Genomic DNA, 57,671 nt, shown 5'->3' on the forward strand with positions numbered 1-57,671 from the left:
ATCGCCCAGCTGATCCAGTTTGGCTTCACGTTCTTCACTGGCAAACAGACTGGATTTGATCATGATTGGAGGGCTGACTTTTGGATGTCGGAATCATGCCATGGGCGGAGGGTTTTTCGAGGTGCCCCAATAGCCGGCTTGTGGGCAGGGTTTGCCAGCTTCGCACCGAAGGCGTTCTGGCTGAGCTTGTTGTGGGGTTTCTTCCTCTACGTCGTCGTATTCGCCTTCGACTAGTTCAACGAAGTACCATTTACAGGGGCGTCTGATGGCGCAATTTTGAGACAGCATGACAGGGGCAGCCATGGGATCGGCTTCATCACCAGGGGCGAATCCCCTAAAAATCTTTAAATCCCCCCGCTTGCCGGCATCGACGGCAAATGCTGTTAATTTGGCGCTATCTCCCCAAAGCGCATCACGGCCTACTTCCTTTACCAGTCGTTGGCCTAAGGGGTTGAATGTGGCGCATTCCGCCAGAATGCCTTCCTCATTTCCGGGCCAACCAAATTGTAGGGTCCCTAAAGGGTCATCTTGTGGAACATAAACGCCCGATTTGGCAGGCAACTGTCCACTTTCGGCCACGATGTCGGTACGAACCTTGAATTTGGGCAGGCGTGGGAAAAGTGCAATGTTTTCTACCCATTCTTCAGATAATGAAAAGTCTTTCAATGCGCGTTGAGGCGAGACAACAGCGTCAAGTTTAAAGGCGTAGCTGCAAATTGCATCTAGCTGTTTGCTGAATTGTTCTTCTTCTTCAGCACTCATCCAGAGCGAGGAATACTCACTAAACATACGGCCACATTGGTAGGCCCCAGTTTTGCAATAGAAATCAGTTGGCCTTAGGGCAATATCTTCTATGGTTGATTTTCTGAAGTCTTCCAACGCTGGGTAAACAAAGGTACCCCAGTTAGCCGATGTATCACGTACGCCCCAGCGTTTATTAGTTAGCAGAGCATCGCGATCTTGCAGCTTAGCTAGTTCTAGGGTGACATCGGCTCCTTTAATTAGAGCGTCGATAAGATCCAACAAGCCTTGTAAATAAGGCATTGATGTCCAGTAATAAAGCAGGGCAGCTTGTCTTTTTTGCCATTTGTTTAATACAAACGGCAGACCTTTGTCGAGCGGGTTTCCATAAATATCAGTAGGCGGAGGTGGCATGGTTGTTTCGCTTAACCTTAGCCAGCTTGATTACTATCCCACTGCCAAATGGTTGCGCCGTAGTTGGATTCAACTTCTGGCATGGTTTCACCTTGTTTGAATTTTTTGCGGCTGCTTGGGCCGGCTGCGGGCGTCCACCAGTAGCCGGATTTGGGGCATGGCTTGTTGCTTTCGCAACGCAAACGGTCCAGTTGCTCGCTAGGTGAAGTTTCACCGCCACCGCTGTCGGCAATGCGCTCAACCAGTGTCCAAGTTGTAGGAGCGATGGAAATACGTTGCAACCTATTGGGATCGTAACCAATTGAGGCTGGTATGGCTTCATCTCCTCCAATAAGAAGAGCAGCGCAACTATCGTCGACATCGGGCAAATAAATGCCGCTTTGTTTAACGATATCATCTGTCTTGACTTGGATTTTGTTGTTAAGGCGATAGGTGGGCCAAGTTTGGGGAGGATTAAGTGGCCCTCGATTTCGTTCATCGTATCTAGTTGTTAGAGAGCCCAACATCCAGATGCCACTGCAAGCTCTATAGATGTTATCTGCATAGTGGCTCGCCAAGTAGAGCATTTCTTCATACTTCGCCGCGGCACCCGACTCGACTTCATCCATCCAATCTGCGTTGTAATCGCGCTGTCCTCGTACGTCTCCCTCTACACGGCTTGCTGAGCCTAGTCCGTGTAAGTCACCATGTGTGAGTCGAATAAAACTGCGGTTTAAGCTGTCCATCGTGCTACGGAAATTTGGCAGGCAAACTGTCCCCCAGCCGATATCAGGTTGGAGGTGTTGTGCTCTGTTTCGGTAGTCGGGTGGCAATTGCCGCATAAAGCGGTCCATGCAGTCTTCAACGTGCTTGAGCATGATTTCCCATGCATCGCGCATCGCTTCGTAATAGGCAAGCGAGCTATAGCGTTCGAGCAAGTAGATTTCTTGCGGAGTGAGAGGTGTGGGCATGGCTTTATCTTATTTGAACCAATTACTGATGAGTAAAGGCACACCGGTTAAGTCCGGTTTGTGCGTGGCGTCACCATATCCCCAGCCAGTGGGTTTACGTCTGCTCATATAGTTTATGTCTAGGTGAGTAGGGTCGAGTACGACTTGCTCACCGCCACCTTTCAGGGTGAACTCAACAACTTCGTCGCTGTTTCGCATTTCCTGCGTTGCTGCTTTGCCTACCCAGGCATTTAATGGCTTCCCAGGCGGCACCGTGTAAGTTACGTACTCACCATTACTGTTCCAGTTTCGCCAAACAGCCAAGCGCTCTCGCCAGTCTGCTTTGCTTTTTAGAGACTCGAACATCTCCTTCGTCATCCAGCAGATACTGTTGTCACCAGAATTTGGGTCGAGTACTCGGTAAAGCACAGTTCCTGGTGGGAAAGGGACAGCTTCTGCATCGTGAAAAGTCTTATAAGCATCTTTCAATGGGTGTCGCTTGCCGGGCTCAACAACAGGGTTTAAATCCGGCCATTCTGCCTTTTTTGGTGCGGTTTCTAATGGTGGGAAGCTGAGAAATTTGGATTTACTTACCCACTCCGGCTTTTCCTTTCGAAATGCTATTAATTCCGCTTCCTGAGTGGGGCGGACCAAAGGGTGCAAGTTGAATGTTTTAGGGCTGCCGCGGTAAATGTGATCAGCTTCAACATCTATCCGTTCTGCAAGTTTTCCGAGCCAGTCCTGCAGCGGCTTAGTCACGCTATCCAACCCAGCTTTGGCTTTGTCCCGCACTCGTTTAACGGCGAGCAGCATCTGGCCAGCTTTGGTCTTCAAAGCCGCGCTGCCCCATTTGTCCATCAGCCCTGCCAAGTCTTGCAATACGGCAATGATCTCGTCGAACGCCTTGAGCATGGCTGCTGTTGTAACCTTGCCCTTAAGTTGCCTGATGGCTTTGGCTAGTTCCTTGTAGGCATTGTCGATCTTATGCAGGGCTAGCACTTTGCGTACTGCGGGGGACGCCAAGTGAACATTGAGTTTGGCAATGCCGGCCTCGACGAATGGGGTGGTTGCCTTCCATAAGTCGCTATCGACGGTTTTGACCACACCTTTCAAGACACCCCGGCGTACGTAACTGAACAGGATTTTCGCGCAACCCTTGAAGAGGGAGCCCAGTATCGGAATCAGGCCGATAAGGGTTAAGCCCAGCGCCAGCCAGACGGACTTGTTGCTGCTGTCCTGATTGATTTTGTGGCAGTTGGCGACGACATCGCGCACATCGCAAATCTGGTCAACCAGCGGCACCATGGAAATAACGGTGCCGGTGATAACTTGGGCGGTGGTTTGGTCGTCGTTGAAGTCCCCTTGTAATACCTCCCAAATCCACTCTGCTGCGGCAGACATGTCCTTCTTGGCGCTTTGCACCCAGCGCGCTGGCGCACTGCCATACCATGCCAGCGCATTCTCAAGTTCGTCCCACATTCCAATTTTCTCGCTTGTTCTTGTGTGGCTGGATCAGGCCAATTTGTCTTTAGCGGCCTTGACCAAGTCTTGAAGCGGGTTCCACGGCTTGTCTTTTTCGGGCTCGCGTGGCTCGTAGGTGACAGTAGCCTGCTCGTTGGGAACACCCTCGTGCCGTGCTTTGCCTGCACTGTCGAGCTTGCCCTTCAGGACGGAACCGCCGGTAAAACGGATGGTGTAACCCACGCCCTCCATCGGGTTGCCATCGGCATCGAAGTGCTCAATAGCAATCCAGTTTGGCGGCTCTGCAAACTTCCCTTCCGGCAACGCCAAAGGCGTTCCCGCTTCCATCCCACCCGAAAATGCCCCTGAATTCCCTTTCACTAAAAACTCGCCACTGGCTTTGAAGGTGATGTTGCCGCCTCGCAGCTCCACCGCTGCACCGCCGCCAAACAGGGTGACGCTGTCCTGGGCGGTGACTTCGATGCTGTCGTCGGTGCTGGTAAGGGTTAGGGCTTGTTCGCTGGTCAGGTGGAGCAGGTCGGTATGTGCAGCGATGTGAAGGTCGCCCTCGGCGGCAATCAGCTTCATGCCGCCATGGTGGGTGAAAAGGCCGACGCGGTTACCTGCCTGGATGGTGGCGGTTTGCTGGGCGGTGAGCTGTACATCGTTCCGGCCCAGCGCATGCAGGGCGCCACCGGCGTACAGCAGGTGGCTGCCTTCGGTAATGGCGGCGAGGGCGCTGGGGGTTTCGAGGACGGCGGGGCTGTCCTGCAGGGTTTCAACCGGGTCTTTGAGCTTACGGCCGTCGCCCTCAGTATCGGGTTGCTGGGCGGCGTGGCCGTTGACTGCGCCGCTGTACTGGTTGATCTGCGCGTGCAGCTGCTTGATCGCATCTTGGCTGTGGATGGCGAGGGTATGGTGGGTGGCTGCGGTATCGCCCAGCGTCTGCACCAGCGTTTCGGCCCCCTTGATCTGCGCCTGGGTAGCGTGGGCAGCCAGCTGGGTCTGGTTGGCCTGGGCTTGCGTATGGCTGCTGAACAGCAGGCCAGCTTCGCCACGCAGGCTGCCCCAGCCATCGGTACGTAGTTCCAGCCCCTCGCCACGGTAGCGCCCGCGCTGGGCGGCAAATGCCGGTTGGGCGATGAGGTGGCCGAGGTTGAGTTCCGTCTCCTGCCGGCTGGTCTTGAGCTGGCTGCGCAGCTGGCTAGGTGTGTCGTCCATCACCCAGCGGCTGTAGTCGGTGCCGTCCAGCGCCTGGCTATGAAAGCCGCTCAGGTGGCCTGCATGGTTGGCGGGGCCATCGTGGCCGGCGGCGTAGGGCGGGGTGGCCTGGTCGTTGTACGCACTGCCGACCACCATGGGCCGGTCGATATCGCCGTCGATAAAGGCGATCAGTACCTCGTCACCCACGCGTGGGGTGAAGTGGGTACCCCAGTTGGGGCCGGCCAACCATTCAGCCAACCGCACCCAGGTAAAGCCGGCTTCGGAACCCGGAGCATTGTCGCCGGTGTTATGGGCCAGCCCCCCGCTATTGGGCTGTTTGCCGCGCTGCCAGCCGAACTGAATCTTGATGCGATGGTGGCGGTCGCTGCGCAAGGGCGTATCGGGCACCCCCACCACGAGTGCAGTCTGCGTTGGGGCGATGGGTTTGGTTCGGAAGGCTGGCGCCAATGGACGCTCGACAGCCTGGCAGCTGATGCAATGGCGGTAACTGCCTGCTTCGGCTTTGGCAGCCTGCTGCCAGTCGGCCACATTGGCGTGCAGATTGTTGGCGCCATGGTGCTCAATGCTGCGTACCGTAAAGCGGCGACCGGTGTAATCGGCATGGTCGAGCAGGGTGAATATCTGGGCGGGGCGCAAAGCACGTACTGCGCCTTCGGCAGTGAAGCGTTCGGCTTCGCTATCGTGCGCCAGCTGGCGCAGGGCGGCGATCTGCTCGGCCTGTTCCGCATCGTCAAAGCGGTAGGTGCCGCTGCCGTCGTAATCTTCCAGCGCGGCCAGTTCACCCTTGGGCTGGGTGGACGTGGCGGTACCCGCTGGTGCGTGCAGCTTGCGGTAATCCCAGCTGCTCTGTTGCACGCTGTTGGGCTGGGCGCGGATCTGGCCTTCAAACCGAGTGAAACGGTCGTCGCTCAGCGCGGCGCTGACATGGCCAAAGCGGAATGAGCCGGCATCGTCGAGTTGGGCCTTGCTGTCGAAGACATGCAGGCGACAGCGTGACAAAGCGTTGTCGCCATTGCTGCCGGCTTCGGCGAGGTGTTCAAATACAAAGCTCAGTCCTTCTTCGCCAAAGAGGCGGCAGATGAAGTCCCAGTCGCTTTCCTCGTACTGGATACACAGGCTGCGTTTGCGTAACGGCTGGGTAACCGACTTGCGCCAGTTGGCCTCGGGGTAGTCGTTGAACAGTTCTGTGGCGATGTCCAGCACCGTCTTGTCCTGAAATACCCAGGTGTCGTGCCGGCCGGCAAGCTTGGCTGCCCACGGCAGCAGGACGATGCGGTAACGGCTGTAGCCGCCATCGCTGCCGATTTCCGCCAGATGCGCTACCCGGCCATGGCGGGGAATGAGCTTGCCGCTGGCATCGATGATGCTCAGCTGCAACTCCTTGCCGCACCAGTCGGCTTGCTTAAGGCCGGCCAGTTCAACGATGACGTCCACCTCGAAGCGGAAAAGTGTATCCAGCGCTTCGTGGCCATCAAAGCGTTCGACCAGCACCGGAACAGGCGTGCCGTCGAGGCGGATAAGCCGGGCGTGTTGCTGCAGGCTAAGGTTGCCGAGCAGCTTGCCGATGTTGTCCGTAACCGAACTGAGTGAGGCCGGGGCGGAGCTGGATAGGGCGGGAAATGATGACATGATGTCCGATGGTATGCGCCAAGAGCGGAAGTTCAGCCGGAGCGCCTGCCGTGGGCTCGGTTAGCCAAAGGGCAGGGCGCGATGTGCATAGGTCCAACGGCTTACATGTCTTGCTCGGTACGCACGCCGAGCAATTCATTGAGTTGCGACAGCGCGCTGTCATCCTTCACCACGGCGGCCAGCCATTGGTGCAGCGGCATGTCACCCCAGTCGGCTGCTTTGCGGGCCAGATAGGTGACAGGGCTGTGCGGCTCCGTCTGCTCGAAGAAGTCGGCAACCTGGCGCAACTGCTGCAATGCCTGGCTGCGGTGCTGGATTGCGCCGCCAATCACCACCGCGGCAGGGGCGAACCCCGTTGCTGCACCACCATTGCCGGCAGCCGGGGCGGCAGTATCGGCAGCAGCGGGGTTGCCACCGCCCGATATGCCCTGTTCACGTGCAACGCGTTGCAGCTGGTTGTCCACCGCATCGAAGGCATCGAAGATTTCGCGGAAAGACGGGCCATCCACACCAAGGCGGGAATCGATGGCCTCGGCAAGCGCATCCCACGCAATACGCGCGGTTTGCAGGTCCGCCATAAGGCTGCGGAGGAAGTCTTTCGCGGTGGTGCGCTGGGCTTCGGCAATCAATGCGAGCGTGGGCTTGCCCTCCGGGATGTTGTCGCGCAGGTCCGGGTCTTTCTCCATCGCGCTTTCAAACGCCCGGGCCGATTCCTGATCCGCCAAGCTGAAGTTACCCTTGGCGCTCTTGGTCAGTGGTGTTTGCCGGATCAGTTCGACTGAACGCGTCACAAACCACGATAGGGTGCCGATGCGCAGCTCCTGGTCGCCATCCTCCGCTTCGGGGTAGATGGTCTCCCAGTACTGTTCGATCAGGCTGCAGAGCACTTCGCAACCGTGGGCCAGGCCGGCAAACTGGTAAAGCTTTGCTTCGGCTTCGGCGTACCAGCCGGCAACGCGCAAGTCTTTGCTGCGCTCGACCAGTACTTCGGTGCACAAGTCAGAAGCGGCGTCCCAGTCGGCCACTTTCAGCGTGGCAACCCAGTCGCCTTGAGCGAGATTGGCATCGTCTTCACGCCGCGCTTCGCGAATGCGATCGAACTCATCGGAGAAACTCAGGTCTTCACCGCAACCACCAGGGCCGGATAAGGGCTGTAGCAGGGCGTCTTTGTCTTGCATGATACTTTTCCTCTTCCTTGGGCCGGCACGCTCGCGCCAACCCGGTTTGATACTTTGCTGCGGTTTGCATGGCTTAACATACGGTTGGCAAAGCGATGGGGTGTTTGCGGTCTAACTGCCGCTTTTCCCATCGATGACACAGATTATATTGTGCTAACTGCCTATGGCGGATCGTAACAGTTTGTTGACTAACTATTAGTAACTACTGCCGCTTAGAACCTGTTTTTGAACAGGTTCTTACAGCTACGAAGCAAGATCGTAAGGCGGTCAGCTGACCTTGTAAGTCAGCTTGCCAGCCTTGGTTGCCCCCACCTTGATCTTCTGAATCGGTTCTCCTTCGGCCATCCGTTCCAGTACCGAACCTGCGATTTCGGGCAGGATGGTGCCGTTGAGAATATGGTCGACATTACGCGCGCCGCTATCCACTTCGGTACAGCGCTGGAATACTGCGTCGACCAGACTGTCGTCGTAAACGAAAGCAGCTTTGTGGTTGGCCGCGACACGGCTGACGATGCGGTCGAGCTTGAGGCGGATGATGGCTTCGAGCACGTCGTCCGAAATCGGATAGAACGGCACCACCTTCATGCGGCCCAGCAAAGCGGGCTTGAACTCCTTGAACAGCTGCGGGCGGATCATCTCGGCCAGGCTGTCGGCATCGGGCAGTTCCCCAGCCGCTTTGTTGAGGCAGGCTTGCATGATGGTGGATGAGCCGACATTCGAGGTCAGGATGATCAAGGTGTTCTTGAAGTCGATTTCTCGTCCTTCGCCATCTTCCATCACGCCTTTGTCAAAGACCTGGAAGAACATCTCCATCACATCAGGATGGGCTTTTTCCACTTCATCGAGCAGGACCACACTATACGGTTTGCGCCGTACGGCTTCAGTCAGCACACCTCCTTCACCGTAACCGACATAGCCGGGTGGGGAGCCCTTGAGTGAGGACACGGTATGCGCTTCCTGATATTCGCTCATGTTGATGGTGATGAGGTTGCGCTCGCCACCGTAAAGCGAATCCGCCAAGGCCAAGGCGGTTTCGGTCTTACCCACACCGGAGGGGCCGACGAAGAGGAACACACCCTTGGGCTTGTTCGGGTCTTCCAGATTGGCGCGGGCGGTACGCACGCGCTGTGCAACTCCTGCCATGGCGTGGTCCTGGCCGATTACCCTTTGTTTGAGCGTATCGGCAAGGCCAAGGATGGCTTTGATCTCATTCTTGACCATGCTGCCGACGGGAATACCGGTCCAGGCCGAGATGATATCGGCGACGACGCTGCCATCCACGCAGGTGGGCACAAGGCCGGCCTCACCTTGCAGCGTCTTGAGTTCGGTCTTGAGGCGATCGAGCTCGGCGCGTTCGGTTTTGAGTTCGGCTTTTGGGTCGGCGTTGTGCTTTTGTTCCAGTGTCTGGCGTAATTCGCCAATCTGGCGTGCCAAGCCCAGCTCCTGTTGCCAGCGCTTGTTCTGGCTTTCGATATCGGCGGCCAGCTGTGTACGGCTTTCGCGCAGTTCCTTGAGCTTGTCGGTATGGCTGCCGCCTGCTGCTACTTCGCGTTGCAGGGCTGCGATTTCCACGTCGATGCGTTCAAGCCGTTTCTCGGCCAGTTCAATGGCTTCGGGTTTGGCGCTTTGGGCCAGCGCCACGCGTGCGCAAGCGGTGTCGAGCACGCTGACGGCTTTGTCGGGCAACTGGCGGCCGGTGATATAGCGGGCGGAAAGGCGGACGGCATCGACAATCGCCTCATCCAGTACGCGGATATTGAAGTGCTTTTCCATCAGACCGGCCATACCGCGCAGCATGCTGGCGGCGACATCAAGGTTGGGCTCATCCACCTTGATGACCTGGAAACGGCGGGCCAGCGCGGCATCTTTCTCGAAGTACTTCTTGTATTCAGCCCAGGTCGTGGCGGCAATGGTACGCAACTCACCGCGCGCCAAGGCGGGCTTGAGCAGATTGGCGGCGTCGTTCTGTCCGGCTTGTCCGCCGGCACCGATCATGGTGTGGGCTTCGTCAATGAACAGGATGATAGGGTGGGGGCTCTTCTTGACCTCATCGATCACGTTCTTCAAGCGGTTTTCGAATTCGCCCTTCACGCTGGCGCCGGCTTGTAAGAGGCCCAGGTCCAATACGTGCAGTGCCACGTTCTGTAGTGGAGGCGGGACATCGCCGGCAGCAATCTTCTGCGCCAGACCTTCCACCACCGCGGTTTTGCCCACGCCGGCTTCACCGGTAAGGATGGGGTTGTTCTGCCGGCGACGGGTGAGGATATCAATCGCCTGGCGGATTTCGCTTTCGCGGCCGATGACGGGGTCGATCTTGCCTTCCTGCGCCCGTGCGGTGAGGTTGCTGGTGAACTGGTCCAGCGCCGGCGTCTTGGCGATGCTGCTGACGGCGGTATCGCCCGGTGCGGCATCATCGGCTTGTGGGGCGTTCTGGATGGCTTCACCGGCTTCGGCCGACTTGGCTGTCAGTTCCGCCAGCTTATGTTTGAGCGTATCGAGCGGGAAACGCGCGAACAAGGCCGAGCCGCGCCGTGCCAGTTGCGCAAGGTCCGGCGCAGTCAGCAGGGCCAGCAGGATATGCCCGCTGCGGATCAACGACGTGCCGGTCTCGATCGATGCCAATAACCACGCGTGCTCCAGTAGAGTGGGCAGGTGAGGGGAAAAGACCGGGGTGCGGGCATTGCCGGTCTTGAAGTTTTCCAGTTCGCGGTTCAGGTCGCGTTCGAGCTGAGTTGAGCTGATATCGAACTTCTGGCAAAGCACCAGCAGGTCTGAACCCGGCTGCTCCAGCAAGGCAAGGAACAGATGTTCCAGGTCCACCTCGTAATGACCCCGCGTCATGCACAGGTTGGCAGCACGTTCGGCGGCCAGGCGTGCGGTGGGAGTGAGTTTGGAAATCAATGCCTTGAGATTACTTGCCATGGTTTTTCCTCGTGCTTGCCAGCTAGTTTTTTGAGTATGTTTGTATGTAAATCTAAATCAGTTTAGAACCTGCTTACGACCACCACTTTGTACTGAATGGATCGCGATAGAGCCCCAATTAAAAAACTTTAATTCAAGATGTAACGCGCTTCATCGACATGGTCGGGAGCGGCTCGGCTGCTTATCACTGCATCTCGGCCAAGTTGACCGCTCATACCGTTCAGGCGTGCAGGGGCAACGTCATCGCGGTGCAGAATCAGTTGCACTTCAAATTCGACGCTGATGCCGCACCAGTACTGCAACAGACTGCGTAAAGCGCTGGACCCGGCTCCATCTGGCAACAGCGAACGATAGGCTTTTGATCGCAATGGACCAAACCGGAGCCGAAGCCGGCTTTGCCGTTCCCATAACCTTGCGCCGCAGCAGGCGCTTTCCCCCAGTACGGCAATGCTGCCGCCCAGGCGGGTCTGTTGCGAGGGCGGGATATCGAACCACTGGCCGACAAACTGCTCTACCTCGACTGTGGCCTGGAAGTAGTCTGCCAGTACTCGGCGCAGATTTTCGGCAGAGACCGGTTGGTGTCGCAGCAACCCTGCATATGCCGCATAGGGTGCGATGTTTTCATCGCTGTCCGCCGGTTTGTCCAAGCCCAATTGCTTACCCGAGAGGCTGAGCAATTCCGGCAGAAAACGCTGGCCGCTTTCATGCCGCAACGGTAGGCGATACTTCTGCCAAGCCTTGTAGAACAAAGCCACCATGCGGTTGTTGAAGACATTCATGAAGGCATGCGCGGTAGGGTCACGGTGCACTTGCAGGCGTTCTGCCAGCTTCTCGGTATAGAAGCGCGGCATGGCGCCGCTTGGCCCGGTCATGCCGATAAAGGCGGGCACCATGCGGTAAGGGGCGTTGCTGCCAGCATCACCCGCTGGGCTTTCAAGCGATTCCACCTCACTGGGTGGAAAGGCGAGGCTGAGTGAGCTGCCAAAACGGATGCGTTCGCCCACCACACGGTCCGGATCGGCCCCTTCGTGCAGATGCAGCTGACGCGACAGCACGCGTACCGCCTGAAAGAACTGGTACTGTTGGGGCTGTGTGAGCAGCTTGTCGATCAGACGATAGGACGAAGGCCGTTGCGCGGCTGACATTCCCTGAGCACCTCTCCGGTTTCGGCATCTTCCAGCACGACCCGGGTAAAACTGTTGAGATTCACAGCCAAGCCGAATACATGCGAAAGCAGTTCGGCGAAGAGCCATATCCCGCTGCCAACAAAGTGATCGACGCGAACCGCAATGCGGATTTCCATGCCCCGGATAAAGGTGGGGAAGGGGTTGCCTGCCATCCGGGCAGAACTGGCCGAGCAGTTGACGCGTACGACACCATCGATGGCGCGGCGGTTTTGGCTTGAGCGGGCAAGGTCGTACAGGGTCAGCAATTCACGCAGGCTGTCGCCATCGTCGTCAGTGACAGACCAATGGTTCAGCGTTAGCTGCGACACAAGCCGCCATGCGCCATCCCCTGTGTGCTTGAAGCGGGCGGGCTGGCTGGGTTTGCGTAACAACTGGATGGTCTTGACTGCCGCCACGCCATCTGCGAACAAGTCACCGCCAACCTGGGCAACAGGCAGCTGGGATGGCAGGTCGCGATTGGTGCAGGTGAGGTCGATGCTCAGCGTTTCCACATCGTCGTTAATGGGATTGAAGTCTGGGTCGACGATGGTGATCTGGTATTCAAAACCGGGGCTGCGTTCGATCAGCTGCTCGTCACGCACTACCTGCCAATACCGGCCCGCGGCTGAGGGCGTGCCATGCTTGAGCGAGTAGAAAGGGTGAAAGGCATGGACCGTGGCGTTGTCGGCGTTCTCGCGAACCTGGGCAACCCGGTCTACCGAATAGACCTCGAAAGCCTGGGGGCGACGGGCATCAGGCAATACGGTGTACTGCACCTGCTTGTGGCTGAGCCGGATAGGTTCGGCATGCTGCTTGAACAGATTGACCACCGGTGTGCAGAACAGCTGGAAGTTGGCGGCATTCAGGCCGTCGAGCAGGTTGTCGAACAAGCGATCAAACCGGCGGTCGTCACGCGACGTGGCAAGCATGAAGTTCAACTTCAGTTTGCGCAGCCCTTTCGGCATGCTGGCAACAACATCTGAGACATCGAGGTCGATGAAGTTGAACTTCTCTGGGAATACAAAGTATTCGGTCAACAGGCGGTAGGCGGAATGGCTGCGGGCATCGTCTTCCACCAGGGCTTCATCGTCGGCGAAGCCAACAGGGTGGATCAGCTGCTTTTGAATTAACTTCCACGGCCCAAAGCCAGTATCGACCGCAACGGTGATGCAGCGCTGGAACAAGGCCTCACGCAATAACGCGACCACCGAGGGCTCGGCATCCAGGAAGATGCGCAGGGGTTGCTGCAGTGCCTGGTTCAATGACAGCTGCTCGGCCAACCCGGTAATGCCGATGGTGAGCATGGACGTTGCAGTATTGGGAATCTGCGTGCCGCTTGGGGGTGTCCAATCCGTTGCGTAGGCAACGTCTTCAATGCCGACGGGCAGCAGGTTGACGTCAAACGCAGTATGAAACTTACAGGCGATCCCCTTGACCGGGCGCGATTGCAAAGCGGTGCCGCGGGGAATCTTCACCGCAGCGGTAAGCTGGGCGGTTGCGCCGCCGAGCTTGGCAATCGAGCAGGACGGGTAGGGGCGAAGATATTGCGGATAGAGGGTTTGAAACAAGGCGTTGGTGAGCTGGGGGTATTCGTCATCCAGCTTTTTGTGCACGCGCGAGGCGAGCAGGGCAAACGATTGGATCAAACGCTCAACATGCGGATCTTCCACCGCCTCGCCCGACATCAAGAGACGGCCGGCAATCTTCGGGTACTGTTCGGCGAATTCACGAGCGTGGCGTTTCAGTACGGCCAGTTCGCGTTCGTAATAGGGAAGCAACTCTTCCATGATGCTTTAAGTGGCTTTCACTCGGCGGCCTTGGCTGACCGAGTATTGCTGAATAGTAGGTTGCAACATCGCATCAAAGCTCACCGGCTCCTGGGCCGGATAGACAACAAGCAGTGCGCTGATCGAAAAAAGCAGGGAGTTGGTCGAGCCCTGGTCGGCTTCGAGGTGGACACGTACGTTCTTAAGGCGAGGCTCGTGGCAGAGTATGGTTTCTTCCAGGGTACGGCAGATGCGATAGCAATCGGCCGGATTGGAAAGACTCATGCCCACGAAGTCCAGGATGCCGAAGCTGAGGATGGAGTGGTTCGCCAATGGATAGTCGGCCAATGTCTCATCGGGACCGCGGCGGCTATTCAACAGCGCTTCCAGGTCGTTGGCGACCGATTCCTTGAGTTGTTCGATGTTCAACCGCCGCAAGGGATTGGATTCGCTCTGTACCTTGGGATTGTCATCAAACAATTTTTCAAACAAAGTCGGGGCAAAACCACGCGACAGATTGCGATCCAGCATCGGATTTCTCCGTAGTTACCAGGCAAAGGCGAATGCCGCTATCGCACAAAAGGGCGGCACAAGCGCCGCCCCTCTGTCATCCAGCACTTAAGCTTCGTACTTGTTGGTGTTCTTGGCAGAACTCCAGGCGCCAGACGTGTTGCCCTTGGCACCACCACCTGTGCCTTGTGCAGTGTAAGTCCATTGAATAGCCGCATAGCGTAGCGAGAAGCTTTCGCTGGGGATACCGCCGCCACCGCTATTCGGTGCAACGGTCGAGATCAGCACGTGTTTCATCTTGACCTCAAGATATTTCACACGGTCGTTACCGTCCGCACGCATGAAGTCGACGGTTACTTCGTCGAAGGTTTGACCGGCTGAACAGGCTTCCCACATCTTGGGGCTGGCCTTGTCGATCTGTTTGACGAACTGCATATCGCCATGCTCACAGCGTTCAGCAGTGTGGCCACCTGAACTGGAGGCGGTAGCAGACTTCGGTTGCATGATCTGGTGTGCCCAACTATCGACTTCCACCCAATTTGTGTGCTTGCTATCGGTGGACTCTCCGTCGATTTTGAACTTGCCGGTGAACTGGACGTAGATATCTTTCATGTTTCCTTTGCTCCTAAGAAGTGCCAAGGCACTTGTTTAAAAATTTATGACGAAAATCGCTCGATGATCTGGTTGGTAACTCAGGCCGTGAAACGGATTCTGATGGGGAAATGCGTTGTTGACTGAGTTACAAATACCAGTTCATGAGCCGGACACCTGCCTTGCAGCGGTGGGTTAGCAACCGCTGCGAAGGAGTGTAGGTACGTCAGCTTCAGTGCTGGTCAGGTGGCTGAGCCACCTGCCATGCGCCTTGCCTGGTTATTGTTTAAGGGATATCGCTTTTTTGGTTATTGTCATTTATCAACGATTGGCCGACTGAGGCAGCTCGGCAACCAGGCGTAGAGAGATCGACAGCTCATCAAGCTGGAAGTGGGGACGTAAAAAGGCAACGGCCTTGTAGACGCCGGGGCGGCCAGGTACTTCGGCCACTTCCACAGATGCCTCACGCAGCGGGAACTGCGCCTTGGCTTCTTGCGAAGCGCCGTCGTCCAGCAATACGTACTGGGAAATCCACTTGTTGAGGAAATCCTGCACATTGCCGGCGGAGGCGAAACTGCCGATCTTGTCCCGCATCATCGCCTTGAGGTAATGTGCGACGCGGGAGACTGCCATGATGTACTGCAACTGGGACGACAGCACGGCGTTGGCATTGGCTGCTTCGCTATCGTATTTCTTGGCTTTTTGGGCGGACTGAGCGCCAAAAAAGGCTGCGTAGTCGGTATTCTTGCAGTGAACGAGCGGAATAAAGCCCAGATCGCTCAGTTCCTTTTCGCGGCGATCGGTTATGGCGATCTCGGTTGGGCACTTGAGTGCGACCTCACCATCATCGGTCTTGAAGGTATGGGTTGGGAGGCCCTCCACCAGTCCGCCACCCTCTACACCGCGTATGGCGGCGCACCAGCCGTAGTTCTCAAAAGCGGAAGTCAGGCGTGCGGCGAAGGCATAGGCGGCGTTTACCCACAGATATTTGCTGTGGTCGGAACCATCGACTTCCTCAACAAAGTTGAAGCCTTCGACGGTTGTGCCGTCCTTGGGGTCATAAGGTAGGCGGCCCAGGAAGTGGGGCAGCGTCAAGCCGACGTAACGGGAATCTTCCGATTCACGGAAGGAACGCCATTTGGCGTATTCGACCGTGTCGAACACCTTGGCCATATCGCGTGGTTTGCCCAAGTCGGTAAAGGTGTCCAGACCGAACAGTTCCGGTGATGCTGCGGAAATGAATGGCGCATGTGCCGCTGCGGCGACATGTGACATCTGTTCCAGGAAATACATGTCGGTAGGCTGGCGGGAAAACTCGAAATCACCGATCAGTGCGGCAAAAGGGGCGCCGCCGAACGTGCCGAATTCTTCCTCGTAGACCTTCTTGAACATGGCGCTCTGGTCAAAATCGATGGCGGTCTGGAAATCCTTCACCAATTCCTTCTTGGTGGTATTGAGCATCTTGATTTTCAGCGACACCCCTGTACTTGTTTCACGGCACAGGTAGTGGAGGCCGCGCCAGGAACTTTCCATTTTCTGGAAGGCCTGACCATGCATGACTTCGCTGAGTTGGGCCGAGATCAATTCGTCGATCTGGGCGATGCGTGCATCCAAAGTGGCCGCCAGATTGTCTGACATCACCACTGTGCCTTGCATGACCTCCTTGACCAGTTCGGAGATCAGGTCTTTGGCGCGCTCATGCTCGGTGCCAGATTTGGCGACACGGCTTTCGGCGACGATCTGGTCGAGCAGGCTGCCCTCGGCAGCAGCTGCTCCAGCCTGAGAATTCGCTTGTTGCATGAGTTCGCTCATTTACTTTTCCTCCCCACCACCGGTTTCCTTGCCCAGCTTCTCGAGTTTTTCGGTGTTACGTAGCACATCATTGAGCAGGTCTTCCAGCTTTTCGCTGCTGGCCACCTTGTTACGCAGGTCGGAAAGCCGGGTGCGGGCTTCGACCAGTTTGTTCAGGGGGTCGATCTGCTTGACGATCTCTTCAGGACGGAAGTCCTCCATCGAACGGAAAGCCAGATCCACGGCAAATTCACCGCCCTTGTCAGTCAGCTTGTTATTCACCCGGAACTTGGCGCGGGGCTCCATCGCGCCCATCACTTCATCAAAGTTGTCGCCATCGATATTTACAAATTTTTTGTCCTTGAGCTTGGGCTGAGCGACAGTCGAATCGCCTGCGAAGTCACCGACCACACCCATTACGAAGGGTAGTTCCTTCTGCTGGATAGCATCGCCTACCTCAACGTCATAGGTGAGTTGGACGCGCGGAGGCCGCACGCGCTGCAGTTTTTTCTGAGTGCTTTCACGTTTTGCCATGATAGATATCCTTATAAACCGAACTTATTTACCTTAGTGCACCGAACGGATCTGCTGAAGGCGTGCTGGGCGCAGGTTGCGGTTTTGCCGTTACCGCTGGCGCAACGGCTGCAGGCGCGGCCGGGGTGGCGGGCGTGTCAGCCTGTGGTTTGGTAGCAATTGGGCGAGGCCGTGGACGCGCTGCCGGTCTGTTGATGGACTTGACGCCTGGAATCAGGATGGATTCGCCTAGCGTATCCCGCAGCTCTTTCACCAATGTTTCGGCTTCGGACTTGTTGGAGTCGCTGAGTGGTGTATCTGCACGGATTTCACTGAGGCTGGTGACAGCCAGACGCATGCTCGATACAAAGATGATGCTGCGCGCCTCGGTACTGTTGGGCGAGCGGGCAAGCGCTTCTGTGGCGGCATCGATCGCTTTGGGGTAGTCCTGACGCTCGAACTGGACCTGAGCCAGCTTGACCCAGACGACTTCGTTGGTCGGGTTCTGCTTGGTGGCCTGAATCAACAATTCCGCCGCTCTATCCTGAGCGCCGGCATTCATCGCTTCATTGGCTTGTTTCAGCAGGGAGTCGGATGACGAGGGGGGGCGGGCGGAACCACAAGCAACCAGGGTGCTGGCAACCAACACGCAAAGCAGCCCATTTTTTAAGCGCGACACGGGAGGATCAAACTTAGTATTCATATTATATTAGTCTCCAGTAAGCCATCTTATGACAAAATAATTCGATAATGCTAAGCTTTCTTTGGTATTAAATGCAATGCGGTGATACCTGAATATTTCAAGAATTAATAAGTGCTAATATTAATTATGTAATATGTTGAAAACCTAAGGCTACTCATGCGGGTAATTCTAAATGCGTTATATGTTGTTGTATTTCTCTGTCTGCTGGCCGGTTGTGCTACGCCGGTAGGCAAGGCTGCCCTGCGTGCTGTAGGGATGGCCGACAAGGACGAGACTGGCAGGAAGCTGAAGCTGGTGATATCGGCGGGAGGCAGCGTAAACAGCGACAGATCAGGGCGTGGGAATGCTGTGGTGCTGCGACTGTTCAAACTACGCAACGCTGACAACTTCCAGGCAATGACCCGTGAGGCGTTTGAGAGTGGTGGCGCTGCAACTGCGGGTTTGAAGGAAGACCTGATCAGCAGCAAGGAGCAGATCCTGACGCCTGGGCAGCAGTATCAGCTCGATGAGCTGCTTCCACCCGATACCCGGTATTTGGGGCTGGTGATGTCGTTTCAGAGCCCACAACCTGTCCGTTGGCGCGCCGTATTGCCAGTCAGCGCATTGGATGATAAACCTCTATTAATTGGCGTACATCGCTGCAGCTTTACCATAACCGAAGGTCTTTCAGATAAAGAATTGTTGAAGACTTTATCTCGCGCCGGGTCGGCAGCATGTAGTTGAATTTACAGCTTTTATATGGTGACCAATTTTTTGGCTTATTTAAAATGGTCACAGTCTTGAGCAATTGCTTTGTCAATGAAAAGTCTGCTATCGAAAGATGAAATTAAAATAGCAGCCTATATAAGCGAAATAATAAATGTCGAATATTCCGCGTGTCCTTTGGGGTGAAGGCTTATTTCTTCGTCCGCAGCATTTTCAACAACAAGATGCTTACCACGATGACAGACTGAATGAAGTCAGTCAGTTACTGCATCCTTATGGCTGGGGCGTGCGCAGTGTTCGCTTCGACGTGGATGCACTGGCGGGTGGGGTCCTGGTGGCACAAGAACTTAGCCTTGTTTTTCCCGACAGGGAGCCATTTGCCGGACCCGGGTGTGATCCCTTGCCCGAGGCATTGCAGCTTAACGCCATGCCTGATCTGCCCGATGCTTTCCTCATCTATGCTGGGCTCCCGCCATTACGCGCCGGTGCGCAGAATGTGCAGCCAGAAGGGGGAAACGATCGTCGCGCCACCCGTTTTGCCATCGATGAAACAGAGACCTGGGATTTGTTCACCAATGCGGCATCGGCCGAGGTGTCGGTGTTGCGTCGGCAGGTACGGCTTTTAACCAGCATGCATTCGCTGGATGGTTGGATCACAGTGCCTCTGGCGCGTGTCCGCCGCAGCCAGACCGGTGGGTTTGAGCTGGATACGGGGTTCATACCGCCCTTGGTCAACATTGCTGCATCCTCAACTTTGCAGTCCATGCTGCGACGCCTCCTGGATATTCTGCAGGCCAAAGTCAGCGCGCTCTATGGGCATCATCGCGAGCCGGGTAAAAACGTGATTGAATTCCGTTCTGGTGACGTGGCGTCGTTCTGGTTGTTGCATACTGCGTCGACTGCCTATGCCAGTCTGTTGCATTTTCATCAGCATCCACTGTTGCACCCGGAGCGGTTGTTTCATCAACTGCTGACTTTGGCGGGTGGGCTGATGACCTTTACCAAGGCTTACAGCCTGAGTGAGTTGCCGGTCTATTCTCACCAGGACCTCACCAGTTCTTTTCAGAAACTCGACGAAATGATCCGGGCGCTGCTGGAAACCGTTATTTCTACCCGCGTCTTCAGTATTGCGATCAGCGAAGTCAAACCGGCTTTCTGGGCTGGTCGGCTCGATTCAGAAAAGATCGATGCGCAGACCCGGTTCTACCTTGCTGTTGCGAGCGCCATGCCGGCGGCAGAATTGGTGGAGCACGCGCCGTTACGTTTCAAGATCGGCGCGCCGGATGATGTGGAGAAACTCGTGCTGTCAGCCATGCCGGGTGTTCGGCTGGTCCATGTGCCTGTGGTGCCCAGCGCGATTCCAGTACGGCCCGGTTCTTATTACTTCGAGCTGGAGCCGAGAGGCTCACTTTACGAGCGGATGCTGCAAGCCCAGTCCTTGCAGATTTATGTGCCTACGGGCTTCCAAGACATCAAACTTGAACTTCTGGCGGTAACACAATGAGTACTTCAGCCACCCCTTCGTTGTTTCCTGGTGGTGCAGCGAACCCACAGAACGGCCGCGCTGGCACTAACGGCAGTAACAAGTCGATGCTTGAGCTTTTGTACGACGGTTTCTACCTGGTGTTTATGCTCAAGCGCTCCTATGTGCCGAACAGTGCTGAACATCTGCGCAGCCAGACTCGTGAGCTGCTCGATACCTTTGAGTCGAGCGCGCGGCGTATGAGTGCAAGCGCGGACGATGTGTTTGCCGCCAAGTACGCTTTCTGTGCCCTGCTGGATGAGACGATTCTGGGCTCGCAGTTCGATATCCGTGATGAGTGGGGCCGTAATCCACTACAGTTGGCGTTTTTTGGCGACCAGCTGGCTGGAGAGAACTTCTTTGTGAAGCTCGATCAGTTGCGTGGCCATGGCGCACCTTCGTTGCAAACGCTGGAAATTTTCCACTACTGCCTGTTGCTGGGCTTTCAGGGCAAGTACATGCTTGAAGCCCCGGAAAAGTTGGCATTGCTGACAGCGCGCCTTGGTGACGAGATTGCTTTTATGCGTGGTAAGCGCACGGGTTTTTCTCCCTTCTGGGCCATTCCGGACAAGGTCAACCATATGCTCAAGGGGAACATCCCTTTGACTTACATCCTGATTGGCATGGCGGCGCTGGGACTGGTGGCCTTCCTTGGTTTGCAGGCGCTGCTTGGTTATCGGGTGGATAGCGAGATGAAGCCATTCAACGATTTGTTGCAATCACCACCACAAGCGGCACATATCACGATCAATCTGCCTTGATTTCGGCATGCATGGGCTTGGCTTGTTGAGGCAGGCCCATGCAATGGGCTATCTTCTAGCAGCCAGGGCACCGATGCCTGGTTCAGGATACACAGCCAATACAACTTGGTGTTGGTGGATGACGTAATGTGCGTCAGACCTCTCCCGCCCAAGATTGCCGGATACAAATACAGATGTGTTTGAAGACGCCGACGCCGAAGAAAACACCTTTACCATCCCGCTCCATGCGCCCTTTCCCAGCATTGAAGGGCTTGCTTGTATTGCTGCTGGGCTTGGCGCTGCCGGTACAGGCCGATATGGCCGAAGCGGGCCGCTTCTTTGAAGATGCGTTAAAGCGCTATGAACGGGGCGACCTGCCTGGCGCCATTATTCAGCTGAAGAACAGCCTGCAGCAGGACAGCAAAATGCTGCCAGCCCATTTGCTGCTGGGTAAAGCATTGCTGAAGAACGGTGACCTGAAGGGCGCAGAGGCGGCACTGGAAGCCGCAATGCAGCAGGGTGTCAGCCCCAGCGAAGTGATTCCGATGCTGGGGCAGGTCTATCTGGCGCTGGGCAAGCCGGAGTCGGTTATCGCCACTGCGCCGGCAGCGGGTTTACCGTTGTCGACGCAGGTGGACGTGCTGTCGATGCGTGGGACCGCCTTTATCGAAATGGGCAAGCCCGCGTTGGCCAGACAGAGTTTCGAGGCTGCGCGTAAGCTGGATCCGCGGGCGGTCAGCCCTTTGATTGCCGAGATTCCATTGTTGTTGAGCAGTAATCAGCTCGATCGTGCGAAACAACTGGCTATTCAGGCCACCGAGTTTGCGCCAAGTAATGCGTTTGCCTGGAATATGTATGCCTCGGTATTGCATGCGGGTATGGACCTCAATGGCGCACTGACGGCTTACGGGCGTGCCTTAACTATCGAACCAAAGCTGGCCGATGCAAGGGTTGCCCGCGCAGCTTTGCTGCTGGATTTACAGCGCGAAGCAGAAGCCAAGGCGGACCTCGATTACATCATAAAGAATATTCCCGAAGAGCCACGCGCTGCTTACTTGCTGGCGCTGATCGCTAGCCAGCACGGGGATGTTTCGGCGACCAACAGGGCGCTCTTGGATGTGGTGAAACTGGTCGATTCGCTGCGCCCGGCTTGGCTGGGGCGGCGTGAACAGTTGCTGATGGTTGGTGCGCTCGCCCACCATGGTTTGGGTAATCAGGAAAAAGCCCGCGAATACCTCACGATGATACTTGCCCGTAACCCTCGAAGTATCGAGGCTCGCAAGCTGATGGCGGGTATATATACGGAGAAACAGGACTACACCCGTGCACTGACCTTGTTGGGCGACTTGCGCCGCGATGTACCGCAGGACCCGCAGGTGCTGTACCTGTTGGGTACGGTACATATGGCGCTGCGCAATTACCAGTTGGCTACCGATCTGCTTAGCCAGGCCGCCGCCAAGGTGAATTCAGGTGAGGTCAACCGTACGCTTGCTTTCAGCCAGTTGGGCATGGGGCAGACCGAAGTCGGGCGGATCAGCCTGGAGCGGACATTTGCTGCGAATCCTTCCGATACGCAGGCGGGTATGGCGCTGGCTGTGCTCTACATGCGGCATGGTGAAAACAAAAAGGCGCTGCAAGCGGCGGAGACGGTGGCGAAAAACAGCCCTGGCAATTTCACGGCGATGAATTTCCTGGGTTCCTTGAAGGCGGCCAATGGCGATATCACCGGTGCACGCCAAGCGTTCAACAACCTGCTGAGTAAGGATCCGCTTTTCCCTGCCGCTGTGCTGAATATGGCCAAGCTGGATGTGAGCGAGCGGCGCTTGGATGACGCACGTAAGCGCCTGACCGATTTTCTGGCGAAGCGGCAAGATAATGCCGATGCGATTTTCGAGCTTGGGCTGCTGGAATTCCGGGCAGGGCGGCCTGCCGAGGCGGTGCGCCACCTGCAGAAAGCGAGCGAGCTGCCACGTAGCGATATGCGGCCTTTCCTGGCCTTGATTGAAGTCTACCGCTCGCAACGGCAGTTCCAATATGCGTTGACGATTGCCAAGAAACTGGCAGCCAAGTACCCAGATGCACCCCCTGCACAGCTTGCGTTGGGGAGAGCCTTTCTGAGCATGGGGGACTATGCTAATGCCCGAAATACCTTGCAGCTTGCATCAAGGCTGGCCGAATACAACACGGACATTCTGTTGGAGATAGCGCGCCTGCAATTGCAGGCAAACAATGGTGATGCTGCGTATTACGATGCGCAGAAGGCATTGCAGGGTCGCCCTGATGATCCAGCTGTCATGGCGTTCCTGGTGGAAATCGAGATGCGCCGCGGCACACCGGTGAAAGCCGATGAAGCGTTGAAAGCGCTGTCGACCAAATACCCGAATCATCTGCTTACCGCCTTGTCGACCGGAGACCTTGCGATGACACGCGGCCAGTACGCCATGGCCCTGGCGAGCTATAGCAAAGCTTTGGAATTGGAACCTTCTACGGCGAATGTGTTGAAAGTGGCGCAGACGTATTTGCGTATGGGGGACGCGGGTAAAGCCGCTTCTTTTCTGGAAGGATGGGTGAAGCGTAAGCCGGACGATTTGGTGGCGCTGAAGACACTGGGTGAAGTGCAATTTCGTGCAGGTCAATTGCAGGCGGCCAAGCAAAGTTTTGCCAAGGCGACGGAAGCCGACCCCAGTGACGCGGTAGCGTTGAACAACTACGCCAACCTTCTGCTCAAGCTTAAGGATGCTTCGGCTGCTCAAGGTGTGGCTGAGCGTGCGCTCAAGCTGGTACCAAACAACCCGGCATATGCCGATACATTGGGTTGGATCCTCGTGCAGCAAGGTCAGCTGGAAGCGGGTCTGCGCTATCTGCGCGAAGCACGGTTACGCAGCCCGGAGGATGGGGAAATTCGTTACCACCTTGCATACGCATTATCCAAAACAGGCCGCAAATCAGAGGCGAAGGAAGAGATGCAGGCTGCTTTAGCTGCCAGGGGTGGGCTGGAGCGTACTGCCGAGGTGAATAAGTTGGTGTCGGAACTGGGTCTTTAGAACCTGTTCACGATCTTACTGCGCAGCTGTGATCAGGGCTTATGTGCTGCTCGAAATCCTCTTGTACTTAAGTACATTCCGGTTTCTGCGCTGCTCTGCACCCCGCTGACAGCTGCTCACGACAGATCTTGAACAGGTTCTTAGAACCTGTGTAACGCAAAGCCTGCTGCGCGTCGGCAATACGGCGTTAAGAACAGCCTCGACATGTTCATTTACCGCCTCATGTACCAACGTACATTCCGGTTTCTGTGTTGCTCTGCGCTCTGCTGACAAGCGCTTGCGACAGATCGTAACTAGGCGCTTAGTGTTCCGCGTGTCGAATTATTTTACAAATCTCCCTCTCTGTTTTTAGGGGTTAGTTGTAAGTTGCTGTAAATAAAAGAAATTTACTCTTTGGCCTCTTTATTGCTTATTTGGGGCAAGACAACCGCCTTACCGAGGGTTAGACCGTGAGAATCCAACTGAAGTGCTTATGCGCCACCCTACTGTTGACGGCTCCAGCATTTGCAGCCACCACGTGGACACTAGGCCCGACGCCAACCTCAGGGATGACTGTTGCCGGATATGCCAACACGGGCGGCACGAACAATTCGACTAATGCCGCCAACAATGGTGCATTGCAGACGATACAGTCGGCTACCACGACGTGGTATTCAGGTGGTGGCATAGGCATCAAGAATGCCGATGCCTGTACCAGTGGCTCGTATTGTGATCTCAACGAAGGCGTCAACCCAGAGCATGCTATCGATAACCAGCAGCGTTACGACATGGTGTTGCTGTCGTTTACCAGCGCGGTCATGCTGACTGGGGTGAAATTGGGTTGGTTCAGCAACGACTCGGATATCACCGTCATGGCTTACACAGGTGCAGGTATTCCGACACTGGTAGGGAAGAAATATACCGAGTTGGCCGGCTGGGCCTCGATCGGCAATTACTCAGATGTGGGTACAGCTTCGACTGCGGCAATCAATGCAGGCAAAGTGGTGTCGTCGTACTGGCTGATTGGGGCATACAACCCGCTGGCGAACCCTAATGGCAGTGTGACGGGTGGCAGCAACAGCTACGATTACATCAAGATTGCATCGGTAACGAGTGACAAACCAAACATAACAAAAGTCGCGGAACCAGGATCCCTGGCTTTGGTTGGGTTGGCTTTGTTGGGGGCAGTAGGTGTGCAAAGACGTAGGCAGCGGGCTTGATATCGGGGACAGTAGAAAATTAAAAACGGCGCTCCAGAGCGCCGTTTTTATTCCAGGCGGTACAACTTGTTTGGCATACATTGCTGTATGTGGTTTTGCATGGTGGTGATTATTCAAACTGAATTGGGTTGGATTTGCCCTGTTTCATCTTGTTATTCCATACGTTCAAATGCCTTAAAAAATGGCGGCGTTATACGCCGCCATTTCATTGTGGGTAATCAGTACGGTGTCACTTGGTTAAAGACAATGCCTTGGGTAGCCTGATCAACACAAACTCTTCATCATCGGGCTGTTTGCTGCCAGCATGGCGGCCCACGCTGAAGGGATAGTTGTTATCGTCCATCACCCCCACGGTGGTTTCGTCGATCACTACGATGTTTTCAATGGTATTGAACGGCATGGCAAAGTTTTCGCCTATACCAACATCGCCAACCGTCATTTGCTGAGCAATACGATTGGGGTCCTTTATTTTCATCAGGTCGACCAATTCTGTTTTGCTCACGTAATCGCCATTGTCGCCCAGTTTGATCTGAATCAGCTTTTTGAAGCCCTTCAAATCGCCTTGCGAGTTATCGCGCTCGACGACAATTCCTTCAGTGGCATTGTAAAGAACGAAATCGCCGATATTGGTCGCTTTGTCATCCACCTTGTATTTGAATTGCCTGCCTGTGTAACTGCGGCTGGCAAGGTCGAACTCGCTGATAAGCAGCGTTTTTGCATCGTGGCCAGTTAAAGGCTGTTCCAGCATGGGGTAAAGCTTGCTGCCATCGCTTGAAATCGCCATGCCTTCAAATCCACCCGAGCGTTTGGCGCGGAAAGGAGTGGACGTGGCGGTGCTGCGATAAGGCCAGTACATGCCCGCCATCCAGGGTGTGTTCTTACCGTCCTCACCTTGCATATTGGTGCCGTCGTCACTGGACGGATCGGGATAAATGGGGAAGTCGCCAAACAAGTAGACAGTGCGGATGGCAGGGAATTTTTCTTGCACCCTGAGCAAGGTACGGAAGTCGAAGCTCTGGATATCGGCACGGGCCTGCATATTGTTGGTGACGATAATGCCAGCCAGGGTATCGGTCAGTTGATTTACCCCCACGGTGCGTTCACGGTAGACATTACCGTGGCTGTCGGTATCGGAGCGCGGGTTGAGTTTGGTTTCGATATTGAAGCGCACAGCTTTGGCGTTGGCGACGCGTTTGCCTGCATCGGGGTGATTGGCACCGGCGCCTGTGCTGTAGTAGGCGATATAGGCATTGACCAGGTCAAACATATCCTGGGTCTTCGGCATCACATAAGGACTGATGTAACCCTTGGCGTTGGCGACTTGTACCGATACTGGCGAAAGCGCCGGGTCGTTCAGCTGTTCCGGCCCACGAAAGACCTTGTCGCAAACAAAGGTGGACTGGATCTGCGCGACGGTCAGGTTCTTGATCAGCACTTCGTCCGCAAAGGTATAAGGTATGCCGTCGGCACGGCGACATTTCTGCGCTTCGATGTAGGGGTCGTGCTTGACGACGGATACGCCATCTTTGCTGATACCGGTGTCGGTTTCCAAGGTGGTCATTAGGTTGTCCAGCGCGACTTCATAGGCTGGCAGGGTATTCTCAGGGCGCAGATTACGGCTGCCCCGATGGCCCTGTGCGTCAAACTTGTTGATGTCGATGCGGCCGTCGGCCAGTAGATAGTCGCCCGGCACACCGTCGTTGTTGGCGTCGAATTCCTGTGCGGCTTGTAGCAGCAGATCGGTACGGTCGGAAATGATGCCGCTTACGCCAGCCTTCATCAGCTCCAACATGCGTGGCTTGTCGTTCACCGTCCAGGTGACAACGGAATAGCCTGCGGATTTGAGTGAAGCCACATCAAAGATTTCACTGGTGGCAGGGGTAAGACCCGGCTGTGGGTTGGCACCGCGTGCGTAGTGAGCATTGGGGCTCGACTTCACGCCATTCACATCGTATTGGAGCTGCACGTTGTAGGGCGAGAAAACGGGCGGTCGGGTTGCACCAAAGCGCTGCGCATGTGCGCGGGCGGCATTCATGATGCGCAGTGCACTGGCCTCCTCGTTGTAGGGGTTCTGCGGAGAGCGGATGAATTTACCGGGGTTTTCGCTATCAGGCAGCGGGATGGGTGCTTCGAGCAGCACACCGTTCTTGCTGGTATGCAGCAGGAACGGGCCGAATTCATCGCCGAACCAGAGCGTACCGTCACTCGCGCGTTGCATCGATTCGATGTCGAAGTCAGCGCCAGTTAACAGGCGATCCGTCGTGAACTCGTTGGTGATGGTGAAGGGGACGAGCTTGTTGGGGTCCTGCAGTGAGATGAAACTTTCCACCTTGATACTGCCATCGCCGCCCGCAGGGGATTTGAAACTCGGACGCAGGGTGTAGACGCGCAGGTAGAAGTCAGCTGAATTCTCTATGGTGCCGTAACCGTTGTCGGTCATGGCGAGGAAGGTGCCATCGCTATTACGCAGCGTGGCCGAGAAGCCCTGTACCGGTTGCTTGTCGAAGGGGGTAGTCTGCCCGTTCAGATCGCCGTTGAGGTAGTGGCCGGAACCGGGACCCTCGGCAAAGGTGGCGGCTGGCAGGATAGCCCGGCCGGCCAGAATCGGTTCGCTGTAGGCGGCGGTTGGTGGTGTGGGGGTGTCATCACTGTTACAGGCACTCAATATTGCGATGCTGCTGGCCAGCAGGGTAAATCGGATGACGTGTTGCGTACGTCGAGGGGACGGCATGCCAAGCTCCTGGGACTAGTCGTAGGTGGCTCGGATGATAGGGCCGTGTCATGAAGTCTTATTGACGATCCGGTTACCTAGGCATGATTTCGCGGTCTGGCGTTGTCTAGGCGAGACAGGTTGATGTATCCACCTGCGTACCGGTGGGGGCGTCGGTTTCTGTTCCGTTGGTATACCGTTATCTGTATCGGTCGCGGTGGTGCCCGATAAGTTATCGTCCAAGCCTGTTTCTATGTTTCGTGTGGCGCATGCTAAAGCTCATTCCCTTACCAGCCTTGGCGGCTGGGTTTATCACTGTGCTGGTGGGCTATACCAGCTCGGCAGCAATTGTTTTCCAGGCAGCCCAGGCGGCAGGTGCAAACCACGCGGAAATTGCTTCGTGGTTGATGATATTGGGCTTTGCGATGGGTATTACCTGCATTGGCCTGTCTCTGCGTTATCGCATGCCGATTGCGACAGCATGGTCTACGCCCGGTGCAGCGCTGCTGGTGACCAGTCTCGCGGGGTACTCCATGGCTGAGGCGATTGGCGCGTTTATCTTTTCCGCAGCGCTGATCACCCTGACCGGTGTAACCGGTTGGTTCGAACGCGCGATGAAGTATGTGCCGCTTTCCTTGGCAGCCGCCATGTTGGCGGGGGTGCTGCTCAAATTCGGTATGGCGGCGTTCGGCGCGATGCAAAGCCAATTCTGGATAGTGATGCCCATGTTTCTGGCGTACTTGCTGTTCAAGCGTTTGCTGCCACGTTATGCCGTCATGGTGGTATTGGTGGTGGGGTGTGCGCTGGCTGGCATACTGGGTTTGATCCAATTCGAAGGGCTGAACTTTGCGATTGCGTCGCTTGTCTGGACAACGCCTGAATTTAATTGGCGTGCGCTGGTCGGAGTAGGTTTGCCGCTCTTTGTGGTGACCATGGCATCGCAGAATATTCCGGGAGTGGCGGTATTGCGTTCCTGCGGCTACCAGCCACCAGTTTCGGCTTTGATCAGCTGGACAGGGTTTACCAATCTATTGCTGGCGCCATTCGGTTGCTTTGCCTTGAACCTGGCGGCTATCACTGCCGCCATCTGTGCCGGACCGGAATCTCATCCTGACCCGACTCAGCGTTTCAGGGCATCGATCGCGGCGGGTGGCTTTTACCTGCTGTTGGGTCTATTGGGTGGGTCAGTCGGGGCGTTGTTTGCAGCCTTTCCCAAAGAGCTGGTGCTGGCTATTGCTGGTATTGCGTTGTTCGGCGCACTGAGCAGCGGATTGGCATTGGCCATGCGCGAAGATGACCAGCGCGAGGCGGCATTGATCACCTTTCTGGTGACAGCATCTGGCCTATCGCTGGGTGGAATAGGTTCGGCTTTTTGGGGATTGTTGGCGGGTGGCTTGGCGCTGGCGGTTTTCAATGGACGAGCCAAGCATAGATCTAAGTCTAAATCTTGAACGTTACGGTCTGTGAATATGAGGAGCGGGATGTGAGCGGTGTGGGTCCTTGGCGGTTGATACTTGCGCTAGCCTTGTTGTTGATTCTGCAAGGCTGCGCGGGGTTGGCCTATGTGGGGCAGGCGGCCAATGGCCAAGCCGAGGTATTGAATAAGGCTCGTCCGATCAGTGAGTGGCTGGCCGACCCGACCACACCGCCCAATGTACGCACCAAGTTGGCTTTTGCGCAGCGAGTGCGTGCGTTTGCTGTGAAAGAGCTGAATCTACCCGACAATGCGAGTTATACCCGGTATACCGATCTGGGCCGTCCTTATGCCCTGTGGAATGTTGTCAGCACTTTGCCCTTGTCGCTAAAGCCGGTGGAAAGCTGCTTTCCGATTGCGGGTTGCTTGGCTTATCGCGGTTATTACAAAGAGGCAGATGCGCAAGCCTATGCGCAGCAACGGAAGGCGCAGGGCGATGATGTCTACGAGTACGGTATTCCAGCCTATTCCACCTTGGGTTGGTTTGAAGACCCATTGCTCAATACGACGCTGCGACATGATGACGCCACGCTGGCGAGGTTGATATTCCACGAACTGGCGCACCAAGTGGTGTATGTACGTGACGACAGCGCATTCAATGAAGCCTTCGCCACGGCGGTGGAGCTGGAAGGGTATGAGCGTTGGCTGGCTGTGGAGGGGCAGCCCGATGCGATGGAGAAATATCGTCGGGCAGAGATTCGCCGCGAGGCATTCCGTCAGCTGATTCTGTCGGCGCGTACGGCGTTGGACACGATATATACCGGTATGCAGACAGATGAGGAAAAGTTGGCAGCCAAAGCGGCAGTGTTGAATAAGCTGGCGGCAGACTATGCCGCACTCAAGTCTGCACATGGCGGTTATATTGGCTACGATAGCTGGTTTGAGCCCACGCCAAATAATGCCCACCTGGCTTCGGTGGCGACGTATCACGACAAAGTACCGGCATTTAGGGCATTGTTCGCGCAGTCGGGAAGCTTTTCTGCGTTTTATGTGGCGGCTGCGACACTGGCGCAAAAAAAGAGGGCCGCTCGCGACGAAGCGCTGGCGGCCCTTGGAGTGTCTGTTTTTTCAGGGGAGAAACAACAGGGTTTTGATCGGGAATGATCAGGTGTTGCCGCTACAACCTATTTGTTAGGACAGGTTGTTTATGACAACGGGTTAATTTTGCTTGTCATCAGCATGGGGCACTATGGGTGCTTACCCCTATTTGCGTGTGGAATAGTTTCGATATATGCAAATGACATCATTTGGCGTGAAGTATCTTATGCGTCGAGAGGTAACCATTGCGATGAGAGTGCAGCAAAGCGAGATTTGGCGCGCTTGTACGGGTAGAATGCACTCAATTCAAGCAGCTGGAGTTACCCGATGAAATGTCCTTTCTGTGGCGCCCTTGACAGCCAAGTGGTGGATACCCGGGTTTCAGAGGAGGGCGAGAGCATCCGACGCCGCCGTAAATGCAGCAGCTGCGATAAGCGTTTCACCACATTTGAGGTGGCGGAAATCCGGCCGCCACAGGTGGTCAAGGCCAATGGCAGCAGGGCGGACTATGAGCAGGATAAAGTCCGCGTCAGTTTCCAGCGCGCTTTGCACAAACGCCCGGTGCCTACCACGCTGGTTGATGAAGCCATTGTTCGTATCGATCAAAAAGTATTGGCAGTGGGTGAGCGCGAGATCGATTCGCGCCGCATCGGTGAGATGGTGATGGCGGAGTTGGCCAAGCTGGATAAAGTGGCTTACATCCGTTTTGCGTCGGTATATAGAAGCTTTCAGGACGTCGACGATTTCCAGGACGCGATCCGCGAGGTGAGCAGGAAATGAAGGTGGATCGAGCTGATCTGACCCGAGCCGAGGAAGTTGGCCTGTTGCAGTCCGGGCAAGCCGAGGCCTTATGGTCATTTCTCTCCATGCAGCCGCAAACCACAGCACAGTTTCGGTTTGCCCATATTCTGTATTACCTGGGTGGGATGATCGCCATTGGGGCGATGAGCCTGTTCATGACCGTGGGGTATCAGACCTGGGGGCCTGTTTCACTGACGGTGTTTGCCGGGGCTTACGGTTTCCTGGCATGGTGGATCGGTGTCTGGTTTCTCAATGCCAAGCAATTGCCTATCCCGGCAGGCATACTTTTTACCCTTACCATTGTGTTAGTGCCCTTGGCGGTATATGGCATTGAGGCGGCGCTTGGCCATTGGGAAAGTGGTGGGGCGTTATATAGCGATTATCACCGCTATATCGATTGGCGCTGGTTGCTGCTGGAGCTCGCCACCCTGGCGGCAGCGGCGGTCATGCTATGGCGTTATCGGCTGCCGTTCATGACCATGCCGGTGGCGGTGACGCTCTGGTATATGAGCATGGATGTCGCTGCGTGGATTGCCTTCGGGGTGGAAAACGATGCAGCGGACTGGACCTATTACGATGGCCTGTGGAATTTGCGCAAGCTGGTTTCCCTAGGATTCGGCCTTGTCATGCTGATTATTGCGCTGCGTATCGATTTGACCACGCGGCATGATAAGCGTGACTTCGCTTTCTGGCTTTATCTCTTTGGACTGCTGGCCTTTTGGGGGGCGCTCAGTTGTATGGATTCAGGCAGCCAGTTGGGCAAGTTCCTTTATTGCCTGCTGAATCTGGGCTTGATCTTTATCAGTGCTGTATTGGCACGGCGGGCATTTGCAGTATTCGGCGGTCTTGGCGTGGCGGGGTATCTTGGCTATCTGTCCTGGAGTGTGTTCAGAGACAGTCTGTCGTTCGCATTTGCCCTGAGTCTGATCGGTTTGGCTGTTGTCTTTGCGGGCGTCTGGTGGAATAAGCATGGTGAAGCCTTGGGTAAAAAGTGGCGTCGGCAGTTATCGCCACAACTGGCTGAATTGATCGAGAGCCGTACGTGAACTTCAGCGCAGACGATTACCAATACATGGCCCTGGCCTTGCAGCTTGCAGAGGGGGGGCGGTTTATCTGCGCGCCCAATCCTGCGGTTGGCGCGGTGTTGGTGCGCGATGGCCGCATTATCGGCCAAGGTTTTACCCAACAGGCGGGTGGTCCTCATGCCGAGGTAATGGCCCTACGCGATGCGGCGAAGCATGATGAGACCGCTAAGGGTGCAACCGCTTATGTCAGCCTCGAGCCTTGTGCACACTATGGCCGTACGCCACCTTGTGCCAAAGGTTTGATCGAAGCGGGCGTCAAGCGGGTCGTGGCTGCCATGCAGGACCCGAACCCGTTGGTTGCGGGCAAGGGGATGGCGATGCTGCGTGAGGCGGGTATCGAAACAGAAGTCGGTCTGTTGGCGCTTGAAGCGCGCGAGTCGCTCAAAGGTTTCCTTAGAAGGATCGAACGCAACCGGCCCTGGCTGCGACTGAAGATCGCCGCCAGTCTGGATGGGAAGACGGCACTATCAAATGGCGAGAGCCAATGGATCACCGGGCCTGCGGCGCGTGCCGATGTACAGCGGTTGCGTGCACGATCGTGCGCCATGCTTACCGGCAGCGGTACCGTGCTCAAGGACGACCCTTTGCTGACTGTGCGGGAAATTGATGGCGAACCCTGGCAGGGCCGCCAGCCTATGCGTGTGGTGCTGGACAGTCGTGCTCAGCTGCCGCCCGATGCCAAGCTGTTGCATGCGCCGGGTAAGACCCTTGTGATTACCGCCAATGCCCCAGACAGCCATATTGCGGCATTGCAGGCGGCGGGGGCCGAGGTGCTGGCATTGCCTGATGCCGCTGGCCGGGTGGATTTGCCCGCCACGCTGACGACGCTGGCTGAACGTGGTGTCAATGAAGTTACGGTCGAGGCCGGTGCCCGCCTCAACGGTGCATGGCTGCAAAGTGGTCTTGTTGATGAAATCGTCTTTTACCAGGCACCCGTATTGTTGGGCGGCTCGGCCGCCGGCATGGCCGACTTTTCCCTTGAACGGCTGGCCGACAAATTGACACCCTTGGTAGTTGATATGCGCCATCTCGGGCCGGATATCCGCTACACCTTACGCTTTACGCCCTCGATCAAACCGTGAGTGCTCCAATGTCCGATCAAGCTGTGCAGTTCAAAGATCACTTTTCCCGGCAGTCTTCCGCCTATGCGCAATATCGCCCGAATTACCCAGCGGCATTGTTTGACTGGCTGGCCAGTGTGGCGCCCGCACGGGCGCTTGCCTGGGATGTGGCAACAGGTAGTGGCCAGGCTGCCGTGGCATTGGCGACGTATTTCGACCGGGTGATTGCGACAGAACCTTCACAAGGCCAGCTTGCAAATGCCGAGCAGCGGCCCAATATCGAGTACCGCAATGAAGCGGCTGAAGTATCGAGCCTGCCTGATGCCAGTGTGGACTTGATTACCGTTGCGCAGGCGCTGCATTGGTTCGATCTCCCGCGCTTCATGCAGGAAGCGGACCGTGTACTCAAGCCCGGCGGTGTTCTGGCGGTGTGGTGTTACGAAGTATTCAGCTGCGACCCTGCGGTAGATGCGCTGGTAGGTGAGTTCTACCACGACACTGTGGGCCCGTACTGGCCGCCGGAGCGGCGCTGGATTGAGCAAGGCTACGAAGGCTTGGTCTTCCCACACCCCAGGATCAGCCCTCCGGCGTTGGATATGGCCTTGGATTGGAATCTGGCTGCCTTGGTCGGATATCTGGGTACTTGGTCTGCCACCCAGCGCTATAAAGAAGACAAAGGCCACGACCCATTACCCGAGTTTGTTGATCGACTCGCTGCTGTTTGGGGGGATGCAGCCCAGCCCAAGCGCGTGAGTTGGCCTCTGAAGTTGCAAGCCTGCCGTAAACCGGTGGGTAACTGAATCCTATAACCGGCCTTGCCAAGCGCAAGCGAAAGGAAGCGCATGTTTACCGGCATCATTGAAGCCACCGGAAAAATCGCGACGGTGCAGCCCCTGGAAGGAGAAGGTCTTCGGGTAATGATTGTCAGCGAGCATCTTGATATGAGCGATGTGAAAATCGGTGACAGTATTGCTGTCAACGGCGCTTGTATGACGGTGGTGGCCAAGACGGCGCATAGTTTCAAGTACGATATTTCGGCAGAGTCGTTGCGATGCACTTTCGGCCTGGAAGATCCGGGCCGCGAAATGAACCTGGAAAAGGCGTTGCGTTTTGGCGATCGTCTCGACGGACACTTGGTATCCGGCCATATCGATGGCACGGGCGAGGTCATGAAATTCGTTGAAGTTGGCGAAAGCTGGCAGCTGGTGGTGCAGGCTCCCAAGAACTTGTCCCGTTATATCGCCATCAAGGGTTCCATCGTGATCAATGGTGTGTCGCTGACGACCAATAACCTTAAGGACATGCCGGATCGTTGCATCCTGTCGGTGAACTTGATCCCGCATACGGTCGAAGTCACCAACCTCAAGCATTTGAAGGTCGGCGAAAGAGTCAACCTGGAGGTTGATATGATCGCGCGTTACCTGGAGCGTATGCTGCCTGAGACCGAACCTTTCGAAGCACTTAAAAAACGCATGGGTAAGGTCTGACCTACCTCGTCCGGAAATAACCAATCAACTATGCATATTTCACCGATTCCCGATCTGATTGCCGAGCTGGCGGCCGGCCGAATGATAATACTGATGGACGATGAGGACCGTGAGAACGAAGGCGACCTCATTATGGCGGCGGAACATATTACGCCCGAAGCCATCAACTTCATGGCCAAATATGCCCGTGGGCTGATCTGTCTGACCCTGACTGAACAACGTTGTAAACAATTGAATCTACCGCTGATGGTCAGCCGCAGTGGTGCGGCGCATGGTACGAATTTCACCATGAGCATTGAAGCTGCGACTGGTGTGAGTACCGGTATTTCGGCGGCAGACCGTGCACGCACCGTATTGGCTGCCGTAGCACCGAATGCCAAGCCGGCAGACATTGTGCAACCCGGCCATATTTTCCCATTGATGGCGCGTGAGGGTGGTGTGCTCGCCCGTGCCGGGCATACCGAAGCAGGTTGCGACTTGACGCAGATGGCGGGTTGTTTACCGGCTTCCGTGATCTGCGAAGTGATGAATGACGATGGCACGATGGCACGCTTGCCGGAACTGTTGCCCTTTGCAGAGCAGCACAAACTCAAGATCGGCACGATAGCGGACTTGATCCAGTACCGAAGCCGTACCGAGTCGCTGGTCGAGCGGATGGGCGAGCGTGCCGTCACCACGCCGGCTGGTGAGTTCCAATTGGTTGCCTTCCGGGAGCAGGGGAGCGTGGCTACGCATCTGGCTCTGGTCAAGGGAAGCTTCAGCCCGCAGGATGAGATATTGGTCCGTGTGCACGAGCCGCTCAGCGTCATCGATTGGATGGATGCTGGCCAGACTCGCCACAGCTGGGGCATTTACCAGAGTCTAGCCGCTATCAATGAGGCGGGGCGTGGTGTGATTGTGTTGTTACACCGGAATGAAGGTGGCGAGGAATTGCTGGCAAAAGCTTTGCCGGAGTTGAATCTGAATACCCCGCAGAAATGGGATTTACGTACCTATGGCGTTGGTGCGCAGATGCTCAAATTACTGGGTGTAGGTAAGATGAGGCTGCTGTCACCCACGCGCAAGATGCCCAGCATGGCGGGCTTTGGTTTGGAAATCACCGGTTTTATCGAAGGCTAGTTGTACGGCATGCAAGGCCTGCCTGTGTTAAATGGCCTGTTCACGGTAGTTCGTGGGCAGGCTAGGTATGGCCCCCGTACGATACCAATACTTTCTGTACTTCTCGATTGTTTTGACCGATTGGGCGTAAGACACTAGAATTTCGCCCTTTTTTCAATGAATTAGCCGCCATTTGCCATTGCTCAGGTTGAATGCGGTCCGCAAGGTTTGCTATGCCACGCTTTGAAACTATTCCTGAAATCGAATCGAACTTTGATGGCGCTGGTTTGCGCATTGGTATTGTGACAGCGCGTTTCAATAGCGACGTCTGTGGCGGTTTGTTGTCTGCTTGCCATGATGAACTCAAGCGTTTGGGCGTAGCAGATGGTGATGTGCTGCTGACGAGTGTGCCTGGTGCCTTGGAAATCCCATTGGTGCTGCAGACGCTGGCCAAATCGGGCAGGTTTGATGCGCTGATTGCGTTGGGTGCCATTATCCGTGGTGAGACGTATCACTTCGAGTTGGTGTCCAATGAATCGGGCTCGGGTGTAACACAGGTAGGACTCGACTTTGGTATTCCCATCGCCAATGCCATTTTGACGACCGAGGATGACGACCAGGCGCTGGTCCGCATGCAGGAAAAAGGCAGCGATGCTGCCAAGGTTGCGGTTGAGATGGCACGCTTGCAGCAGAGGTTGCGTGCGCATTTAAAGCTATAGAAACCTGCTCATGATCTTACGGCGCAGCCGTGATCAGGGCTTATGTGCTGCTCGAAATCCTCATGTACAAAAGTACATTCCGGTTTCTGCGCTGCTCAGCACCCTGCTGACAACTGCTCGTGACAGATCTTGAACAGGTCTAAGCGTATTTATTTGATTGGCCTCGCGTCCATCTAATTATTTAGATTCACCCTGGCGCGGCTTTAGCCGCGCTTTCGCATTGACTGGAACCACCATGACCCAAGACGCCAAGGAAGTTAAGAAGGCCCCACAAAAATCGTCGCGCCGCCGTGCGCGCGAATTCGCTGTACAGGGCCTGTACCAATGGCAGCTGACGGGCGACAGCGTGGCCGTCATCGAACGTTTTTTGCGCGACAGCAGCACCAGCTTCCCCCGTGCCGATGAAAGCCTGTTTCGTGAGATTTTCTACGGCGCGATGCGTGATGTAGCTCAGCTGAAAACACGGCTGGTGCCGCATCTGGATCGTGACGAGGCAGATGTGAGTCCGGTGGAACGGGCCACATTACTGGTTGCAGCGTTTGAGCTCATCAGCAAACCAGAGACCCCCTACGCGGTTATCATCAACGAAGCGATTGAGATCGCCAAGACCTTTGGCGGCACCGACGGCCACCGTTTCGTCAATGGCGTGTTGGATAAGCTGGCGTTGGAAGTGCGTCCTGCCGAAGTGGAATCTGTACGCAATAAGCGCCGCTAGGTCGCGATACCGCCAGCCCAGATGATGGCGCTTGATGAATTCAGCCTGATCCGCCGCTACTTCACCCGTCCCACACCGGGCTGTGTACTGGGGATAGGGGACGATGCAGCCTTGGTCGCACCTGCAACCGGTATGCAGTTGGCGATATCGACGGATATGCTGGTCGAAGGTCGTCACTTCTTCCCAGGGACCGATCCTTATTCGCTGGGCTGGAAGAGCCTTGCGGTCAACCTTTCTGATATGGCAGCCATGGGCGCAGTCCCACGCTGGTTTACCTTGTGTGTTTCACTGCCGTCAGTAGATGCCGAATGGTTGAATGGTTTTTCGCAAGGTCTGTTTGCGTTGGCTGAGCAGCATGGTGTCGAACTCATTGGTGGAGATACCACAGCTGGCCCGCTGACCATCAGTATCCAGATCATGGGAGAGGTGGAGTCTGGCCGGGCGTTATATCGGGATGGCGCCCAGGCCGGGGACGACATCTGGCTTTCCGGCCCGACGGGCGCGGCGGCTTTGGCGGTACAACATCGCTATGGCAAGTTGAACCTCGTAAGTGAGGATATGGCTTATTGCGTAGCGCGGCTGGATCGGCCGGAACCCCGTGTTGCGCTGGGGCGTAAGTTGCTCGGCCTTGCCACTGCGGCGATTGATATATCGGATGGCCTGGTCGCAGACCTGGGCCATATCGCACAGCGTTCCGGTTTGGCTGCCCGGTTCCTGTATCCAGATTTACCTTTGCCTGCTTTGAGTAGTGAGACATTGGCATTGCCGGTATTCAAAAGTTGCTTGTTGGCTGGCGGGGATGATTATGAATTGTGTTTTACCGCGCCAGCTTCCGAGCGTGCAGCGTTGCAGTCGCTCGGGGAGGCGTTGGGTATGCCGTTGAAGCGGGTAGGGGAGATGGTTGTGGGCCAAGGGGTGAGTGTGCTCGACGAGGCTGGCTGTGTAATGTCGCTGGCGCAAACCGGCTTTAACCATTTCGCCTGATGTCCTGTTAATTAACCCTCTGCTTACGATGCCCGCGATACGCCAGCCTGACTTACGTCTTCTGTTTTCACACCCAGCGCATTTCCTCTCCCTGGGATTTGGTAGCGGCTTGGCCCCCAAGGCGCCAGGTACGTTTGGCTCGCTTGCCGCCATTCCGTTTTATCTGTTGCTTGCTCATTGGTTGAGCCCTGTTGAGATTGCGCTGTTGGCCATCCCTTTGTTTGTGCTGGGAATAGGGGTTTGCGACAAAACCGGCAAGGCGCTGGGGGTGTCAGACCACGGCAGCATCGTATGGGATGAAATCGTTGCCATGTTGCCGTTACTGGCCTTGGTGCCGCAAAACTGGTTGGGCTATACGTTGGCCTTTGCGATTTTTCGTCTCTTTGACATCTGGAAGCCCTGGCCGATCCGTTGGTTTGATGCAAGGGTAAAGGGGGGGCTGGGTGTGATGCTGGATGATGCGCTGGCGGCGATCCCTGCTGCCGCATTATTGTATGGAGCACAGCCGCTGTTACAAAACGTGCTCTAGCGGTATTGGAAGTCCCTACGTGGTTGGCGGTAGTGCTGACCAAAAAACGGCAAGCTCATTATGAGCTTGCCGTTTTATCTTTTATCTTATTCACGATCTGTGACGAGCAGCACATAAGCCCTGATTACAGCGGCGCAGTAAGATCGTAAGTAGATTTTTAGAATGCGTAGTTGATACGCACCCGCACCGCCGTCACATCATCCGCCTTATTGCTGCCAGCGCCTTGTGAGTATGCCAATGCCGGGGTGATGGTAGCGCCTTTTACGCCCATCAATGGCATAGCGTAAGTGACATAGGCTGTATTCACTTTGGCGTCACCAGCTTTACCACTCAGTACACCACCACCAAATGCGCCCATGACGCCGGTCAAGCCAACGGTGGTCATCTTCTCATTGGCGACATTCTTGCTCTGAGCTACGCTCAGGTTCACGCTGCCGCTGTCGCCCAGGAAGTAGCTGCAGGAAATGGATGCGCCAGTACGCTTCACGCTGGAAGTGAGCGTCTCGTACTTGATCGCCTCAACACCTGCACGCATGCTGAAGTCACCCATTTTCACGGTTGCGACGGGGCGCAGGCCGCGGGTAACCGTCGGGTTGGCGGCATCGGCTTTATGATCGACCAGACCCAATTCGAACGATAGCGCCTCAGTTGGGTTGACGGTTAGTGCAGCTTGCAGCAGGTCTGAGCTGGTACGGCCGCGCAGCAAGTGACCACGGTAGGGGTCGAAACCAGCAAATGGAACCAGGGTGTCGCGACCCAATGGGAACAGGTCAGCAGCTTCAAAGCGGCCCAGCTTCAGGTCAATCGTCTTGGTACCGAACTGCACCCAGAGGTCATCGTCATTTGCCGTGCTGTTGCGATTCGCAAGGAAGCTGGCTTTGGCGGCAACGAAACCTTCACCATTCAGTCCCTTTGCCGAGGTAATCAGTTCTACGCGGCCGTTTTGCGAAGCGCCACGAGCTGGCGAGTTGGCGATGGTATTGCCTGCCTTGGTGCTGACGTAGTTAGTATCGAATTCGATATTGGCGTTGAAGTCGAGTGCAAAGCCAGGGGCTGCGGCCAAGGCGCTGGCGAGGCTGAGGGCAATGGTGCTGGTACGTGTAGTGAACATCCTGTTTTGTCTCCGTAGTGGTAAAGGATTGTTAGTGGTTTTGGCGGTTGTCGATCGGGAAAGTACGACTTGGCGAATACGTCGTGCTTGCACAGACGGAGCCGAAAATTGAGGCACAGCCACCCTCTGGCGTGCCAATCAGGCTCGTCTGACTTAATCTTGTCGGGGATCTATTCAAGGCACTGAACGGGCGCCGTAATGGCTAGCGTCAGTACATGGATGGGCCTAGGGGCGTTGAAGCATGGAATTTGTCTCCCCAGGTAAGCCTGGGTGTGTAGTCTATGGGTCGAATGTTTACGCGTAACACCACATATATCGGCAGTACTTTTCCGAACTATTCATGCGTGCTTTGCTGTGCTGTTTTTGAAATCGGCGCGATTGTCAGATTTGAGTAAGCTTATTGTCAAATATAAGTAATTACTTAGTAATGAATTTGACTAACGAAGCTGAGCTCGCCAAGCATGAGATGTAGATTCCATGCGGCTTTGCGCGAAGAAATGCTGCCTGTTTTGTGAACGTTGTTTTTTTGCACGCGAGAGCATGTTCAATCGCGTGGCCTTGCAGGACAACCGCATGGCACCAAGCTTGACGAGGGTTATCGGCCTGATTCGATGGGCCACTAAAGTTCCGCTATCGCACGACGAGCTGGCCTCTGTCGCTATCTTATAAGCGAACGGTGACTTGATACATCTGGTGCTCGCCAAAGTTGGCTTGAAACCTGTTTACGACAGCAATGTTGTCACTAGCCAACAAAATGTTGTCTTTTAAATAGCAACGGTGGATGGAAAGGCTTACCGGCCAACAAGTAATCAAGTGAAGAGGTAATCTCTGAAATGCTTTCAAACAAAAAATAAAAGAGCGTATTATGAGGGAATCCAGGTCTGTCGTTTTCTTTATCAACCCGCCGAATAGTAACGATCTTGGCGTAATCCGGTCTGATAGTCAGTATGTATCAAAAGGGGTGCAACATACCGATTGGGCCAACTTTCCACATCTCGGCATTTTGTCTCTTGCTTCGTATGTCGATTCTTTACCCGGTATGGAATCGATTTATATAGATGGTGTAGTGTATGAGCTTGATTCAATTACTGCCGTTATTCGCCAGCAGGCTTATCGCACGCTTGCAGTTTGCTTAAGTACGATTACGGCTAATTACGAAGCAGCGATTATCTTGGCACGAGCCGTTAAGGCAATTGATTCCAATATTTCAATCATCATCGGAAATGATCACTTTTCTGCGATGAGTGAAAAAATACTTACCCGCTATCGTGATTTGATTGATTGTGGTTTTATAGGTAATGAAATCTACACAGGACTTGGAGAGTATTTGAAGGATCTCCAGGGAGGTCATAATGACCGGATCTACCCCGGTTGTATTCGCTGGCATAACGACAAGCTATTGGTCGATCCGCAGATTCGCGAAAGCGTTAACCGCATTATAGATTACCGATTGATTGACCGTGCACTGCCACATACGCAGCTTTACGCTACCAATTTCACGCGTCGATTGGGTAGTCGAATTCATCAGTTGACTGGTCGCTATGTCCGGCAGGGTGTTCCGGTGGAGATAGGTCGTGGATGTATTAAATTCAGTGGCGATGATGCTTGCTCGTTTTGTTCGATTCAATACGGGGGGATGTGGAAGAATGAATTACCGGCGACGCATGCGTGGCAAGTAATTCACCAGGCGTGGTCTGCCGGATATGACTATCTGTATGTGACTGCGGACGAATTACCGTTAACTTTTGCGCGGCTTCTGCTTGATATGGCTGCGTCACCACCCAAGTGGTGGAGCGATCTGGAACCCAGTGAGCGCCCGGTCCTCGTTGGATATGCGAGAGCGGACGGTATGGAAAAGGAGGCGGTATTGAAAGCCATGCGACAGATTGGCTTTAGGATTCTGTTTGTTGGCGTAGATGCAGGTGCAGAATTGTCGCTGCTGGCACTTAATAAACCACTCAAAAACAAGAGCCCTGCACTTGCAGCAAAACGGATGTATGAATCAAATTTACGTGCGCTGGAGAATGCACGTAAACATCATGTTTCAATCAAAGCGGGTTTCGTACTTGGGCATTTGGGGATGAATGAATCGCTGCTGGCCAAAAATGTGCAAATGTATATTGAATTCTTGCGTAATGGAAAAGACGTTATAGTCAGCGCAGACATTGAATTACTCTCTCCAGAGCCTGGTTCGAAGGACTTTAATTATCTGATCAATCCAGATCTGGCAGAAGCATTCTCAAATCAGATCGGCTTAGCCATTGCCCCAATTGATTTGCGAAATGAAGTTGCATCGGAATATGCCTGTGTCGATATATTTGATCGGGAAAAAGCGATTGAAGACTATATCAAGGTTTTCATGCCGACTATTTCGAAAGACCAGCTTGCTGGTGCGCGCGATAGGGTGAGAGCTGAATGTACCAAGCTTGGTATCGTGGTGGGTGAGGAAATCTAGGGTACCCTGCTAATGGCTTGCAACAGGGTTATGCAACTAAGCCCTGTTGCGTTTGAAATCCCCGACCGGGGGTGAGTGCCGATGATCCACTACTGTTGGAAGAAGCGTGATCGGTATGCTTGGATGGCAGTGTGACAGATCATTTACCTGTCAGATGGGGATGCGTGCAGCATGTATGAACAGCGCTCACAATGATGCAACTTGTGGCTCGCTTCAGGTCAGACTAACCGGAGCAGGTGATGCAGAGAGGGAAATATGCGAATAATCGTCGCTTTGTTATTGCCGCTGGCTTTATTGCTGAATGCGTGTGCTACGCTGCCCCCGCCGATCAGTGTGGATGAGGCGATCAAGCTCAGTAAGGAAGGGAACAGTCCTGATGCCATTATTGAAATGATGCGCGCTAGCCGGTCGACCTATACCCTTAGTGCCAGCGATATCGTACGGCTTAGCAAGAGCAGCCTGCCAGAACCCGTGCTGGACTATATGCAGAAAACCCAGCTTGATGCCGCACGCCAGGAGGAACGGCTCCGTCTATGGTCGGAACGGGGTCCTCGCTGGGGATGGGATTGGTATCGCTGGTAGTTGAATTCATTCAAACTTAGGTCCGGAAGCGTTGTACGAGGGCTTCCAGTTCATGGGCTAATTGCGCCAACTGGTTGCTGGATTCAGAAGCTTGGCGCAAAGCCAGATCGTTTTCACCGATGGCTGAGGTGATCTGCTCGACATTACTGGCGATATTGTTGGACGCTTCTGACTGTTCCCGTGTGGCCAATGCGATGTCACGCATGCCCTCTGCAGTCTGATGGGTGCGCTGCGCGATGTCGGTAATCCTGTCGGCTGCTACTCGAGAGCGGCTGACTCCCGCTTCCACTTGACTCAGCGTATGGTCAATCCCGGTTACTGCAATGCTGGCCTCCTGCTGGATTGCCGTGCTGGTTTCTTTGATTTCCACCGTTGCCTGAGCTGTACGTTCAGCCAGCTTGCGTACTTCATCGGCAACCACGGCAAAGCCCCGCCCTTGTTCGCCAGCACGGGCGGCTTCGATGGCAGCGTTAAGGGCAAGCAGATTGGTCTGTTCTGCGACATCGCGAATTGCCGCCACCACACTGTTGATGGCTTGTGCACGTGATGCCAGCTGTTGCAGCGTTGTTGCCTGCTCGCGCACCATCGTATCCACACGGCCGATATCACCAGCCGTATCGCTGACTTCCTGTACGGCTTCGCGGGCGCTGTGTTCGGCGGCGTAGCTGGTATCGCCAGCCTCGGTGGCACTTTGTGCAATCAGACTGATGCTGGCAGACATCTGTTCCAACGCTGCGGCAGAAGCGGCGGCCGCGTCTGCCTGATGGGCGGAGCTGGTGGAAATATGCCCGGTATGGCCTGCCAATTCTTTGATCCGCTGGGTCAGGTCGGCAGCATTCTGTTTGACCTGCCGGACGATCTCAGCCAAAGATTGGATGAATTGGTTGAAAGCGGTGGAGGTTTCACCAATTTCATCCTTGCCGTGAACCGGCAACCGATGGGTGAGGTCTGCATCGCCACTTGCCAGCTCCAGCATGGCATCGCGCAGCGTTCCCAAGGGGCGGGTCAGGCGAGAAATCCATAACCACATCACAGCGGCTAGCAGGAACTGGGCAAAAAGGCCGATGAACAGGGTTTTCCTGAGTAGGCTGTCCGCCTCGGCAGTCACCTTTTCCAATGGAATCGAGACGGCCAGTGCCCAGTATTCCCGTGCAACGCCGATGCGAATCGGCTCGAAGAATCGGGCCATGCCGTCGGCTTCGAATTGATAGTGCTGGCCATTACGGATTGCTGCCAGGGCCTCCGCCGGCACTTCTGCTGTATCAACGGGTTTACCAAGCTTGGCGTCGTCGGGGTGGCTGGCATAGAGCCCACCGGCACTGATCATGCTCAGAAAACCGGTTTCGTAAGGCTTGATGGCACCCAGGGTGGCGTTCAACTGCGACATTGGCATGTCTGTGCCGATGACGCCGAGAAAATTGCCATCCACTACCAATGGTGCGGTATAGGACATCATCAACACCTTGGCTTCGGGGTCTACATAGGGCTCGATCGCCAATTCACGCTTTTCTTGCTTGGTTTGCTTGTAGTAGGCCGAACCGTAGCAATTCTCATCGGCTGCGGCATCGTCCTTCAATAGTTCGGGGGCATGCTCGTAGGTAAAACGATGGGCACTACCATTGCTACGCGTCCACCATGGCGCATAGCCCCCATGCGCGCAGTAACGCTTATCGCCTCGGAATTTCTCGTCCTGCCCATCCAAGGCATTACGTTCGATAGCAACCCAGAAACTCGTGGACTCTGGCATGCCCATGAAGCTGCCTTCCAATAGCGCGTCGAGCTTTTCACGGTCGGTCTGCCCGTTGCGCTTGATGGCTTCGACCAGCCCTTTCTGTGCCCGGACAAGATTGATTGCCACACTGAGCCCCGCTTCGCTCTGGCGCGCATAGCGCGCGGCCAGCCGGGTGGCGCTTTCAAAGGCTTGCTGTTTGACGATGTGGGTTGCATCCCGCGCTGTCACAACCTGTACAACGGTGAGGGCGATGGCGCTGCATGCAACGGAAACGACCAGGACACGGGCGCGGAAGCTGAGGTTGTCTAGCATGGGCAGCAATCACGGGATGTACTGCTTCACTATATGTGCTGGATTTTGCTCTGGTGCCCGTTCTTACTATTGGCAGTGTCAGTCGGGTAGTGTTGATCTAATCCAAGTGAAGTTGCATTCTCCATTAGCTGATTGAGGTTGGGGAAGCAGACGCGCAAGACTCAGGACTTCAGGACGACGGCTGGATTCAAGTCTTCTAGCGCTCGATTGCCATAAACTCGTTCGAGGATATCGCTCACCATTTTTGGCTCGTTTGCCAGCACCCATTGCTTACCGTTATTACGAGGCATGCCGGTGTAGGCGTCTGTACCGAGATTGACACCTAGCCAGGCATTGGAAAGCTGGGCGAAATACTCCTGTACATTGGCCGAAGCATAGCAACTATGCTGACCGTACCTTACGGGGGCCGTCGACCCATTGCGTACTTTCGGATTGCTGCATTCTCAGCTTGTACGCCCTATTCAGCGTCGTACGGTCGTTATCGGTTAACCCATACGTGTGGATGGTATGAGCAAATTCGTGCGTTGATGTCGAATAGCCCACGGCATAGCATTCTGCGCTAGCTACGGATGTTATGCCGCCCAGCAAGTTCTCCTCGGTTATGCCAACGTAAATGCGGCCTCGAGACGGGTCGACGGCAACTACGCTACCTGCCCCTTTACTCATATCGCGCATATGCTTTAACTCGCTATAGGTAGCGAGTAGCTGACTGAAGCTATTGCCTGACACATGACTCACCCCCCGCACGCTGCTCCACCTACGTCCATCGAACGTCGTCTGACCGCGAAGTGACTCAAACTGTTCTAGTACCGTCAGGCTTTTGTTACGCGGAATCACCACTACTTGAATGTTGTGCTCAAGAAGGTTCTTGATAACGCTTATGTCATTACCCAGCATTGCAGCAATCACCCGCAGCCCTTCGGCACGCGCAGCAGGTACATCCGTTACCTCGTCGGGAACGCTCAGCATCCAACGTGCCGTTAACCGCCCTATTTGGTGTGGGTCAAGGCCGTCAAATAGATCTCCATCGTCATAACCCATCTGCTTCTTGTGCTGATCAAGCATGGCGTCGGCAAGATAGTTAAGCAATCTAGCTTGTTCGACACTGGCCGTCGGTTGGGCCTTGGGTTGCACGATATTGATCGCCGGTTGGGTGTGGGGCATTGGAGCTTCTGGCGGTACAACTCGCTTTAGGGTAGGCGGCGGACTGGTTCGTTTGTGTAGGGACCTGATGACACTAATAATCTGTGCATCTAACCGGTCCTCCGCTTGTGCACGGCCACTGGTAATTCCTTGTAATGACTTGAGTCTGCGCCATTCTTTGATCGCATCAGTCAACTCACGCAGCGCTCTGGCACCGGCGTTGCTGTTCGGGTCGAAAGAATGTGCAGCAGCCAATGTCCTATCAATTGCTTGTAGCTGCGGGCTGCGTCGACTGAAGATTTTTCGGCTTTCTTGCTTGAATCTCTCGGCACTCCAAACATTGGGCAACATCTTCTGTTCCTTTGGGTCCTGATTTTCGACGGACGCTGTTGCTGACTACCGTCTGCGCTATCTGGTAGCAACAAGCATTCGCTAGGACATAAGGGATGATGTGATAGTGCTGACTGAGAGGAATATAAAGTTGGGCAAGACGCTGTAGCCCCTGATTATGGCTGCGCAGAGGCGCTAAAGCGCATCCATGGGTATACGCAGGTAGCGTATGCCATTCGTATCGGCGGGAGGTAATACACCGGCCCGGATATTGACCTGGATAGCCGGCAGAATCAGCATAGGCATGCCAAGTGTCTGGTCGCGTTTGGTTCGCATTGCCACAAATGTGGGCTCATCGACACCGTCGTGCAGATGAATATTCGCTGCACGTTGTTCGGCAACGGTGGTTTGCCAGCTGGGCTTGCGATTCTCTGGTGGATAGTCGTGGCAGAGGAAAAGCCGTGTGTCTGTCGGCAGGCTCAGGAGCTTGCGTACAGACTGATACAACATGGCAGCGTTCCCTCCGGGGAAATCGCAACGCGCTGAGCCGACATCAGGCATGAAGAGCGTATCGCCAACAAACACTGCATCGCCAACCTGATAAGCCAAGTCCGCCGGAGTGTGGCCAGGCACGGCAATGGCGCGGGCGTTAAGGCTACCGATAGTGAAGGCTTCCTCATCTTCGAACAGGTAATCGAATTGGCTGCCATCGGTGGCGAAATCCGGTTCCAGATTGAACAGGCTTTTGAAGACCTGCTGTACCTTGCCGATTTGAGCGCCGATAGCGACTCTGCCGCCGATACGTTGCTTTAGCCACGCTGCTGCAGATAGGTGATCGGCATGGGCATGTGTCTCCAGTATCCAATCCACAGTCAGCGACTGGGTGCGTATGAAGTCGAGAATCTTTTGAGCGTTGTCGTGTCGTGTCCGGCCGGACTTGGGATCGTAGTCCAATACGGGATCGATAATCGCTGCATTACCACCGGTCCAGTCATAGACCACATAGCTGATTGTCGATGTGGCGGTATCAAAAAAGGCTTCGATGTGGGCTTGCTGAGACATAGGCATTCCGACCTGATTAATATGCTTGAAAACATATTGTTGGAAAATATATTGTGCCGAGAGCGCACTGGACGTAATGATGCACCTTGTTGCACGGATGAGGTAAGGGGCAATCGTTATGGTTTTTGAAAGACCGTCAACAGACTTCTAACAATGTGTTCAAAATCTCGCTAGCTAAAGCAAGACAAGGCTAAAACAGGCGAGGAAGAACGAAAACAGCTGGGAAAGCGGTGTTTACAAACGGTAAGTGAGCACTGCGTGGGTGTTTTCAATGCCGCATTGCTGACGCGTAGCAGATTTTGAGAGAGGGATGCTATGTGTAGTGCCATGTTGAACGAGGCGAAAGTGGCAGGGCTGCGCCCATCTCTGGACGCGGCGGCTACGTTACTCAAGCCCTTGGGTAATGCCGATCGCTTGTTGCTGCTATGCCAGCTGGTGCCTGGTGAACGGAGTGTTTCGGCACTCGAAGCCAGTACCGGTATCCGCCAACCCAGCCTGAGTCAACAACTGGGTGTGCTGAGAAATGAAGGTCTGGTTACCACGCGTCGCGACGGAAAGTATATTTACTACAGCCTGATAAGCCGGGAGGTGATACAGATACTAGGGTTGATGTGTGAGATTTACTGTTCTGCAGGCGAGAAAGACCGGAATCATGGCAATTAAGAGGCGGTATGCTGGGGCCCGAAATCGGGTCTCCGGGTGTGGTGGGGTTGGTAAGAGAGGACATTACCGCCATGCCTGAGTGGTTACGTCAGTATCGTTTTACCGATTTCCCCCATGATCTGGTTGCCAGCGCCACACTGCTGGTGTTGTTGGTACCTCAAGGTTTGGCTTACGCGTTGCTAGCGGGCCTGCCGCCACAAGCAGGGTTGTATGCCAGTATCGCCCCGGTATTGGTGTATGCGGTGTTTGGCTCCAGTGCCACCTTATCGGTAGGGCCAGCAGCCTTGCCATCATTAATGACCGCGACCGCGCTGGCTGGGTTGGCGATACCGGGCAGTAGTACCTGGGTTGCACTGGCGGCCATGGTGGCGTTGTTGTCGGGCCTATTGCGGCTTGGCTTAGCTGGTCTCAAGTTCGGTTTCGTAGCCAACTTCCTTTCCCAATCGGTAGTAGGTGGTTTTGTCGCAGGCTCGGCGCTGCTGATTATTCTGAGCCAGTCTCCCCATCTGTTTGGTGTGTCGGTTCATGGCACAACAGCGTGGGAAATCCTGGTTGCCTTGGCCAGTGCTTTACCTGGGCTCAATAGGTCAGCCTTGGTGTTATCAGTGATGGCGCTGGGGCTATTGCTGGCGGGTAAGCATTGGATCAGACCGGTATTGCAACGCCTGGGTATGAAGGCCAAGCATGCCGACCTTGCTGCCAAAGCTTTTCCGATTGTGGTCGTCGCGCTGGGTGGTCTTGCGGTAAGCACTCTGCAGCTGGAAGTACGGGTGGTGGGGCATCTTCCCCAGGGCTTGCCGCCTGTAGCATGGCCGGATATCGATATGGAGCATGTGCAGACGATTCTGCCTGCCGTGCTGGCCATCGCTTTGGTGGGTTTTGTCGATAGCTTTTCGATTGCGCAGTCGCTGGCCCTGAAACGTCGCGAAACAGTGAATCCGGACTGTGAGTTGCTGGCGCTTGGCGCTGCCAATACAGCGGCTGGGCTGACGGGTGGTTTTCCGGTGTCGGCCAGTTTTGGGCGTTCCGCCGCTAACGAGTTGGCCGGTGCACGTACTCAATTGGCGGGGGTATTGTCCGCGGGTTGGATGGCGCTGGTGCTACTGGTATTCACCGATCTGTTCTCCAAGCTCCCCTTGGCGGTGTTGGCCGCTACGATTGTGACTGCCGTTATGCAAATGATTGATCTGAGTGTGCTCAAGCTCGCCTGGCGTTACGACCGTCGTGATGCTGTGGTGTATTTGGCGACGTTTATCGCTGTGCTCTTGCTGGGGGTGGTCGATGCGATCTTGTTGGGCGTAGCCCTCTCGCTGGCACTGTTCATATGGCGTACGAGCCAGCCACATCTGGCGGTGGTAGGGCGGGTGCCCGGAACCGAGCATTATCGGAATATCCTGCGCCACAACACCCATGTTGTACCGGAAGTACTGGCAATACGGGTTGATGAGAGCCTCTACTTTGCCAATATACGTTTTGTCCGTACCCGCCTTGTCACCTTATTGCGGGAGCGACCGGCTACCCGGCATTTGTTGCTGGTGCTTTCTGCGGTCAACGCGATTGATGTTTCGGCGCTACAAGGTTTGCGCGAGTTGAATCAGGGGCTGGTTGAGCAAAAAGTTGATTTGCATCTGGCAGAGGTCAAGGGACCGGTGATGGACTTGCTCAAGCAAAGCGGTTTTTTGGATGAGCTATCGGGCATCGTGCATCTTTCCACCTACACCGCTATGCAACATTTGAGCGAGGATCAGTACCAGGACTATGTAATTTGATGTGCTTTCCTCGGCATGGGCTGATAAATACACGTGCAGTAAAGCCTTTTCAAAGACTCGCAAGCTAAAGCAAGACGACTTCGGACGTATTTTTACTAGGTACGAACATCTTCCTCATCAACGTTGAGTTTGCCATGACAGACACCCTTAGCATCTCCTTGGAACAGACCACCGATTACCAGTTTGTCGTCAACTTCGGCAAAGATAGCCTGCCAGCCTTGATTACCGATGAGGATGCACCGGTAGGGCATGGGACGGGGCCTGATCCCACGCGCCTTTTGGGGACCGCGGTGGCCAACTGCTTGGTTGCCAGTTTGCTGTTTTCGCTGCGCAAGTTCAAAAATCTGCCGGAACCGATCCGTGCCGATGCCAAGGTCCACATGACCCGTAATGAGCAAGGTCGCTTGCGTATCGGTAGTATTGATGTGCAGCTGGGGGTAAATGTTCCTGCCGAGGATATTGCCCAGTTGGAACGTATCCTGGCGCAGTTTGAAGACTTTTGCGTGGTGACGCAGAGCGTACGCAAAGGTCTACAGGTGAATGTAAGCGTAAAGGATGGTAATGGCAAGGTGCTGTACGGTGAGGGATAGGATGCATTGAAGATTGATTGAGGCGGCGCATCCCAATCATCTCTGCTTATGTGCTCATCCGTTCAACACTAGCTACCGCCAGCCCTTCAACCGCATGATTGGGTTGGTGTCGGCTCAGCAAGACCGGTATGTCGCTGTCGCGTAATACGCGTTCGGCATTACTGCCCATGATCAGGTGCGATAGACCACGCCGGCCGTGGGTTCCCATGACGATCAGCTCGGCGGACCATTCGGCTGCTACCTGCAGAATGGTCTGCGCGACCGCAGGTGCAACGCATTCACGCTGATAGGTCTCTACAGCTACACCTGTCGCATCGACTTGTGACTTTGCTTCAGCCAGCAGCATGTCGCTATGGTCTTTGAGTATGGCGATACACTGCGCCAGCCTGTCTGCGCCGGCTATATCCATGTACACCACGTGCAAGTCCACCACATGCAGCAGGCATAGCCTGGCATTCAATGCTTTGGCGAGTTTGATGGCCTCTTGCAAACCAGAGAGTGACGTTGGACTGCCATCGACGGGTACCAGGATACGTTTATACATGGTTCACCTCTTGGAGCCTGCTCACGATCTTACTGCGCAGCTGTGATCAGGGCTTATGCGCTGCTCAAAATCCTCATGTACAAGAGTACATTCCGGTTTCGGTGCTGCTCTGCGCCCTGCTGACAGCTACTCGTAACAGATCGTGAGCGGCTATTTAGAATCAGATCCCGATCTTACTGCCCAGTGGTCGTCAGAGATGTCGCTGTACTTTGCTGATAGCTGCTTTTGACAGAGGGTGAACAGGTTGTTGTTAGTACCAGGTCAGTTTGGTGCTGTCACGGCGGGCTGACTTTGATTTAGCGCAAACTGTTGGCACATTCTTGCCACACCCGGCTGAAAGGCGTTTTCTTGTTATGGGCCTTTAGTGATGCGCTTTTTGGTACTTCGCGCCAATCAATAGGGGATGACTATTGCCGCACTTGTGAAAATTGAATTCCAAATAACATTGAGAATTATTATCATCCTTGTAACGTATTCAACCGCAATTACAAGGAACCCAACATGCTTAAGACCATCACCTTCGCGATAACCCATTTCTCTGTCGCGTTCAGCGTGGCGTATTTATTAACGGGCAGCATCGGCATCAGCAGTACTTTGGCGCTGGTGGAGCCTGCCGTTAATACAGTGGCCTATTTCTTCCATGAAAAGGCATGGCTACGGTTTGACGCTAAGCGCGCCACGAAAAGCAGAATGCACCCCTTGCATGCCCATGGCCACCATTAGCAAGACGGGATGATTGGAACTCTGCTCAGTCGTTATCGGTGCGACAACTTAAGCCGTGTAAATGGCACCCAGTATTCTTGGGCCGTGTGCACCGGTGACTGCAGGCAGGTTGCCCGGTTGCTTTTCCAGGCATTGCTTTGCCAGCCAGGCGAAAGCTGTTGCCTCCACCCAGTCCGGGTCTAGGCCGATTGTTTCTGTACTTGCCAGGGAAATTGGGCTGAGCTGTGCTGCCAGACAGTCCATCAATGCGCTGTTATATACGCCGCCACCGCAGACATACGCCTCGCTGGCAGAGGGTGCTTCTCGTCGAATCTCTCGGGCGATGCTCTCGGCAGTAAAAGCAAGCAACGTGGCCTGGACGTCTTCCGGAGCCAGAGCCGGGTGATTGGCAAGTTGTTGATCAAGCCACGCCAAGTGAAACAGATCGCGCCCTGTGCTTTTGGGTGGCGCTTGACGGCAGTAAGGCGTTGCCAATAGCTGGGCCAATAAGTCCGGTTGCAACTGGCCGGAACGCGCCCATGCGCCATCTGCGTCATAGGTGAGGTTGCGATGTCGATGGATCCAGGCATCCATCAGTACATTGCCGGGCCCTGTATCCCAGCCGCGGACGGGGCCATTGGGTGGCAGATCTGTAACATTGGCGATACCGCCGATATTGATCACGACCCGATGCGCCGGACTGCTAAACATGTTGTGATGAAATGCTGGAACAAGCGGTGCGCCTTGGCCACCAGCAGCAACATCACGGCTCCGAAAGTCGCTGATGACGGTAATGCCTGTCTGTTCAGCCAAGCGGGCTGCGTTGCCGATCTGTACGGTAAAACCGAGTTCTGGTCGGTGGCGAAGTGTTTGGCCATGCATGCCGATGGCACCTATCGAACCGCGGGAGATGCCAGCCTTTTCCAAGGTGTGGCGGATAGCCACTGCATATGCGTCGGCTAGTGCATTTGCGGCCAGCATTGAGCGATGCAATTCATTGTCGCCGGACGTTTGCAGACTCAGGAACTCAGCGCGCAGATCGGCATCGAACGGCAGTAAATGGGTAGCTAAGAGGGTAGGGTGCTGATTGGTGAAGTCGACCAGCGCACAGTTGATGCCATCCAGGCTGGTGCCGGACATGAGACCGATATATAGCGAAGAAGCTGGCATGTGTATGCGATGTGAAGTAGACAATAGGCCAAGACTAGGGGCGCGTTGATGCGCAGTGCAAGCTTGGCAGCCATTCGACGGTATGTATTGCAGGTTAGTCTTCGTAGATCAGGCGTGCCCGCTTTACGTTGCAGAAAAGCTCGTAATCGATGGTGCTGGCAGCGGTGGCGACTTCGCTCGCGGGCAGACCTTCGCCCCATAGCCGCACTGTACTGCCTACATCGGCATTGGGTATGTCGTTGAGGTCTACCATCAGCATGTCCATCGACACCCGGCCGAGGGTGCGGCTGCGTTGGCCGTTGATGAGCACGGGCGTGCCGGTGGGAGCTGCGCGTGGATAACCATCGGCATAGCCGCAGGCGACCACCCCGACCCGAGTGGGGCGGTCGGTGTAAAAACAGGCACCGTAGCCTATAGGCTCACCAGCGGGTAGATCGCGTACTGCCATGACTTTGCTGTCGAGATTCATGACGGGCAATGGCCAGTCGGATAGTACGCGATGAGTACCTGCGCCACCGTACAACATCACACCTGCGCGTCCCCAGTCGCTGTGGCCATTGGGCCATGCCAGTATGCCCCCGGAGTTGCAGAGGCTGGTTTCAACATCAAGCCCGGCAACCGCTTTGTTGAAGCGCTCGATCTGCTGTGGGGTTGCTTGGCTGTCGAGTTCATCGGCGCGGGAGAAATGAGTCATAGCTACGATTTTGCCGACCTTGTTGCTGTTACGCAGTCGGTCATATGCGAGCCGGAATGTTTCGGCACACATTCCCAGCCGGTGCATGCCGCTATCGATCTTGACCCACAAGGTCAGCGGTTTACTGAGTTTGGCATTTTCGATATCGGTGATCTGCGCCACGCTATGCATGGCGGTCCAGAGATTGTATTGCTGGATCAGCGCCAATTCGCTGGGTTCGAACCATCCTTCCAGTAGCAGGATGGGCTTGTCGATACCTGCTTCACGCAGCTGAATGGCCTCTTCGATTGATGCGACACCAAATCCATCTGCCAAGGTATCCAGTGCTTTTGCACAGAGGACAGCACCGTGCCCGTAGGCGTTGGCTTTGACGATAGCCAGCACAAGGCCCCCATGCAGGCGTTTGGCCAGTTTGTAATTGTGTTGCAGCGCAGAAAAACGGATGGTGGCGGTAAGAGGGCGACTCATAGCAATAGGCTGATCGGCGAATAATTCTATTATCGAGTAAAAAAACGCCCGCAGCCCGGTACAGTCCGGTGCTACGGGCAGAGACACGGAGCCTCAACGTGATTCGGTAGAGCAGAAAGTGAAGATACAGCTCAGCTGGAAGCTGGTTGGAATGTCAGGCTGGCATTAAGGGCCTTGCGGCCATACCGCTCCATTGTCAGACCAGCGGTACTGATTTGCGGTTGCTGACCCAGGACGAGGTCGGCAAGCAACTTGCCGGAACCGCATGCCATGGTCCACCCAAGCGTGCCATGGCCGGTGTTCAAGCTCAGGTTTGCGTAGGGCGTATGGCCAATGATGGGGGTGCCATCGGGGGTCATCGGGCGTAGACCGGTCCAGAAGCTGGCTGCGGTGCTGTCGCCGCCAGTAGGAAAGAGGTCGTTGACCACCATTTCCAGTGTTTTACGCCGACGCGGGTTGAGTTTCTGGTCATATCCACTCAGCTCCGCCATGCCGCCGACGCGGATGCGTTGATCGAAACGGGTGATGGCAATCTTGTAGGTCTCGTCGAGCACCGTGGAAACCGGTGCGCCAGCGGGGTCGGTGATCGGGATGGTCAGCGAATACCCTTTGGTTGGATAAACTGGCAGGTTCAGGCCCAGATTTCGTACCAACTGGCGGCTGAAACTGCCCATGGCCACCACATAGTGATCAGCCTGCAGCCATTCACCATTCTTCAGGGTGACGCCGACGATACGGCCGCGTAACGCTTCCAATGCGTCAATTTCAGTATTGAAGCGGAATTCGACACCCAGCTGTTCGGCGCGCTTTGCAAGCTCAGTAGTGAAACGCTGGCAATCCCCGGTTTCGTCATTTGGCAATCGCAACCCGCCCACTACACGACCGGGTACCAAACCAAGCGCAGGTTCGGCACCCACGCAGCCTGCTTCGTCCAGCAATTCGAAAGGTACACCACAGGATTTCAGTACCTCGATATCGCGCGCGGCGCTGTCGAGCTGTTGCTGGGTACGGAACAGCTGCAACGTACCGCCAGTGCGCTCCTCGTAGTGCAAGCCGGCCTCATTGCGCAGTGCACGCAAGCAATCTCGGCTGTATTCGGACAGGCGCATCATGCGTTCTTTGTTTTGTGCGTAAGCCCCGTCATTGCAGTTGGCCAGCATCTGGGCCATCCACTGCCATTGAAACAGGCTGCCATCGGGTTTGATAGCCAATGGCGCATGACGCTGGAACAACCACTTCAGAGCCTTGGTCGGAATACCAGGCGCGGCCCAGGGCGTTGAGTAACCGGGAGAAATCTGGCCTGCATTGGCAAAGCTGGTTTCTAATGCGACAGCTGATTGCCGTTCCAATACGATTACTTTCGCACCTGCACGCGCCAGATAGTAGGCCGTTGATACCCCTACCACACCGCCGCCAAGAACGATTACTTGCATGATGTTATCGCCTGCATGTCACATTTAGTCAATTTGTGCAGTGTATTAGTCAATTTGAAAAAAGTGTTGCCAACCTTAGGTGACAAAGCAGGATAAATTCACGTTAAATGGCAATGTGATATGAAAAAAAACTAAACGAGGATGACATGAAAGAATTGGATCGGATCGACCGTAGAATTCTGACCCTGTTACAGCATGATGGCCGTATGGCGTTGACTGAGTTGGCGGAGAAGGTGGGACTGTCGACGACACCGACTTCAGAGCGGGTAAAACGGCTTGAACGTGCCGGTGTGATCGAGGGGTATTACGCCCGGGTTAATCCACGCGCAGTGGCATGTGCTCAGCTGGTATTTGTCGAGCTGCGTCTTGCAGCCAAATCTGCCGAGATTTTCGATCAGTTCCGCCGTGAAGTGATGAAGCTGCCCAATATTGTTGAATGTCATCTGGTTTCGGGGGATTTCGACTATCTGGTCAAGGCGCGCATCTCGGATATGTCGCAGTACAGGCTTTTGTTGGGGGATATCCTGTTGAATCTGCCCGGGGCAGTGGAATCCCGCAGCTATGTGGTCATGGAAGAGGTAAAGGAAACGCTGGCTTTGCCTGTGGTGACCAGTTAGCCAAGTTAGCTATGCAAGCCTGCCAAGCCGGTGTGGAACAAGGCTTGGCAGCTACTGCTGTAGGTCTATTGTTTCGGTGCGGTACCTGCCTCAAACGCCATCAAAAGCTGCTTTTTACTGTCAAATAGGCTGAGCTTATTGGCTTGCAAGCGCCAACGCTTCACCTTGCCCAAGGTATCCAGGAATGGCTGCTCAAGGTCTCCACCTTCGGTACAGGCCATCCGGGTCGTGGCAAGGCTGGTGAAATGGATGCCGCCACCTACGAGGGTATAGCCCCCGATCAGACGGTTACAGCCCGTAGATCCTGCCAGGCGACGGCCTTCGCTATTGAACTGCAGAAAGGGTTCATTACGGGACTTGGCGGTAGGAAGCGGCTTGCCATTCATTTCAACCAGTTTCCAATAGCTGTCCTGCAATGGAATGGTCTGCACGCCGCCATCTGCCACCTGCACCAGTTTCAAGGTTTGCGGTCCGTCGCTGCCATTGGCTTTGACAAGGTTGCGGCTATCGGTTGTGAACAACAGTTTACTGTCGGCTGTAATTCTGGCGTTCAGCGAGTAGGTGTGTTTTGCATCAATGCTCTTGGGGTCGAAACGCAGCTTGAACTGCACGGGTGACTGACCCGGGGCAACGATAACGGCACGGTTGACCAGCTTGGCGGGTGCATCCGCAAGCGAGACATCCTGCAGGCTGATTTCCAGTACGGCATTGTTGGGCAATGTCGCTTTATCACCGTAATTTGCGGTACCGCTTAGCGTTGTTTCAGCCATTACCGTGCTTGCCAACAAACTGGCCAGCAAGATAAACACGGACTTATGCATAGGTTTTCCTCTTTGATGCAGGGCGATTGCAAACGTTGTTAACGAAAGATGAAACGAATTTTGAAAGTGCCGCTCACTTGTCGGGTGAGATATTTTAGGTTGATCACAGTAGTTGAATTTACCGATTGATTGCGCTAGCCGCCAACTGAGTCGTTGCATACCAATGCAACCGGGTTCTGAGTTCATTTCTTGAGTGATTATTGTTGGAGCGTAGCGTGGCCGAGGGGATATTTTGCTGATGCTGCAGACGTTCTCGCGCATAAATTAGCAAGAAAATCAGAAGAGATGGGAAAAAGTACGTTTGATATGACAAGTGCTTGATTTTTTGTATCAAGACGTACAAAAAAGGAGGGAAAAATAGTGTATTACCGAGTAATAATGCGCTCAGCACCTACACACGACGCTTGAGCCTTGGACGCAAAGTCGCAATACTGCACGCTTCGCAGTTGCTAGAACGTAGTTTTGCGTCAGTAACTGCCGGGTTAATAGCCCCCAGCCTCAACCGGTTTTTCCACAAGACTTAATCCGCTCAAGGAGCAAAATTATGAATCAAGCTCAACTGATCGAAGCGATCACTATTCAAGCTGGCAAAGATGGCCAAGACGTGTCGAAAGCCGACGTTACCCGCGTGCTGGTTGCCCTTACCGGTGTAGTGCATACACAGCTCAAGTCGGGTGAAGAAGTCACACTGCCAGGCGTTGGCAAGCTGAAGATCAAGGACAAGGCAGCCAAGGTTGGTCGTAACCCCAAGACTGGTGCGGAAATCCAGATCCCTGCCAAGCGCGTGCCGGCTTTTACCGCTGTGAAAGCGCTGAAAGACGCAGTGGCCTGAGCTGTTTACCAAGCAGTATCAAAAATAAAAACGGCGCTATTCGGCGCCGTTTTTATTTCGAAGCTGTAAGAACCTGTTTACGATCTGTCGCGAGTAGTTGCCAGAGGGTTGCCGAGCAGCACACAAGCTTCGATTACAGCTGCGCAGTAACATCAAGAACAGGTTCTAAAGCCTATTCGAGCAGGCTTCGCA

The 57,671-nt window shown here is 55.1% G+C and carries 49 protein-coding genes (1 of these 49 running past the window's edge); 25 read left to right on the forward strand and 24 right to left on the reverse strand.

The features are described from left to right. Positions 1-93 precede the first annotated feature (93 nt). From ACUHMQ_RS08415 to ACUHMQ_RS08475, 13 genes are all read right to left on the reverse strand, one after another. A complete protein-coding gene (locus ACUHMQ_RS08415; RefSeq protein WP_445295009.1) occupies positions 94-1,155 on the reverse strand; it encodes a hypothetical protein in 1,062 nt (353 codons plus the stop codon). A 17-nt stretch (positions 1,156-1,172) separates the two neighbouring features. After that, the gene (locus ACUHMQ_RS08420; protein ID WP_445295010.1) at positions 1,173-2,105 is read right to left on the reverse strand and encodes a hypothetical protein; all 933 of its coding nucleotides are present in this window, start codon (positions 2,103-2,105) and stop codon (positions 1,173-1,175) included. A 9-nt stretch (positions 2,106-2,114) separates the two neighbouring features. After that, the gene (locus ACUHMQ_RS08425; protein ID WP_445295011.1) at positions 2,115-3,563 is read right to left on the reverse strand and encodes a hypothetical protein; all 1,449 of its coding nucleotides are present in this window, start codon (positions 3,561-3,563) and stop codon (positions 2,115-2,117) included. 33 nt (positions 3,564-3,596) lie between these two features. Then, positions 3,597-6,398, reverse strand: coding sequence for a type VI secretion system Vgr family protein (locus ACUHMQ_RS08430; RefSeq protein ID WP_445295012.1), 2,802 nt, complete (start codon positions 6,396-6,398; stop codon positions 3,597-3,599). 101 nt (positions 6,399-6,499) lie between these two features. Further along, positions 6,500-7,576 (reverse strand): type VI secretion system protein TssA, encoded by a 1,077-nt coding sequence (gene tssA, locus ACUHMQ_RS08435; RefSeq protein ID WP_445295013.1) that lies wholly within the window; start codon positions 7,574-7,576, stop codon positions 6,500-6,502. A gap of 267 nt (positions 7,577-7,843) precedes the next feature. Beyond that, the gene (gene tssH, locus ACUHMQ_RS08440) at positions 7,844-10,498 is read right to left on the reverse strand and encodes a type VI secretion system ATPase TssH (protein ID WP_445295014.1); all 2,655 of its coding nucleotides are present in this window, start codon (positions 10,496-10,498) and stop codon (positions 7,844-7,846) included. 128 nt (positions 10,499-10,626) lie between these two features. Beyond that, positions 10,627-11,643 carry a type VI secretion system baseplate subunit TssG gene (gene tssG / locus ACUHMQ_RS08445; RefSeq protein WP_445295015.1) on the reverse strand — a complete coding sequence of 339 codons (1,017 nt, stop codon included), beginning with the start codon at positions 11,641-11,643 and terminating at the stop codon, positions 10,627-10,629. Further along, positions 11,607-13,451 carry a type VI secretion system baseplate subunit TssF gene (gene tssF, locus ACUHMQ_RS08450; RefSeq protein ID WP_445295016.1) on the reverse strand — a complete coding sequence of 615 codons (1,845 nt, stop codon included), beginning with the start codon at positions 13,449-13,451 and terminating at the stop codon, positions 11,607-11,609. The genes tssG and tssF overlap by 37 nt, the downstream gene beginning before the upstream one ends. Positions 13,452-13,457: 6 nt before the next feature. Continuing rightward, positions 13,458-13,961 (reverse strand): type VI secretion system baseplate subunit TssE, encoded by a 504-nt coding sequence (gene tssE, locus ACUHMQ_RS08455; RefSeq protein ID WP_445295017.1) that lies wholly within the window; start codon positions 13,959-13,961, stop codon positions 13,458-13,460. Between the two features lie 87 nt (positions 13,962-14,048). Next, the gene (locus ACUHMQ_RS08460; protein WP_445295018.1) at positions 14,049-14,552 is read right to left on the reverse strand and encodes an Hcp family type VI secretion system effector; all 504 of its coding nucleotides are present in this window, start codon (positions 14,550-14,552) and stop codon (positions 14,049-14,051) included. A 300-nt stretch (positions 14,553-14,852) separates the two neighbouring features. After that, positions 14,853-16,343 (reverse strand): type VI secretion system contractile sheath large subunit, encoded by a 1,491-nt coding sequence (tssC, locus tag ACUHMQ_RS08465; RefSeq protein WP_445295019.1) that lies wholly within the window; start codon positions 16,341-16,343, stop codon positions 14,853-14,855. After that, positions 16,344-16,856, reverse strand: coding sequence for a type VI secretion system contractile sheath small subunit (gene tssB, locus ACUHMQ_RS08470; RefSeq protein ID WP_445295020.1), 513 nt, complete (start codon positions 16,854-16,856; stop codon positions 16,344-16,346). Between the two features lie 28 nt (positions 16,857-16,884). Further along, positions 16,885-17,538: a tetratricopeptide repeat protein gene (locus ACUHMQ_RS08475; RefSeq protein WP_445295021.1), complete on the reverse strand. Its 654-nt coding sequence runs from the start codon at positions 17,536-17,538 to the stop codon at positions 16,885-16,887. Positions 17,539-17,694: 156 nt separating this feature from the next. Between ACUHMQ_RS08475 and tssJ the strand changes: the two genes are divergently transcribed. The 5 genes from tssJ to xdp1 all read left to right on the forward strand — a co-directional run bounded on the left by tssJ (position 17,695) and on the right by xdp1 (position 24,748). After that, complete coding sequence (gene tssJ, locus ACUHMQ_RS08480; protein WP_445295022.1) at positions 17,695-18,261, forward strand: type VI secretion system lipoprotein TssJ; 567 nt, start codon at positions 17,695-17,697, stop codon at positions 18,259-18,261. A gap of 136 nt (positions 18,262-18,397) precedes the next feature. Beyond that, on the forward strand, positions 18,398-19,747 hold the full coding sequence (tssK, locus tag ACUHMQ_RS08485) for a type VI secretion system baseplate subunit TssK (protein ID WP_445295023.1): 1,350 nt from the start codon (positions 18,398-18,400) through the stop codon (positions 19,745-19,747). Further along, positions 19,744-20,526 (forward strand): type IVB secretion system protein IcmH/DotU, encoded by a 783-nt coding sequence (gene icmH / locus ACUHMQ_RS08490; RefSeq protein WP_445295024.1) that lies wholly within the window; start codon positions 19,744-19,746, stop codon positions 20,524-20,526. The genes tssK and icmH overlap by 4 nt, the downstream gene beginning before the upstream one ends. A 224-nt stretch (positions 20,527-20,750) precedes the next feature. Beyond that, complete coding sequence (gene prsT, locus ACUHMQ_RS08495; RefSeq protein WP_445295025.1) at positions 20,751-23,549, forward strand: XrtA/PEP-CTERM system TPR-repeat protein PrsT; 2,799 nt, start codon at positions 20,751-20,753, stop codon at positions 23,547-23,549. A gap of 449 nt (positions 23,550-23,998) precedes the next feature. Further along, on the forward strand, positions 23,999-24,748 hold the full coding sequence (gene xdp1, locus ACUHMQ_RS08500; protein WP_445295026.1) for an exosortase-dependent surface protein XDP1: 750 nt from the start codon (positions 23,999-24,001) through the stop codon (positions 24,746-24,748). A 229-nt stretch (positions 24,749-24,977) separates the two neighbouring features. Here xdp1 and ACUHMQ_RS08505 read toward each other — a convergent pair whose 3' ends face one another. Next, positions 24,978-27,479, reverse strand: coding sequence for an esterase-like activity of phytase family protein (locus tag ACUHMQ_RS08505; RefSeq protein ID WP_445295027.1), 2,502 nt, complete (start codon positions 27,477-27,479; stop codon positions 24,978-24,980). Positions 27,480-27,727: 248 nt separating this feature from the next. Here ACUHMQ_RS08505 and ACUHMQ_RS08510 point away from each other — a divergent pair, with 248 nt between their 5' ends. The 12 genes from ACUHMQ_RS08510 to ACUHMQ_RS08565 all read left to right on the forward strand — a co-directional run bounded on the left by ACUHMQ_RS08510 (position 27,728) and on the right by ACUHMQ_RS08565 (position 38,449). Next, entirely contained in the window at positions 27,728-28,909 is a 1,182-nt protein-coding gene (locus tag ACUHMQ_RS08510; RefSeq protein ID WP_445295028.1) for a benzoate/H(+) symporter BenE family transporter, read from the forward strand. Between the two features lie 32 nt (positions 28,910-28,941). Further along, a complete protein-coding gene (locus ACUHMQ_RS08515) occupies positions 28,942-30,036 on the forward strand; it encodes an aminopeptidase (RefSeq protein ID WP_445295029.1) in 1,095 nt (364 codons plus the stop codon). Between the two features lie 261 nt (positions 30,037-30,297). Beyond that, positions 30,298-30,750 (forward strand): transcriptional regulator NrdR, encoded by a 453-nt coding sequence (nrdR, locus tag ACUHMQ_RS08520; protein WP_445295030.1) that lies wholly within the window; start codon positions 30,298-30,300, stop codon positions 30,748-30,750. Further along, positions 30,747-31,817 carry a DUF2157 domain-containing protein gene (locus ACUHMQ_RS08525; protein WP_445295031.1) on the forward strand — a complete coding sequence of 357 codons (1,071 nt, stop codon included), beginning with the start codon at positions 30,747-30,749 and terminating at the stop codon, positions 31,815-31,817. Before nrdR ends, ACUHMQ_RS08525 begins: the two co-directional genes overlap by 4 nt. Continuing rightward, positions 31,814-32,938 (forward strand): bifunctional diaminohydroxyphosphoribosylaminopyrimidine deaminase/5-amino-6-(5-phosphoribosylamino)uracil reductase RibD, encoded by a 1,125-nt coding sequence (gene ribD / locus ACUHMQ_RS08530; RefSeq protein ID WP_445295032.1) that lies wholly within the window; start codon positions 31,814-31,816, stop codon positions 32,936-32,938. The genes ACUHMQ_RS08525 and ribD overlap by 4 nt, the downstream gene beginning before the upstream one ends. A gap of 8 nt (positions 32,939-32,946) precedes the next feature. Next, complete coding sequence (locus tag ACUHMQ_RS08535) at positions 32,947-33,717, forward strand: class I SAM-dependent methyltransferase (RefSeq protein ID WP_445295033.1); 771 nt, start codon at positions 32,947-32,949, stop codon at positions 33,715-33,717. A gap of 42 nt (positions 33,718-33,759) precedes the next feature. Further along, on the forward strand, positions 33,760-34,404 hold the full coding sequence (locus ACUHMQ_RS08540) for a riboflavin synthase (RefSeq protein ID WP_445295034.1): 645 nt from the start codon (positions 33,760-33,762) through the stop codon (positions 34,402-34,404). A gap of 30 nt (positions 34,405-34,434) precedes the next feature. Next, positions 34,435-35,523, forward strand: a complete 1,089-nt coding sequence (gene ribBA, locus ACUHMQ_RS08545; RefSeq protein ID WP_445295035.1) for a bifunctional 3,4-dihydroxy-2-butanone-4-phosphate synthase/GTP cyclohydrolase II — start codon at positions 34,435-34,437, stop codon at positions 35,521-35,523. A 212-nt stretch (positions 35,524-35,735) separates the two neighbouring features. Continuing rightward, the gene (gene ribH, locus ACUHMQ_RS08550; protein ID WP_445295036.1) at positions 35,736-36,221 is read left to right on the forward strand and encodes a 6,7-dimethyl-8-ribityllumazine synthase; all 486 of its coding nucleotides are present in this window, start codon (positions 35,736-35,738) and stop codon (positions 36,219-36,221) included. Between the two features lie 235 nt (positions 36,222-36,456). Beyond that, positions 36,457-36,936 carry a transcription antitermination factor NusB gene (gene nusB / locus ACUHMQ_RS08555; protein WP_445295037.1) on the forward strand — a complete coding sequence of 160 codons (480 nt, stop codon included), beginning with the start codon at positions 36,457-36,459 and terminating at the stop codon, positions 36,934-36,936. 21 nt (positions 36,937-36,957) lie between these two features. Then, entirely contained in the window at positions 36,958-37,920 is a 963-nt protein-coding gene (thiL, locus tag ACUHMQ_RS08560) for a thiamine-phosphate kinase (protein WP_445295038.1), read from the forward strand. A gap of 28 nt (positions 37,921-37,948) precedes the next feature. Then, complete coding sequence (locus tag ACUHMQ_RS08565) at positions 37,949-38,449, forward strand: phosphatidylglycerophosphatase A family protein (RefSeq protein WP_445295039.1); 501 nt, start codon at positions 37,949-37,951, stop codon at positions 38,447-38,449. Between the two features lie 157 nt (positions 38,450-38,606). Here the strand turns inward: ACUHMQ_RS08565 and ACUHMQ_RS08570 are convergent, their stop codons facing one another. Beyond that, positions 38,607-39,560: a carbohydrate porin gene (locus tag ACUHMQ_RS08570; protein WP_445295040.1), complete on the reverse strand. Its 954-nt coding sequence runs from the start codon at positions 39,558-39,560 to the stop codon at positions 38,607-38,609. An 865-nt stretch (positions 39,561-40,425) separates the two neighbouring features. On the opposite strand from ACUHMQ_RS08570, the gene ACUHMQ_RS08575 reads away from it, so the two are divergent. Together ACUHMQ_RS08575 and ACUHMQ_RS08580 are read left to right on the forward strand one after the other, a co-directional pair. Further along, on the forward strand, positions 40,426-42,015 hold the full coding sequence (locus ACUHMQ_RS08575) for a B12-binding domain-containing radical SAM protein (protein ID WP_445295041.1): 1,590 nt from the start codon (positions 40,426-40,428) through the stop codon (positions 42,013-42,015). A gap of 255 nt (positions 42,016-42,270) precedes the next feature. Beyond that, a complete protein-coding gene (locus tag ACUHMQ_RS08580) occupies positions 42,271-42,597 on the forward strand; it encodes a hypothetical protein (protein WP_445295042.1) in 327 nt (108 codons plus the stop codon). Between the two features lie 16 nt (positions 42,598-42,613). On the opposite strand, the gene ACUHMQ_RS08585 is transcribed toward ACUHMQ_RS08580, so the two are convergent. From ACUHMQ_RS08585 to ACUHMQ_RS08595, 3 genes are all read right to left on the reverse strand, one after another. Then, positions 42,614-44,641 (reverse strand): methyl-accepting chemotaxis protein, encoded by a 2,028-nt coding sequence (locus ACUHMQ_RS08585; protein WP_445295043.1) that lies wholly within the window; start codon positions 44,639-44,641, stop codon positions 42,614-42,616. 381 nt (positions 44,642-45,022) lie between these two features. Continuing rightward, complete coding sequence (locus ACUHMQ_RS08590; protein WP_445295044.1) at positions 45,023-46,135, reverse strand: hypothetical protein; 1,113 nt, start codon at positions 46,133-46,135, stop codon at positions 45,023-45,025. A gap of 174 nt (positions 46,136-46,309) precedes the next feature. Continuing rightward, positions 46,310-47,176 (reverse strand): MBL fold metallo-hydrolase, encoded by an 867-nt coding sequence (locus tag ACUHMQ_RS08595; protein WP_445295045.1) that lies wholly within the window; start codon positions 47,174-47,176, stop codon positions 46,310-46,312. A 327-nt stretch (positions 47,177-47,503) separates the two neighbouring features. On the opposite strand from ACUHMQ_RS08595, the gene ACUHMQ_RS08600 reads away from it, so the two are divergent. The 3 genes from ACUHMQ_RS08600 to ACUHMQ_RS08610 all read left to right on the forward strand — a co-directional run bounded on the left by ACUHMQ_RS08600 (position 47,504) and on the right by ACUHMQ_RS08610 (position 50,198). Further along, the gene (locus ACUHMQ_RS08600; protein ID WP_445295046.1) at positions 47,504-47,839 is read left to right on the forward strand and encodes a metalloregulator ArsR/SmtB family transcription factor; all 336 of its coding nucleotides are present in this window, start codon (positions 47,504-47,506) and stop codon (positions 47,837-47,839) included. Positions 47,840-47,847: 8 nt separating this feature from the next. Further along, a complete protein-coding gene (locus ACUHMQ_RS08605) occupies positions 47,848-49,608 on the forward strand; it encodes a SulP family inorganic anion transporter (RefSeq protein ID WP_445295047.1) in 1,761 nt (586 codons plus the stop codon). 134 nt (positions 49,609-49,742) lie between these two features. Continuing rightward, positions 49,743-50,198 carry an OsmC family protein gene (locus tag ACUHMQ_RS08610; RefSeq protein WP_445295048.1) on the forward strand — a complete coding sequence of 152 codons (456 nt, stop codon included), beginning with the start codon at positions 49,743-49,745 and terminating at the stop codon, positions 50,196-50,198. Positions 50,199-50,244: 46 nt separating this feature from the next. On the opposite strand, the gene ACUHMQ_RS08615 is transcribed toward ACUHMQ_RS08610, so the two are convergent. Beyond that, positions 50,245-50,742 carry a universal stress protein gene (locus ACUHMQ_RS08615; RefSeq protein ID WP_445295049.1) on the reverse strand — a complete coding sequence of 166 codons (498 nt, stop codon included), beginning with the start codon at positions 50,740-50,742 and terminating at the stop codon, positions 50,245-50,247. A 501-nt stretch (positions 50,743-51,243) separates the two neighbouring features. Between ACUHMQ_RS08615 and ACUHMQ_RS08620 the strand changes: the two genes are divergently transcribed. Continuing rightward, positions 51,244-51,465: a DUF2061 domain-containing protein gene (locus ACUHMQ_RS08620; RefSeq protein ID WP_445295050.1), complete on the forward strand. Its 222-nt coding sequence runs from the start codon at positions 51,244-51,246 to the stop codon at positions 51,463-51,465. 48 nt (positions 51,466-51,513) lie between these two features. Here the strand turns inward: ACUHMQ_RS08620 and ACUHMQ_RS08625 are convergent, their stop codons facing one another. The 3 genes from ACUHMQ_RS08625 to ACUHMQ_RS08635 form a co-directional block, all read right to left on the reverse strand. After that, complete coding sequence (locus ACUHMQ_RS08625; RefSeq protein WP_445295051.1) at positions 51,514-52,614, reverse strand: anhydro-N-acetylmuramic acid kinase; 1,101 nt, start codon at positions 52,612-52,614, stop codon at positions 51,514-51,516. Positions 52,615-52,708: 94 nt separating this feature from the next. Next, a complete protein-coding gene (gene alr / locus ACUHMQ_RS08630) occupies positions 52,709-53,776 on the reverse strand; it encodes an alanine racemase (RefSeq protein ID WP_445295052.1) in 1,068 nt (355 codons plus the stop codon). Positions 53,777-53,907: 131 nt separating this feature from the next. Then, the gene (locus tag ACUHMQ_RS08635) at positions 53,908-55,209 is read right to left on the reverse strand and encodes a D-amino acid dehydrogenase (protein WP_445295053.1); all 1,302 of its coding nucleotides are present in this window, start codon (positions 55,207-55,209) and stop codon (positions 53,908-53,910) included. 146 nt (positions 55,210-55,355) lie between these two features. On the opposite strand from ACUHMQ_RS08635, the gene ACUHMQ_RS08640 reads away from it, so the two are divergent. Beyond that, positions 55,356-55,826, forward strand: coding sequence for an Lrp/AsnC ligand binding domain-containing protein (locus ACUHMQ_RS08640; RefSeq protein ID WP_445295054.1), 471 nt, complete (start codon positions 55,356-55,358; stop codon positions 55,824-55,826). 65 nt (positions 55,827-55,891) lie between these two features. On the opposite strand, the gene ACUHMQ_RS08645 is transcribed toward ACUHMQ_RS08640, so the two are convergent. Then, complete coding sequence (locus tag ACUHMQ_RS08645) at positions 55,892-56,647, reverse strand: META domain-containing protein (RefSeq protein ID WP_445295055.1); 756 nt, start codon at positions 56,645-56,647, stop codon at positions 55,892-55,894. A 544-nt stretch (positions 56,648-57,191) separates the two neighbouring features. Between ACUHMQ_RS08645 and ACUHMQ_RS08650 the strand changes: the two genes are divergently transcribed. Beyond that, on the forward strand, positions 57,192-57,479 hold the full coding sequence (locus ACUHMQ_RS08650; RefSeq protein ID WP_445295056.1) for an HU family DNA-binding protein: 288 nt from the start codon (positions 57,192-57,194) through the stop codon (positions 57,477-57,479). Between the two features lie 172 nt (positions 57,480-57,651). Here ACUHMQ_RS08650 and ACUHMQ_RS08655 read toward each other — a convergent pair whose 3' ends face one another. Then, on the reverse strand, positions 57,652-57,671 hold the final stretch of the coding sequence (locus ACUHMQ_RS08655; protein WP_445295057.1) for a Dps family protein. The gene runs 448 nt beyond the window's last position; the window shows 20 of its 468 coding nt (coding positions 449-468); its start codon lies off the right edge, out of view; its stop codon occupies positions 57,652-57,654.

This window comes from Chitinimonas violaceus (genome assembly GCF_052601015.1).

Excerpts from the sequence above, each read along its gene's own strand:
- ACUHMQ_RS08650 (WP_445295056.1), top strand. The coding sequence starts at position 57,192 with ATGAATCAAGCTCAACTGATCGAAGCGATCACTATTCAAGCTGGCAAA.
- ACUHMQ_RS08620 (WP_445295050.1), top strand. The coding sequence starts at position 51,244 with ATGCTTAAGACCATCACCTTCGCGATAACCCATTTCTCTGTCGCGTTC.
- ACUHMQ_RS08570 (WP_445295040.1), bottom strand. The coding sequence starts at position 39,560 with ATGTTCACTACACGTACCAGCACCATTGCCCTCAGCCTCGCCAGCGCC.
- ACUHMQ_RS08590 (WP_445295044.1), bottom strand. The coding sequence starts at position 46,135 with ATGTTGCCCAATGTTTGGAGTGCCGAGAGATTCAAGCAAGAAAGCCGA.
- tssG (WP_445295015.1), bottom strand. The coding sequence starts at position 11,643 with ATGTCAGCCGCGCAACGGCCTTCGTCCTATCGTCTGATCGACAAGCTG.
- ACUHMQ_RS08585 (WP_445295043.1), bottom strand. The coding sequence starts at position 44,641 with ATGCTAGACAACCTCAGCTTCCGCGCCCGTGTCCTGGTCGTTTCCGTT.
- thiL (WP_445295038.1), top strand. The coding sequence starts at position 36,958 with ATGATGGCGCTTGATGAATTCAGCCTGATCCGCCGCTACTTCACCCGT.
- ACUHMQ_RS08615 (WP_445295049.1), bottom strand. The coding sequence starts at position 50,742 with ATGTATAAACGTATCCTGGTACCCGTCGATGGCAGTCCAACGTCACTC.
- ribBA (WP_445295035.1), top strand. The coding sequence starts at position 34,435 with ATGCATATTTCACCGATTCCCGATCTGATTGCCGAGCTGGCGGCCGGC.
- tssJ (WP_445295022.1), top strand. The coding sequence starts at position 17,695 with ATGCGGGTAATTCTAAATGCGTTATATGTTGTTGTATTTCTCTGTCTG.
- tssK (WP_445295023.1), top strand. The coding sequence starts at position 18,398 with ATGTCGAATATTCCGCGTGTCCTTTGGGGTGAAGGCTTATTTCTTCGT.
- tssF (WP_445295016.1), bottom strand. The coding sequence starts at position 13,451 with ATGGAAGAGTTGCTTCCCTATTACGAACGCGAACTGGCCGTACTGAAA.
- tssH (WP_445295014.1), bottom strand. The coding sequence starts at position 10,498 with ATGGCAAGTAATCTCAAGGCATTGATTTCCAAACTCACTCCCACCGCA.
- ACUHMQ_RS08575 (WP_445295041.1), top strand. The coding sequence starts at position 40,426 with ATGAGGGAATCCAGGTCTGTCGTTTTCTTTATCAACCCGCCGAATAGT.
- ACUHMQ_RS08510 (WP_445295028.1), top strand. The coding sequence starts at position 27,728 with ATGCTAAAGCTCATTCCCTTACCAGCCTTGGCGGCTGGGTTTATCACT.
- tssB (WP_445295020.1), bottom strand. The coding sequence starts at position 16,856 with ATGGCAAAACGTGAAAGCACTCAGAAAAAACTGCAGCGCGTGCGGCCT.
- ACUHMQ_RS08565 (WP_445295039.1), top strand. The coding sequence starts at position 37,949 with ATGCCCGCGATACGCCAGCCTGACTTACGTCTTCTGTTTTCACACCCA.
- alr (WP_445295052.1), bottom strand. The coding sequence starts at position 53,776 with ATGAGTCGCCCTCTTACCGCCACCATCCGTTTTTCTGCGCTGCAACAC.
- ACUHMQ_RS08540 (WP_445295034.1), top strand. The coding sequence starts at position 33,760 with ATGTTTACCGGCATCATTGAAGCCACCGGAAAAATCGCGACGGTGCAG.
- ACUHMQ_RS08475 (WP_445295021.1), bottom strand. The coding sequence starts at position 17,538 with ATGAATACTAAGTTTGATCCTCCCGTGTCGCGCTTAAAAAATGGGCTG.
- ribH (WP_445295036.1), top strand. The coding sequence starts at position 35,736 with ATGCCACGCTTTGAAACTATTCCTGAAATCGAATCGAACTTTGATGGC.
- prsT (WP_445295025.1), top strand. The coding sequence starts at position 20,751 with ATGCGCCCTTTCCCAGCATTGAAGGGCTTGCTTGTATTGCTGCTGGGC.
- ACUHMQ_RS08640 (WP_445295054.1), top strand. The coding sequence starts at position 55,356 with ATGAAAGAATTGGATCGGATCGACCGTAGAATTCTGACCCTGTTACAG.
- ACUHMQ_RS08430 (WP_445295012.1), bottom strand. The coding sequence starts at position 6,398 with ATGTCATCATTTCCCGCCCTATCCAGCTCCGCCCCGGCCTCACTCAGT.
- nusB (WP_445295037.1), top strand. The coding sequence starts at position 36,457 with ATGACCCAAGACGCCAAGGAAGTTAAGAAGGCCCCACAAAAATCGTCG.
- ACUHMQ_RS08625 (WP_445295051.1), bottom strand. The coding sequence starts at position 52,614 with ATGCCAGCTTCTTCGCTATATATCGGTCTCATGTCCGGCACCAGCCTG.
- ACUHMQ_RS08535 (WP_445295033.1), top strand. The coding sequence starts at position 32,947 with ATGTCCGATCAAGCTGTGCAGTTCAAAGATCACTTTTCCCGGCAGTCT.
- ACUHMQ_RS08505 (WP_445295027.1), bottom strand. The coding sequence starts at position 27,479 with ATGCCGTCCCCTCGACGTACGCAACACGTCATCCGATTTACCCTGCTG.
- ACUHMQ_RS08605 (WP_445295047.1), top strand. The coding sequence starts at position 47,848 with ATGCTGGGGCCCGAAATCGGGTCTCCGGGTGTGGTGGGGTTGGTAAGA.
- tssC (WP_445295019.1), bottom strand. The coding sequence starts at position 16,343 with ATGAGCGAACTCATGCAACAAGCGAATTCTCAGGCTGGAGCAGCTGCT.
- ACUHMQ_RS08595 (WP_445295045.1), bottom strand. The coding sequence starts at position 47,176 with ATGTCTCAGCAAGCCCACATCGAAGCCTTTTTTGATACCGCCACATCG.
- ACUHMQ_RS08610 (WP_445295048.1), top strand. The coding sequence starts at position 49,743 with ATGACAGACACCCTTAGCATCTCCTTGGAACAGACCACCGATTACCAG.
- ACUHMQ_RS08635 (WP_445295053.1), bottom strand. The coding sequence starts at position 55,209 with ATGCAAGTAATCGTTCTTGGCGGCGGTGTGGTAGGGGTATCAACGGCC.
- ACUHMQ_RS08460 (WP_445295018.1), bottom strand. The coding sequence starts at position 14,552 with ATGAAAGATATCTACGTCCAGTTCACCGGCAAGTTCAAAATCGACGGA.
- ACUHMQ_RS08600 (WP_445295046.1), top strand. The coding sequence starts at position 47,504 with ATGTTGAACGAGGCGAAAGTGGCAGGGCTGCGCCCATCTCTGGACGCG.
- nrdR (WP_445295030.1), top strand. The coding sequence starts at position 30,298 with ATGAAATGTCCTTTCTGTGGCGCCCTTGACAGCCAAGTGGTGGATACC.
- ACUHMQ_RS08580 (WP_445295042.1), top strand. The coding sequence starts at position 42,271 with ATGCGAATAATCGTCGCTTTGTTATTGCCGCTGGCTTTATTGCTGAAT.
- ACUHMQ_RS08645 (WP_445295055.1), bottom strand. The coding sequence starts at position 56,647 with ATGCATAAGTCCGTGTTTATCTTGCTGGCCAGTTTGTTGGCAAGCACG.
- ACUHMQ_RS08425 (WP_445295011.1), bottom strand. The coding sequence starts at position 3,563 with ATGTGGGACGAACTTGAGAATGCGCTGGCATGGTATGGCAGTGCGCCA.
- tssE (WP_445295017.1), bottom strand. The coding sequence starts at position 13,961 with ATGCTGGATCGCAATCTGTCGCGTGGTTTTGCCCCGACTTTGTTTGAA.
- tssA (WP_445295013.1), bottom strand. The coding sequence starts at position 7,576 with ATGCAAGACAAAGACGCCCTGCTACAGCCCTTATCCGGCCCTGGTGGT.
- icmH (WP_445295024.1), top strand. The coding sequence starts at position 19,744 with ATGAGTACTTCAGCCACCCCTTCGTTGTTTCCTGGTGGTGCAGCGAAC.
- ACUHMQ_RS08420 (WP_445295010.1), bottom strand. The coding sequence starts at position 2,105 with ATGCCCACACCTCTCACTCCGCAAGAAATCTACTTGCTCGAACGCTAT.
- ACUHMQ_RS08525 (WP_445295031.1), top strand. The coding sequence starts at position 30,747 with ATGAAGGTGGATCGAGCTGATCTGACCCGAGCCGAGGAAGTTGGCCTG.
- ACUHMQ_RS08415 (WP_445295009.1), bottom strand. The coding sequence starts at position 1,155 with ATGCCACCTCCGCCTACTGATATTTATGGAAACCCGCTCGACAAAGGT.